We start from the raw sequence: 55754 nt of genomic DNA, 5'->3' as shown, positions 1-55754 counted from the left end.
GGTCGACAGCCGTCCACGGCCGCCGGACTTCACGTTGATCACCGACTGGCCGATCATCGCGCAGCCGGCCATGCCGCCGAAAAAGCCGGTGACGAAGTTGGAGATGCCCTGGCCGACGCATTCGCGGTTCTTCCGGGAGCCGGTGTCGGTGAGATCGTCGACGATCTGTGCGGTCATCAGCGATTCGAGCAGGCCGACAACGGCGATGCCGGCCGAATAGGGAAGGATGATCAGCAGTGTGTCGAGATTGAGCGGCACGTCCGGCAGAAGGAAGAAAGGCAGCGAATCCGGCAGCTCGCCCATGTCGCCGACCGTCCTCAGACCCATGTCGAAGGTCAGCGAGATCGCCGTCAGAACGACGATGGTGACGAGCGGGGAAGGGACGGCCGTCGTGATCTTCGGGAACAGATAGATGATCGCAAGGCCTGCGGCGACCATCACATAGGTCATCGGCGGCACGTCGATCAGCTCGGGCAGCTGCGCCATGAATATGAGGATGGCGAGCGCGTTGACGAAGCCGGTCATCACCGAGCGCGAGACGAACTGCATGGCGTTGCCGAGCTTCAGAACGCCGGCGACCATCTGCAGGATACCGGCAAGTATCGTTGCGGCGAAGAGATATTGCAGGCCGTGATCGCGCACCAGCGTGACCATCAGGACTGCGGTGGCGGCGGTCGCGGCAGAGATCATGCCGGGGCGCCCGCCGGTAAAGGAAATCAGCACGGCGATCGAGAAGGAGGCGTAGAGCCCGACCTTCGGATCGACGCCGGCGATGATCGAAAAGGCGATGGCTTCGGGAATGAGGGCCAGGGCAACGACGAGGCCGGCGAGAACGTCGGCACGCACATTGCCGAACCACTCGCGGCGGAGTGTTTCAATACGAGTCATGGATATCTTCAGCTTGCGCGGAGAAAAACGCCCCGAACCGGGGCAACGCAAATTTTCAAAGGTTGGCCGGGGGATCGGCGCCCGGCATAGCCACCCAATTCAATGGGTCCTTGGTCCGTCTTTTTGACATCTCGCAGATGCGAGATCAAGTCCGGGTGACGCGACAAGCCGCCCCGCAAGTCGGTATACGGGGCTCGACATGGAAACGGGCGAGCCAGAGGCCCGCCCGTTCTCACATGATCGGAAAAAGACGAAAGCTATCGTGCCGGCTTGCGATCATCGATGGGCTGACGCTCGCGAACGCTGCCGGTTTTACGACAAAAAGCGTGCGCCGCACCATCGATGGCCTGTCAGACCATGCCGCAACCGGTCTTTGGCAGTCACCGAACGGGTCACGCTACCGTCAGGCCGCCTCCCGACCGGTGTCCTCCGCATCGACCTCTTCCGCTTCGGCTTCCAGGCTCGCCTCGGCCCGCGGGTCGAGGCTGAAGCTCGCCGGTGTCTGGACGCGGGCGAACGGAATGGTCTGGAAGTCCGCCCTCTCCTCGGCCGGGATCGCGATACGGCGGAAGGTCCGGTAGAAGGCATAGGCAGCATAGATCGCCATCGCCGAACCCATCGCCTGGAAAAGGCCTCCTGGCCCGCCGACGTCCATCAGGAAAGCGGTGTAGATGGGGCCGATCATCGTTCCGATGCCGTAAAGGATGAGAAGGCCACTCGAGACCTTCACGAAGTCGGCGTCGGCGGCATAGTCGTTGGCGTGGGCGACGGCGAGGGAATAGGCCGGATAGATGATCCCGCCGAGGACGAAGGCGATGCAGAACAGCGCAAAGGGCTGCGCGCCCGCGAGGTAGACGCCGGTGATCGCGGCGCCAACGCCGATGATGCCTGCCACAGTCATGACATAGCGACGGTCGGTCTTGTCGGAGATGCGGCCGAGGGGGATCTGGAAGATCGCGCCGCCGAACATCGCCGAGACCGTCAACGTCGCGATGTCCGTGGTGGTCATTCCGGTCTGCTGGCCGAAGACCGGCGCCATGTTGCCCCAGCCCGCCGACAGGATGCCGGCAAGGACGATGCCGACAGCCGCCACCGGCGAATTGCGGAAGAGCATCAGAACGTCGATCTTCACCGTGGCGATCGGTGCCGGTGATTGTGCACGCGACAGCGCGGTCGGGATCACCGCCAGCGCGAAGAAGATGGCGCAAAGCATGAAGGGAACCGGCAGGCCCGGATTTGTCAGCGGCATGGCGTATTGACCGCCCATCATCGCCGCCATGGTGACGATCATGTAGACCGAGAAGATCGTTCCGCGGGTCTCGTTGGTGACCCGCTCGTTCAGCCAGCTCTCGATGACCATGTAGCTGCCGGCCAGGGCGAAACCGGAGAGCGCGCGAAAGACGATCCAGGCCGTCGAATCCACCATCAGGCCGCAGAACAGGATCGAGATCGCCAGAAGCGCCGACAGGCTCGAGAAGGTGCGCACATGGCCGGCGCTCTTGACCATGCGCGGAATGACCACGCAGCCGAAGGTGAAGGCGAGGGCGTAGGACGTGCCGAAGGCGCCGATCTCGTAGCTCGACCAGCCTTCGATCGAGCCGCGCACGGGCAGGAGAATGCCCATCAGGCCGGCTCCCGCCATCATGAAGAAGGTCGAGGTGAGGAGCGCTGCGATCGGCAGGAGATGCATGGGAGGCTCGCGCGGAAGGAGGGGCAAAAGGATCGGTGACGGACAGAATCGATCCGGCGTGCCTTAAGGCGTCGCCGCCGATTTGGCGAGAGGTCCTAAGCGCGCAATGTTACGCTTTTCAGGCAGCCGATTTCGCTGATCGAAAAATGCCGGCTGTTCCCATTTGCATGGTGAAGGCCGTCGGGCCTGCCTGGCTCGCTTCGCTATGCGGGAGGCCCGGCACGCGGCCTTCGCCGCGCCTCGAGCCGACACCTGCCGTGATCGTGAATGACGCTCACCGAAAGCCCTCAGCTCCCGACGGCGCCCAGCTCTTCCAGTTTCGCCTTCAGGGCCAGGAGATCGCGCCAGGCGAGGGCCTTCTGCGCAGGTTGGCGCAGGAGATAGGCCGGATGCAGCATGGCGATGGCCGGGATGGTCGCATCGGGCGACAGGTCGAAGCTGTAGGCCTGCCATTTGCCGCGGATCCTGAGGATGCCCTCATTCGCGCCCAGGATCGCCTTGGCCGCGGGCGAGCCGAGGCACACGATGACCTTCGGCGCGACGAGTTCGATCTGTCGCTGAACGAAGGGCAGGCAGACCAGAGTCTCGGCCGGCGTCGGAGCGCGGTTGCCGGGCGGGCGCCAGGGCACGGTGTTGGTGACGCGAACGTTCTCGCGCTCGATGCCGATCGAAGACAGCATCCTGTTCAACAGCTGGCCGGAGCGGCCGACGAAGGGAACGCCGGCGACGTCCTCGTCACGGCCGGGCGCCTCGCCGATGAGCATCAGATCGGCGGTGTCGGGCCCGTCGCCGAAGACGGTGTGCTTGGCGGTGATCTTCAGATTGCAGCCATCGAAGGATTCCAGAAGCTGATGCAGCTCTTCTAGGGTTGCCGCGCTCGTCGCCCGTTCGCGGGCGTCCGCGACGGCGATGTCGTCGGGGATCGCGACGCGGGTGGAGGGAAAAGCCGAATCGCTGTTGCCATTCCCGTTGCCATTGGCGCTGGCGCCGGGGCGGCTCTCCGCCGGCGCCGGGCGATTGCGTGCCTCCCGCCCCTCTGCCGCGCGGTCGTGAGGCTGCGACGCTCCCGGGCGTGGCTCGGCATCGCGCATCTTCGCCTTGCGCCGCTCGACCTCGGCGGCGGTTTCGGCAAAGCGGTCGCGCGGGGCGTCGAGGAGCAGTGTGTCGATCCCCGCCTCGCGATACCAGGCGAGCATGGCCACGGCGGCGTCTCGGGTCAGGCGGGGCGTGTCTTCGAGCATGGCTGAAGTCCTACCCGATCCAAGCCTTGAATGCAGCCTGTTTCAATGGCCGAGCGTCGAGGAAAACAGGTTGATGACGAGAACGCCGGCAACGATCAGGCCGAGGCCGAGAAATCCCGCGGCGTCGATGTGAACGCGGAACCAGAAGAGATCGATCATCGCCAGCAGCGCGATGCCGCAGCCCGACCAGATCGCATAGACGATGCCGACCGGCATGCTGCGCAGCGGCAGGGACAGGAAGTAGAAGGCGAAGGCATAGAAGACGAGGGTGAGCAGCGATGGCCACAGCCGCGTGAAGCCGTCAGCCGATTTGAGCGCGCTGGTGCCGATGACCTCGCAGACGATGGCAACGCCGAGATAGATCGCATTCATCATCAAACTCCGCCGCGGGTCAGCTACTTCGAGGCCGTCCCCTACCATTCCTGCCCGCGTCGGCGTCAATGGCCCGCCCTTGGCGAAAGGCCTGATCCGAGGAATTCCATCGACCTTTGCGTCCAGGGGACTAGAACTCTTCGAAACGAGGCGGCTAAAACGGCTGGGTGCGTCTTTGCGGGATACGGGATCCGGCCGTTCGAACCGACAAGGCAGGCGGCGGGCCGAGACGGCTGGCGAATTCGAGACTTTGCAAGGGAGACGACATTGAGCGAGGCAGCCGAGACGAACGGACACGAAGTCCCCGAACGGGAATCGATGGAGTTCGATGTCGTCATCGTCGGCGCCGGCCCGGCCGGCCTTGCGGCGGCGATCCGGCTGAAGCAGATCGACCCGGAGATCTCCGTCGTGGTCCTGGAGAAGGGCGCCGAGGTCGGCGCCCACGTCCTGTCCGGCAACGTCCTGGATCCTTCCGCGCTGGATCGGCTGCTGCCGGAATGGCGAAAGGAGGAGACGCCGATCAAGCAGGCCGTCACCGAGGACCGCTTCTATCTCTACAGCGAAGGCGGATCGGCGCGTCTGCCGAACTTCGCGATGCCCAAGCTGATGTCGAACCACGGCAACTTCATCGTCTCTCTCGGCCTCGTCTGCAAATGGATGGCGGAAAAGGCGGAGGCCCTCGGCGTCGAGATCTATCCGGGCTTTGCGGCGTCGGAACTGCTCTTCGACGACGACAACACGGTCATCGGGGTGGCGACGGGCGACATGGGCGTCGGCCGTTCGGGCGAGCCGGGGCCGATGTATCAGCGCGGCATGGCGCTGCTCGGCAAATACGTCTTTCTGGGCGAGGGCGTGCGCGGCTCTCTCGCCAAGCAGGCGATCGCAGCCTACGGCCTAGATCAGGGCCGCGAGCCCGGCAAATTCGGCCTCGGCATCAAGGAGCTGTGGGAGATCGATCCGGAAAAGTCCAAGCCCGGACGGATCGAACACTCCTTCGGCTGGCCGCTCGGCGACAAGACCGGCGGCGGCTCGTTCCTCTACCACCTCGGCGAAAACCAGGTCTATGTCGGCTTCGTCGTCCATCTGAACTACAAGAACCCCTATCTCTCGCCCTTCGAGGAATTCCAGCGCTTCAAGACCCATCCGGACGTCGCCGAGCTCCTGAGGGGCGGCAAGCGCATCGCCTATGGCGCGCGGGCGATCACCGAGGGCGGCTACCAGTCGGTTCCCAAGCTGGTGTTTCCGGGCGGCGCGCTCCTCGGCTGTTCGGCCGGCTTCGTCAACGTGCCGCGCATCAAGGGCGTCCACAATGCCATGACGTCGGGAATGCTGGCGGCCGAAAAGGCGGCGGAGGCACTGAAGGCCGGCCGCTCGCACGACCGGCTCGCGGCCTATGAAGAGGAATGGCGCTCGTCGCCGATCGGAAAGGACCTGAAGCCGGTCCGCAACGTCAAGCCGCTGTGGTCGAAATACGGGACCAGGCTCGGCATCATGCTCGGCGGCCTCGACATGTGGACGAATTCGCTCTTCGGCTTTTCGTTCTTTGGCACTCAAAGCCACGGCAAGCCGGATTACGCCTGTCTCGAGCCGGCCGATCAGCACAAGCCGATCGCCTATCCCAAGCCGGATGGCGAACTCACCTTCGACAAGGTCTCCTCGGTCTATCTGTCCAACACCAATCACGAGGAGGACCAGCCGGTCCATCTCCAGGTGAAGGACCCGGCGCTGCAGAAGTCGTCCGAGCTCGGCGTCTATGCCGGCCCGTCCCAGCGCTACTGCCCGGCCGGCGTCTACGAGTGGGTGAAGGAGGGGGACGAGGACAAGTTCGTGATCAACGCCCAGAACTGCGTCCACTGCAAGACCTGCGACATCAAGGACCCGAACCAGAACATCAACTGGGTGCCGCCGCAGGGCGGCGAGGGGCCGGTCTACGAGGTGATGTGAGGGGTTTTTGCCTCGATCAGCCTTGCCGGCATCCGGCTGCGTGACCATCTGATGGCCCGTGGCAGGCTTTACCCTATGTTCATGATTTTTCGCCTCGCGAGGGGCTTGTGAATCGATAGCAAGGCCGCTAGAAGACACCAACCAATGGAAACGGCGCGTGGGGTGTATTCCACTCTTCACGCGCTTTAGCCGTGAGCAGTCGATGGCCAAGACCAATCCCTTCAAATTTCTGGAGCAGGTTCGTTCCGAGACCTCGAAGGTGACCTGGCCCACCCGGCGCGAGACGATGATCTCGACGGCCATGGTCTTCGTCATGGTCGCTTTCGCGGCGGCATTCTTTTTCATCGCAGATCAGGCGCTCGGCTATGCTGTAGGTCTGATCATGAATGCGGGCGCTTGACGCGAGCCGCAGGAGACATCGAAGCTTTCATGACCGTCCGCTGGTACATCGTCCACGCATACTCGAACTTCGAGAAGAAGGTGGCCGAATCCATCGAGGAGCAGGCCCGTCAGAAGGGGCTCTCCGACAAGTTCGAGAAGATCCTCGTGCCGACCGAGAAGGTTGTCGAGGTGCGTCGCGGCCGCAAGGTCGACGCCGAACGCAAGTTCTTTCCCGGCTATGTCCTCGTCAAGGCCGAGCTGACCGACCAGGTCTTCTCGCTGATCAAGAACACGCCGAAGGTGACGGGCTTTCTGGGGCCGGACAATCGTCCCGTGCCGATCTCCGAGGCCGAGGCGAACCACATCCTGAATCAGGTTCAGGACGGTGTCGAGCGGCCCAAGCCGACGATGTCCTTCGACATCGGCGAGAACGTGCGCGTTTCGGACGGGCCCTTCGCCTCGTTCAACGGCGTCGTTCAGGAAGTCGATCAGGAGCGGGCGCGCCTCAAGGTGGAAGTTTCGATCTTTGGCCGCGCAACGCCGGTCGATCTGGAATTCGGTCAGGTCGAAAAGACCTGATCGAAGGGCGGCGCTCGCTTCTTGCGGGCGCCATTGTCGTGCGGAAGGTGTGTTGGGCTTTTTTGAAGCCGGCCCATCCTTCGCCGTACCGCGCGGACTGCAAGGCGCCGGATGAGCTGATCTCTCCGGCATGACGAAAGAAGGCAGGAAAAATGGCTAAGAAAATCGTGGGCCAGCTGAAGCTGCAGGTCCCGGCCGGTTCGGCGACGCCGTCGCCGCCGATCGGTCCGGCGCTCGGTCAGCGTGGCATCAACATCATGGAATTCTGCAAGTCGTTCAACGCGCAGACCCAGGAGATGGAGAAGGGGCAGCCGATCCCCGTCGTCATCACCTACTATCAGGACAAGTCCTTCAACTTCGCGATGAAGACTCCGCCCGTGAGTTACTTCCTCAAGAAGGCCGTGAACCTGAAGTCGGGTTCCAAGACCCCCGGCAAGGCGTCCGCCGGCACGATCACCCGCGCCCAGCTGCGCGAGATCGCCGAGAAGAAGATGGTCGACCTCAACGCGAACGATCTCGACGCCGCCACGGCGATGATCGAGGGTTCGGCGCGTTCGATGGGTCTCGAGGTTGCGGAGTAAGAACGATGGCGAAAACCGGAAAGCGCATTCGCTCCGCCCGCGAGGGCATCGAGCGCACCAAGCTCTACTCGCTGAATGAAGCGATCGAGATGCTCAAGGGCAAGGCGAGCGTCAAGTTCGACGAGACCATCGAGGTCGCGATGAATCTCGGCGTCGATCCGCGCCACGCCGACCAGATGGTCCGCGGCGTCGTCAATCTGCCGAACGGCACCGGCCGCACCGTGCGCGTCGCCGTCTTCGCGCGTGGCGACAAGGCCGACGAGGCGAAGGCCGCAGGCGCCGATATCGTCGGTGCCGAGGAGCTCGTCGCCGAGGTCCAGGCCGGCAACATCAACTTCGATCGCGCCATCGCGACTCCCGACATGATGGGCCTCGTCGGTCGTCTCGGCAAGATCCTCGGCCCCCGCGGCCTGATGCCGAACCCGCGCGTCGGCACCGTGACGCCGGACGTCACCGGCGCCGTCAAGGCCTCGAAGGGCGGTGCCGTCGAGTTCCGCGTCGAGAAGGCCGGCATCGTTCATGCCGGCGTCGGCAAGCTCTCCTTCGGCGCCGATGCGATCGCCGAGAACGTGCGCGCCTTCGCCGATGCGGTGAACAAGGCGAAGCCGTCCGGCGCCAAGGGCAACTACGTCAAGCGCGTGGCGATGTCCTCGACCATGGGGCCGGGCGTCAAGATCGATCCGTCGTCTCTGGCGGTCGAGGCCTAGGCCCGATCTTACAATCGTGAGGCCGGCTTCCTATATCCGGTGCTTCACGAACGACGAATTCCGGGTCAATCCCGGGAATGGAAGGCCTTCCGGGGCCTTTCAAGCATGCCTGTCCGAGATTGTGGGCGACCGGTGATCTTCTTCAGACGCGGGTCATAATCGTCAGAAAGCCTGCATGAGACGAGCGAAGAACCGTTTTCCCGGCGTCATGCTGGATGCGGGTTCGAACTCTGAATGCCTTGCGCCGCCCGCGGGTTCCATCCGCAGGTCACGGGTAAGGGGACAGGATCTCCGAGCGTCGTCCGGATGATCCGGGCGGCAAAAGGCAACCGGCCGAAAGCCTCCGAAAGGAGACGATCGGCCAACTGGAGAGAGGCAGTGGACAGAGCGGAAAAGCGCGAATTCGTCACGACCCTCAACGAGACCTTCAAGGCCTCGTCGACCGTCGTGGTGGCCCACTATGCCGGACTCACCGTCGCGCAGATGAACGACTATCGTTCCAAGATGCGTGAAGCGGGCGGGTCCGTCAAAGTCGCGAAGAACCGTCTTGCCAAGATCGCTCTTCAAGGCACGGACGCCGAAGGCATCTCGAACCTGTTCGAGGGCCAGACGCTGATCGCTTATTCGAGCGATCCGGTCGCGGCGGCCAAGGTCACCAACGATTTCGCCAAGGCTAACGAGAAGCTCGTGATCCTCGGCGGAGCGATGGGGACCTCAACCCTCGATGCGGACGGTGTGAAGGCTCTCGCCACCATGCCGTCGCTGGACGAACTGCGGGCGAAGCTCGTCGGCATGATTCAGACGCCGGCCACGCGCATCGCCGGGGTGGTCCAGGCGCCTGCGGCACAGCTCGCACGCGTTTTCGGGGCCTATGCCAAGAAGGACGAGGCGGCCTGAGGCTGGTTCCTCGCTGCTCAAACCAAAGTTCGAACCTGAAGGAAATATAACATGGCTGATCTCGCCAAGATCGTTGAAGACCTGTCGAGCCTGACCGTCCTCGAGGCGGCTGAGCTTTCGAAGATGCTCGAAGAGAAGTGGGGCGTTTCCGCCGCTGCTCCCGTCGCCGTCGCTGCTGCCGGCGGTGCTGCGGGCGGTGAGGCCGCTGCTGCGGAAGAGCAGACCGAGTTCAACGTCATCCTCGCTTCTGCCGGCGCGCAGAAGATCAACGTCATCAAGGAAGTCCGCGCGCTCACGGGCCTTGGCCTCAAGGAAGCCAAGGACCTCGTCGACAACGCGCCGAAGCCTGTCAAGGAAGGCGTCGACAAGGCAGAGGCCGACAAGATCAAGGACCAGCTCGAGAAGGCTGGTGCGACGGTCGAAGTCAAGTAATCGCTGCGCTTCGGCGCAACGAACATCCGGTGGGCGGGGCGGTTTTTGCCGTCCCGCCTTCCGTGCCTGCTAGCCGGGGCAAGAAGATCCCGCTGGCCGGTGCCCGCGATTTGACGGGCGATCGTCCGGCTTTCGGGCGATGTCGAGAATGCGAGGGCGTATCTCCAAACGCCGCCGGTGCCGAGGCGGAGTTTGGTGATGCGGGCCGGGTAGCTCGGCAAGGATGTTAGCCCCGCTTCGGCGGGGTAGGGCGAGGTTCCCGCTTTCGGCGGAAACCGGCGTGTTCGCCGGCTCAAGGGCCGGAAACGGGCTTTTCGCCCATCGATCGATTTGCCGCTTTAGCGGCGGCGGCCCTCTCGGCGAGAGGGATAGCAGGGTCAGCCCTTGGGTCAAGGGCGAAGGCGTTACGAGAAGGAGCGACGATGTCCCAGACGACGACATTTTCCGGTCGCAGGCGGGTGCGCAAGGTCTTCGGGCACATTCCCGAAGTGGCACAGATGCCCAATCTCATCGAGGTCCAGAAGGCCTCCTACGATCAGTTTCTGATGGTGGACGAACCGGAGGGCGGCCGCGGCGACGAAGGTCTGCAGGCGGTCTTCAAGTCGGTCTTTCCGATTTCCGATTTTTCCGGCCAGGCGATGCTCGAATTCGTGAAGTACGAGTTCGAGGCGCCGAAGTTCGACGTCGACGAGTGCCGGCAGCGCGATCTCACCTTTGCCGCGCCGCTGAAGGTCACGTTGCGCCTCATCGTGTTCGATATCGACGAGGACACCCAGGCCAAGTCGATCAAGGACATCAAGGAGCAGGACGTCTACATGGGCGACATGCCGCTCATGACGATGAACGGCACCTTCATCGTCAACGGCACCGAGCGCGTCATCGTCTCGCAGATGCACCGTTCGCCCGGCGTCTTCTTCGATCACGACAAGGGCAAGTCGCACTCTTCCGGCAAGCTGCTCTTCGCCGCCCGCGTCATCCCCTATCGCGGCTCCTGGCTCGACATCGAGTTCGATGCCAAGGACGTCGTTCATGCGCGCATCGACCGCCGCCGCAAGATCCCGGTGACGTCGCTCCTGATGGCGCTCGGGATGGATGGCGAGGAAATTCTCTCGACCTTCTACAACGTGCTCGAGTTCAAGAAGGACAAGGCCGGCTGGCGCGTCCCGTTCTCGGTCGAGCGCGTGCGTGGCCAGAATGCGACCGTCGACCTCGTCGACGCCGACAGCGGTGAGGTGCTGGTCGAGGCCGGCAAGAAGGTCACCGCCCGCCAGGCCCGGCAGATGATGGAAAAGGGCGTCAAGGCCCTGCGCGCCACCGAAGAAGATCTCTACGGTTATTATCTGGCCGAAGACATCGTGAACTTCGCCACGGGCGAGGTGTATCTCGAGGCCGGTGACGAGCTCGACGAGAAGACCCTCAAGGTCCTCGACGATGCGGGTTATGAAGAGATCTCGGTCCTCGACATCGACCATGTCAATGTCGGCGCCTACATCCGCAATACGCTCGCCGTCGACAAGAACGAGGGCCGTCAGGACGCGCTGTTCGACATCTACCGCGTGATGCGCCCGGGCGAGCCGCCGACGATGGAAACCGCCGAGGCGATGTTCCACTCGCTGTTCTTCGATTCGGAGCGCTACGATCTTTCCGCGGTCGGCCGCGTCAAGATGAACATGCGTCTCGACGTCGACGCCGAGGATACCGTGCGCGTCCTGCGCAAGGAGGACATCCTCGCCGTCGTCAAGACGCTGGTGAACCTGCGCGATGGTCGCGGCGAGATCGACGACATCGACAATCTCGGCAACCGCCGCGTCCGCTCGGTCGGCGAGCTGATGGAGAACCAGTACCGCGTCGGCCTCCTGCGCATGGAGCGCGCGATCAAGGAGCGCATGTCCTCGGTCGAGGTCGACACGGTCATGCCGCAGGATCTGATCAACGCCAAGCCGGCGGCTGCCGCCGTGCGCGAGTTCTTCGGCTCCTCGCAGCTGTCGCAGTTCATGGATCAGACCAACCCCTTGTCCGAGATCACCCACAAGCGTCGTCTTTCGGCGCTTGGACCGGGCGGTCTGACCCGCGAGCGGGCCGGCTTTGAAGTCCGCGACGTGCATCCGACCCATTACGGCCGGATCTGCCCGATCGAGACGCCGGAAGGCCCGAATATCGGCCTGATCAACTCGCTGGCGACGTTTGCGCGCGTCAACAAGTACGGCTTCATCGAGAGCCCGTACCGCAAGGTCGTCGACGGCAAGGTGACCAGCGAGGTCGTCTATCTGTCGGCCATGGAAGAGTCCAAGCACCACGTCGCCCAGGCGAACGCGGTCCTCAACGACGACATGACCTTCCAGAACGAGTTCGTCGTCTGCCGTCATTCGGGCGACGTCTTCATGACGCCGCGCGACAACGTCGATCTGATGGACGTTTCGCCCAAGCAGCTCGTCTCCGTCGCCGCGGCGCTCATTCCGTTCCTCGAGAACGATGACGCCAACCGCGCGCTGATGGGCTCGAACATGCAGCGTCAGGCCGTGCCGCTGGTGCGGGCCGAGGCGCCGTTCGTCGGCACCGGCATGGAGCCGGTCGTCGCAAGGGACTCCGGCGCCGCGATCGGCGCCCGGCGGACCGGTATCGTCGATCAGGTCGATGCGACGCGTATCGTCATCCGTGCGACGGAAGATCTCGAGGCCGGCAGGTCCGGCGTCGACATCTACCGGCTGATGAAGTTCCAGCGCTCCAACCAGAACACCTGCATCAACCAGCGTCCGCTGGTCGCGGTGGGTGACCGGGTGAACAAGGGCGACATCATCGCCGACGGCCCGTCGACCGACCTCGGCGATCTGGCGCTCGGCCGCAACGTGCTCGTCGCCTTCATGCCGTGGAACGGCTACAACTACGAGGATTCGATCCTCCTGTCGGAGCGCATCGTCGCCGACGACGTCTTCACCTCGATCCATATCGAGGAGTTCGAGGTCATGGCGCGCGACACCAAGCTTGGACCGGAAGAGATCACGCGCGACATTCCGAACGTGTCGGAAGAGGCGTTGAAGAACCTCGACGAGGCCGGCATCGTTTATATCGGTGCCGAGGTCCAGCCGGGCGACATCCTGGTCGGCAAGATCACGCCGAAGGGCGAAAGCCCGATGACGCCGGAGGAAAAGCTCCTGCGCGCCATCTTCGGCGAGAAGGCGTCCGACGTCCGCGATACGTCGAGCCGGATGCCTCCGGGAGCCTACGGCACGGTCGTCGAGGTGCGCGTGTTCAATCGGCACGGCGTCGAGAAGGACGAGCGCGCCATGGCGATCGAGCGCGAGGAGATCGAGCGTCTCGCCAAGGATCGCGACGACGAGCAGGCGATCCTCGACCGCAACGTCTATGGGCGTCTCGTCGAGATGCTCGACGGCAAGGCCGCGATCGCGGGTCCGAAGAACTTCCGCAAGGGCTCGGTCCTTTCGCCCGATGCCATGGCCGAGTTCTCGCGCTCGCAGTGGTGGATGTTCGCCGTCGAGGACGAGAAGCTCCAGGCCGAACTCGAGGATCTGCGCAACGTCTATGACGAGGCGAAGAAGACGCTCGAGCAGCGCTTCATGGACAAGGTCGAGAAGGTCCAGCGCGGTGACGAGCTGCCGCCCGGCGTCATGAAGCAGGTCAAGGTCTTCGTCGCGGTCAAGCGCAAGATCCAGCCCGGCGACAAGATGGCCGGCCGTCACGGCAACAAGGGCGTCGTCTCGCGGATCGTGCCGGTTGAGGACATGCCATTCACCGAGGACGGCACCCATGTCGACATCGTGCTCAACCCTCTCGGCGTGCCGAGCCGGATGAATGTCGGGCAGATCCTCGAGACGCATCTCGGCTGGGCCTGCTCCGGCATGGGCAAGAAGATCGGCGAGATGATCGAGGTCTACAAGCAGAACCACGATGTCGCCCCGATCCGGGACGAGATCGCCGGCCTGCTCGGCGACAACGACCGCAACGAGCCGGTGAAGTCCTATGACGACGACAGCGTCCTGACGCTCGCCAAGCAGATGACCAAGGGCGTGTCCATCGCGACCCCGGTCTTTGACGGGGCGAACGAGAAGGATATCGTCGAGTGGCTCGAAAAGGCCGGGCTGAACGGCTCTGGCCAGGTGACACTCTATGACGGGCGTACCGGCGAATCGTTCGACCGCCAGGTGACAGTCGGCTATATCTACATGCTGAAGCTGCACCACCTGGTGGACGACAAGATCCATGCCCGTTCGATCGGCCCGTACTCGCTGGTCACCCAGCAGCCGCTCGGTGGCAAGGCGCAGTTCGGCGGACAGCGCTTCGGCGAGATGGAGGTCTGGGCCCTGGAGGCATATGGCGCCGCCTACACCCTGCAGGAGATGCTCACGGTGAAGTCGGACGACGTCGCCGGCAGAACCAAGGTGTACGAGTCGATCGTGCGCGGAGACGATGCCTTCGAATCGGGCATTCCGGAGAGCTTCAACGTTCTCGTCAAGGAAATGCGCTCGCTTGGCCTCGACGTCGACCTGCAGAACACCACGGCCGAACTGCCGGCGCCGTCCGGCGGCGCGGAACTGCCGGACGCGGCGGAGTAAGCGCGAAAGCAAAGTTCGGAGGGCGTCATGGCATTGATCATGGGATCATTGTACGACGCCCTCCGCTCGGCAAATGTCGATGACGAGAGGGCTCGAAAGGCCGCGGAAGAAGTCGCGGATTTTCACAAACAGATCGCCGATGTCCGGACGGATCTCGGCATCATGAAGTGGATGCTCGGATTTCTGCTTGCCGCAAATGTCGGCATCATTCTGTTGCTGGTTCGTCTGGTCAGTTGAATTCTTGCCCGGATCGCGGGCGATCCGATCGGCAAATATGAAGCGCTCGCAGGCGCTTCACCAAAACGTTCTTCATGCATCGCTCAGCGATGCCTCAGGGGCCCGAGGCCTCAAAAGGAGAAAGCCATGAACCAAGAGGTCATGAACATCTTCAACCCGCAGGCAGCGGCGCAGACGTTCGACTCGATCCGGATCTCGCTGGCGAGCCCGGAAAAGATCCTCTCCTGGTCCTTCGGCGAGATCAAGAAGCCGGAAACCATCAACTACCGCACCTTCAAGCCGGAGCGCGACGGCCTGTTCTGCGCCCGCATCTTCGGCCCGATCAAGGACTACGAGTGCTTGTGCGGCAAGTACAAGCGGATGAAGTACAAGGGCATCATCTGCGAGAAGTGCGGCGTCGAGGTCACCCTCTCGCGCGTCCGGCGCGAGCGCATGGGCCATATCGAGCTCGCCGCGCCCGTCGCCCACATCTGGTTCCTGAAGTCGCTGCCGAGCCGCATCGGCACGCTGCTCGACATGACCCTGAAGGACATCGAGCGGGTTCTGTACTTCGAGAACTACATCGTCACCGAGCCGGGTCTCACCTCGCTGAAGGAGCATCAGCTCCTGTCCGAGGAAGAGTACATGATCGCCATCGACGAGTTCGGCGAGGATTCGTTCACGGCGCTGATCGGCGCCGAGGCGATCCAGGAACTGCTCGGCTCGATGGATCTGGAAAAGATCGCCGGCGATCTTCGTGAGGAGCTGGCGGCGACGACGTCGGAGCTCAAGACGAAGAAGCTGATGAAGCGGCTGAAGATCGTCGAGAACTTCCTGGAATCGGGCAATCGCCCGGAATGGATGATCATGACGGTCGTTCCGGTGATCCCGCCGGACCTGCGCCCGCTCGTCCCGCTGGACGGCGGCCGCTTCGCGACGTCCGACCTCAACGACCTCTACCGCCGCGTCATCAACCGCAACAACCGTCTGAAGCGGCTGATCGAGCTGCGTGCGCCGGGCATCATCATCCGCAACGAGAAGCGGATGCTGCAGGAGGCCGTCGACGCGCTGTTCGACAACGGTCGTCGTGGCCGCGTCATCACCGGCGCCAACAAGCGCCCGCTGAAGTCGCTGTCGGACATGCTGAAGGGCAAGCAGGGCCGCTTCCGCCAGAACCTCCTCGGCAAGCGCGTCGATTATTCCGGCCGTTCGGTCATCGTGACGGGTCCGGAACTGAAGCTGCATCAGTGCGGCCTGCCGAAGAAGATGGCGCTGGAGCTGTTCAAGCCGTTCATCTATGCGCGGCTCGACGCCAAGGGCTATTCGTCCACCGTCAAGCAGGCCAAGAAGCTGGTCGAAAAGGAGCGTCCGGAAGTCTGGGACATCCTCGACGAGGTGATCCGCGAGCATCCGGTGCTGCTCAACCGCGCGCCGACGCTGCACCGTCTCGGCATCCAGGCCTTCGAGCCGGTGCTGATCGAGGGCAAGGCGATCCAGCTGCATCCGCTGGTCTGCACGGCCTTCAACGCCGACTTCGACGGTGACCAGATGGCGGTGCACGTGCCGCTGTCCATCGAGGCGCAGCTCGAAGCCCGCGTCCTGATGATGTCCACCAACAACATCCTGCATCCCGCCAACGGTCAGCCTATCATCGTGCCGTCGCAGGATATGGTGCTCGGCCTCTACTACCTGTCGATCATGAACGAGAACGAGCCGGGCGAGGGCATGGCCTTCTCCGACATGGGCGAGCTCGACCATGCGCTGGTGTCGAAGTCGGTCACGCTGCATTCGAAGGTTCGCGGCCGCTTCAAGACCGTCGACGCCGAGGGCAACCCGGTCTCGGCGATCCACGAGACGACGCCGGGCCGGATGATGATCGGCGAGCTTCTGCCGAAGAACCACATGATCCCCTTCGACATCTGCAACCAGCTGATGACGAAAAAGAACATCTCCAAGATGATCGACACGGTGTATCGCCACTGCGGTCAGAAGGAGACGGTCATCTTCTGCGACCGGATCATGCAGCTCGGCTTCCGCAATGCCTGCACCGCCGGCATTTCCTTCGGCAAGGACGACATGGTCATTCCGGAGTCCAAGGCCAAGCTGATCGGCGAGACCCAGGCGCTCGCGAAGGAATACGAGCAGCAGTACAATGACGGCCTGATCACCCAGGGCGAGAAGTACAACAAGGTGGTCGATGCCTGGGCCAAGTGCACGGACAAGATCGCCGAGCACATGATGGAGCGCATCAAGGCGGTCGAGTTCGACGAGAACAAGCGGCAGAAGCCGATGAACTCGATCTACATGATGTCCCACTCCGGTGCCCGTGGCTCGCCCACCCAGATGCGCCAGCTCGCGGCGATGCGCGGCCTGATGACCAAGCCTTCGGGCGAGATCATCGAGACGCCGATCATCTCCAACTTCAAGGAAGGCCTGACCGTGCTCGAGTACTTCAACTCGACCCACGGCGCCCGCAAGGGTCTGGCAGACACCGCCTTGAAGACCGCGAACTCGGGCTACCTGACCCGCCGCCTCGTCGACGTCGCGCAGGACTGCATCATCACGCAGACCGATTGTGGCACCGAAAAGGGCCTGACGATGCAGCCGATCGTCGACGCCGGACAGGTCGTCGCCTCGATCGGTCAGCGCATCCTCGGACGCACGGCTCTGGACGACATCGTCCATCCGCTCACCGGTGAGGTCATCGTCAAGGGTGGCGTCACCATCGAGGAGCCCGATGTCGAGATCATCGAGAAGGCAGGCGTCCAGTCGGTGAAGATCCGCTCGGCGCTGACCTGCGAGATCCGAACCGGCATCTGCGCCACCTGCTACGGGCGCGATCTCGCCCGCGGCACGCCCGTCAACATGGGCGAGGCCGTCGGTGTCATCGCGGCGCAGTCGATCGGCGAGCCGGGCACCCAGCTCACCATGCGCACCTTCCACATGGGCGGCACGGCGCAGGTCGTCGATAGCTCGTTCCTCGAGGCCTCCTACGAGGGCACGGTGAAGATCCGCAACCGCAACGTCGTCCGGGATTCGGACGGCAAGCTGGTGGCGATGGGCCGCAACATGGCGATCCTGATCATGGATCAAAGTGGCAAGGAGCGCGCGTCGCACCGCGTCACCTACGGTTCGCGCGTCTATGTCGACGATGGCGACGCCGTGCGGCGCGGCCAGCGTATCGCCGAGTGGGATCCCTACACCCGTCCGGTGCTGACCGAGCTCGAGGGCACGGTCGACTACGAGGACATGGTCGACGGTATCTCCGTCTCGGAGCAGGCCGACGAGGCGACCGGCATCACCAAGCGTGCGGTCATCGACTGGCGGGCGAGCCCGCGTGGCACGGATCTGAAGCCAGCCATCGTCATCAAGGGCGACAATGGCGAGATCCTCAAGCTCGCCCGTGGCTCGGACGCCCGCTACTTCCAGTCGGTCGACGCGATCCTGTCGGTCGAGCCGGGCCAGCGGGTGCAGGCCGGCGACGTCCTTTCGCGTATTCCGATGGAAAGCGCGAAGACCAAGGACATCACCGGCGGTCTGCCGCGGGTTGCCGAACTGTTCGAGGCGAGAAAGCCGAAGGACAACGCCGTCATCGCCGAGATCGACGGTACGGTGAAGTTCGGACGCGACTACAAGAACAAGCGCCGCATCGTCATCGAGCCGCATGAGGATGGCGTCGAGCCGGTCGAATACCTGATCCCGAAGGGCAAGCCCTTCCACCTTCAGGAAGGCGACGTGATCGAGAAGGGCGACTACATCCTCGACGGCAATCCGGCGCCGCACGACATTCTGGCCATTCGCGGCGTGGAGGCTCTGGCGAGCTACCTCGTCAACGAGATCCAGGAGGTCTACCGGTTGCAGGGCGTTCTGATCAACGACAAGCACATCGAGGTCATCGTCCGGCAGATGCTGCAGAAGGTCGAGATCGTCGAATCCGGCGACTCGGGTTATATCCCGGGCGACCATGTCGACCGGATCGAGCTTGCGGAGATCAACGAGCGTCTCGAGGACGACGGCAAGAAGCCGGCTTCCGGCAATCCGGTTCTGCTCGGCATCACCAAGGCCTCGCTGCAGACGCCGTCCTTCATCTCGGCGGCATCCTTCCAGGAGACCACCCGCGTCCTCACCGAGGCGGCGGTCGCCGGCAAGATGGATACGCTGCAGGGCCTGAAGGAGAACGTCATCGTCGGTCGCCTCATCCCGGCCGGTACCGGCGGCATGATGACCCAGATGCGCCGCATCGCCGGGTCGCGCGACGACCTCATCCTGGAGGATCGCCGCAAGGCCTCGAATGTCGCGGAGACGGATCGCATGCTGACGGCGGTGGACGACGCTGCCGAGTAGTCCGCGGACGTTTCTGCTCTGAATTAGACAAGGGGCCGCTTCCGAAAGGGGGCGGCCCTTTGCTATGGGCGGCTAGTCTTCCGGAGGCTGGAGCTGTGCGCGCAATGGCTCGGCAGGCCCGCATGGTGAAAAGGGATGAGGGATGCCGGTGACGACGACACCTGAGACGGGGCCGAGTGGGATTGTCATGATCCACGGCCCGGACAAAGCCACGCTGCTCGCCCTCAACAACCTGCACGCCGCCGAGTTGTCACTCCTCGACGCGCCAGGCTTCGAGCGGCTTGTCGAGAGCGCGTTCCTGGCGCTTCAAACGGCCGACGCCACGGCCTTCCTCCTCGCCTTCGACGAGACCGCCGACTACGACAGCCCGAACTTCCTCTGGTTCAAGACACGCTACGCGCGTTTCGTCTATGTCGATCGGATCGTCGTGGCGGCGCGAGCCCGGGGGAGGGGACATGCACGCGCTCTTTACGATTCGGTCTTTGCGGCCGCCGAGTCGGCCGATGCCGGTCGAGTCGTCTGCGAAATCAACCTCGACCCTCCCAATCCGCAGTCGATCCGCTTCCACGAGGCGCTCGGTTTTACCCGAACCGGCAGCGCCGTCCTGCCAGGGGGCGCCAAGACGGTCGGATACTACGAGCGACCATGCTGATGCATGGCAGATAAGGCGTTTTCGGCCGTTTTCGGGCCGTAAAACGGGACTCCAGCGCTTGACGGGCCCAACCCGAACGTTTAGGTACGCCTCAACAAAGCCGATGTGAGACCGAATCTTCCTGTCGACGCCAAGTCCGGGAAACAGTCGCCTCAAACAAGGCTGCGTTCAACGAGACGTCATTCTCTGGTGCACGACCGTTCGCGGTCCTCTGCTTCTATCCGGGCCCTCCGCCAAGAAAGGCAGAGCGTTGCCCGGTTTCGCGCATGGCGAGGTCAGCCTCACTTTGCGTGGTGGCGTCGCGTTATGAACCTGGGACTGGAAGACTGTAGAGGAAGGTTGAATGCCGACCATCAACCAATTGATCCGGAAGCCACGGGTGCGCCCCACGGAGCGCAACACGGTCCCGGCACTTGAAGCGAACCCGCAGAAGCGCGGCGTTTGCACGCGTGTCTACACGACCACGCCGAAGAAGCCGAACTCGGCGCTTCGTAAGGTCGCCAAGGTGCGTCTCGTCAATGGCTACGAAGTCATCGGCTATATTCCGGGCGAGGGCCACAACCTTCAGGAGCACTCCGTGGTGATGATCCGCGGCGGTCGCGTGAAGGATCTTCCCGGTGTTCGCTATCACATCATCCGCGGCGTGCTCGATACGCAGGGCGTGAAGAACCGCAAGCAGCGGCGCTCGAAATACGGCGCCAAGCGTCCGAAGTAATCGACCCGCGATCAGTTGAAGAGACGATAGAATGTCCCGCCGCCACAGAGCCGAAAAGCGTGAGATCAACCCGGACCCGAAGTTCGGTGATCTCGTCGTGTCGAAGTTCATGAACGCCGTGATGTATGACGGCAAGAAGTCGATCGCCGAGCGCATTGTCTACGGCGCGTTCGACTCCGTGCATGAGAAGACCCGCCAGGATTCGGTGGCCGTCTTCCATCAGGCGCTCGAGAATATCGCGCCCCATGTGGAAGTCCGCTCCCGCCGTGTTGGTGGTGCGACCTATCAGGTCCCGGTCGATGTACGCCCCGAGCGCCGTCAGGCGCTGGCGATCCGTTGGCTGATCACGGCTGCTCGCAGCCGTAACGAAACGACGATGGTCGATCGCCTCTCCGGCGAGCTGATGGATGCTGCGAACAATCGCGGCTCGGCCGTCAAGAAGCGGGAAGACACGCACCGGATGGCGGAAGCCAACCGCGCCTTCTCGCACTACCGTTGGTAATTCTGGCTTCCATCTGAAAGGCGACGCCCGATGGCACGCGAATACAAGATCGAAGACTACCGCAATTTCGGCATCATGGCCCACATCGATGCGGGCAAGACGACGACGACCGAGCGGATTCTCTTCTATACCGGCAAGTCCCACAAGATCGGCGAAGTCCATGACGGCGCCGCGACGATGGACTGGATGGAGCAGGAGCAGGAGCGCGGAATCACGATCACGTCCGCTGCCACGACGACGTTCTGGCAGGGCCGTGACGGCAAGAAGCGCCGCTTCAACATCATCGACACGCCGGGCCACGTCGATTTCACCATCGAGGTCGAGCGCTCGCTTCGCGTCCTCGACGGCGCGATCGCTCTTCTCGACGCCAATGCCGGCGTCGAGCCGCAGACCGAGACTGTCTGGCGTCAGGCCGACAAGTACCAGGTCCCGCGGATGATCTTCGTCAACAAGATGGACAAGATCGGCGCCGACTTCTTTCGCTGCGTTGAGATGATCAAGTCGCGCCTCGGTGCCCGTCCGGTCGTGATCCAGCTGCCGATCGGCGCGGAGAGCGAGCTCAAGGGCGTCATCGACCTGATCGAGATGAAGGCGCTCGTCTGGCGCGACGAGAGCCTCGGCGCCCAGTGGGACATCCTCGAGATCCCCGAGGACATGAAGGCCCAGGCCGAAGAATATCGCGAGATGATGATCGAGGCAGCCGTCGAGGTCGACGAGCCGGCGATGGAGCGGTATCTCGAAGGCCAGATGCCGGACAATGACGAGATCCGCAAGCTGATCCGCAAGGGCACCTGCGACGTCTGGTTCACGCCGGTCCTGTGCGGTTCGGCCTTCAAGAACAAGGGCGTTCAGCCGCTGCTCGACGCCGTCGTCGACTTCCTGCCGTCGCCGGTCGAGGTCAAGCCGATCAAGGGTATCGATCCGAAGACCGAAGGCGAGATGGTTCGCAAGTCCTCGGACGACGAGCCGCTGTCGATGCTGGCCTTCAAGATCATGAACGATCCGTTCGTCGGCTCGCTCACCTTCGCTCGCATCTACTCCGGCGTTCTGACCAAGGGCTCCTCGCTCCAGAACACCGTCAAGGAGAAGAAAGAGCGCATCGGCCGCATGTTGCAGATGCACTCGAACTCCCGCGAAGACATCGAAGAGGCCTATGCCGGCGACATCGTCGCTCTGGCCGGCCTCAAGGACACGACCACGGGCGACACGCTGTGTGATCCGCTGAAGCCGGTCATTCTGGAGCGCATGGAATTCCCCGATCCGGTCATCGAGATCGCGATCGAGCCGAAGACCAAGGCCGACCAGGAAAAGATGGGTCTGGCCCTCAACCGTCTCGCCGCTGAGGATCCGTCCTTCCGCGTCAAGACCGACGAGGAAAGCGGTCAGACGATCATCGCCGGCATGGGCGAGCTTCACCTCGACATTCTCGTCGATCGCATGAAGCGCGAGTTCAAGGTCGAGGCGAATATCGGTGCACCGCAGGTCGCCTATCGCGAGACGATCACCCGCAAGGCCGACATCGACTATACGCACAAGAAGCAGACCGGTGGCACGGGCCAGTTCGCCCGGGTCAAGATGACCTTCGAGCCGGCCGAGATCGGCGCGGGCTTCTCCTTCGAGTCGAAGATCGTCGGCGGCGCGGTGCCGAAGGAATACATCCCGGGCGTCGAAAAGGGCGTCAAGTCGGTGATGGGTTCCGGTCCGCTCGCGGGCTTCCCGATGGTCGACATCAAGGCCGAGCTCACCGATGGCGCCTTCCACGACGTCGACTCCTCGGTTCTCGCCTTCGAGATCGCGGCACGAGCCGGTTTCCGCGAAGCCATCCAGAAGGCTGGTCCGCGGTTGCTCGAGCCGGTCATGAAGGTCGAGGTCATCACGCCCGAAGATTACGTCGGTGACGTGATCGGCGACCTGAACTCCCGCCGCGGTCAGATCCAGGGGACCGAACCCCGCGGTATCGCCCAGGCCGTCAATGCGATGGTGCCGCTGGCCAACATGTTTGGCTATGTGAACACCCTGCGCTCGATGTCTCAGGGCCGGGCGCAGTACACGATGATCTTCGATCACTACGAGCCGGTTCCGAACCAGGTCGCCGAAGAGATCCAGAAGAAATACGCATAAAGACCTTCGCGGTCGGACAAGTTCGGCTCCTTCGAGCCAAGACGAAATAGATGGAGTGGCACTATGGCCAAGAGCAAATTCGAGCGGAACAAGCCGCATGTGAACATCGGCACGATCGGACACGTCGATCACGGCAAGACGTCTTTGACGGCTGCGATCACGAAGTTCTTCGGCGAGTTCCGGGCCTATGACCAGATCGACGCGGCGCCCGAGGAGAAGGCGCGCGGCATCACGATCTCGACGGCGCACGTGGAATACGAGACGGAAGCCCGTCACTACGCCCATGTCGACTGCCCGGGCCATGCCGACTACGTGAAGAACATGATCACCGGCGCGGCCCAGATGGACGGCGCGATCCTGGTCTGCTCGGCCGCCGACGGCCCGATGCCGCAGACCCGCGAGCACATCCTGCTCGCCCGTCAGGTCGGCGTTCCGGCGATCGTCGTCTTCCTCAACAAGGTCGACCAGGTCGACGACGAGGAGCTTCTCGAGCTGGTCGAGCTCGAGGTTCGCGAGCTTCTGTCGTCCTACGAGTTCCCGGGCGACGACATTCCGATCATCAAGGGCTCGGCTCTCGCGGCCCTCGAAGACAGCAACAAGACCATCGGCGAGGATGCCGTCCGCGCGCTGATGAAGGAAGTCGACGCCTATATCCCGACGCCCGAGCGTCCGGTCGACCAGCCCTTCCTGATGCCGATCGAGGACGTGTTCTCGATCTCGGGCCGCGGCACGGTCGTCACCGGCCGCGTCGAGCGCGGCATCGTCAAGGTCGGCGAGGAAGTTGAGATCGTCGGCATCCGCGACACCCGCAAGACCACGGTCACGGGCGTCGAGATGTTCCGCAAGCTGCTCGACCAGGGCCAGGCCGGCGACAATATCGGCGCGCTGATCCGCGGCGTCGACCGCGAGGGCGTGGAGCGTGGCCAGGTGCTGTGCAAGCCGGGTTCGGTGAAGCCGCACACCAAGTTCAAGGCCGAGGCCTACATCCTGACCAAGGAAGAGGGCGGTCGCCACACCCCGTTCTTCACCAACTACCGCCCGCAGTTCTACTTCCGCACGACGGACGTGACCGGCGTTTGCACGCTGCCCGAGGGCACCGAGATGGTGATGCCGGGCGACAACGTGACCATGGACGTCACGCTGATCGTGCCGATCGCGATGGAAGAGCGCCTGCGCTTCGCCATCCGTGAAGGCGGCCGCACCGTCGGCGCCGGCATCGTCGCGGCGATCGTCGAGTAGTCGAGACCGCTTTGGCCGGCGCGGGTATCCCTCTGGATTGCCACGCGCCGGCCGGTTCGGCCCCTGCGACTGGGCCGGGCGGGAATGTCTCCCGCACTCGAATTGGCTGATGTGAAGAAAGACAAGCGCTCGGAAAAGGGCTGGCTTGCCGGTCGCTTCCGACAGAGGACAATAGAATATGAACGGCCAGAATATCCGCATCCGTCTGAAGGCGTTCGACCATCGGGTCCTCGACGCTTCGACGCGCGAGATCGTGTCGACGGCCAAGCGCACGGGCGCGAATGTGCGCGGACCGATTCCGCTGCCGACGCGCATCGAAAAGTTCACGGTCAACCGCTCGCCGCACATCGACAAGAAGTCGCGCGAGCAGTTCGAAATGCGTACCCATAAGCGGCTTCTCGACATCGTCGATCCGACGCCGCAGACGGTCGATGCGCTGATGAAGCTCGACCTCGCCGCCGGCGTTGATGTCGAGATCAAGCTCTGATTCGAGCACGGGAAGGATAGCGCCCCATGCGTTCAGGTGTGATTGCACAGAAGGTCGGCATGACCCGCGTCTACAACGACGCCGGCGAGCATGTTCCGGTCACCGTCCTGAAGGTCGAGAACCTGCAGGTCGTCGCCCAGCGGACCCGCGAGAAGAACGGTTACACCGCCGTTCAGCTCGGCGTCGGTCTCGCCAAGGTGAAGAATACGTCGAAGGCCATGCGCGGCGTTTTCGCCCAGGCCTCCGTCGAGCCGAAGCGCAAGCTCGTCGAGTTCCGCGTCACGGAAGACAATCTGATCGATATCGGTGCGGAAATCACCGCTGATCATTTCGTCCCGGGCCAGATCGTCGACGTGACGGGCACTTCGATCGGTAAGGGTTTTGCCGGTGCGATGAAGCGCCACAACTTCGGTGGTCTTCGCGCAACCCACGGCGTCTCCGTCTCGCACCGTTCGCACGGTTCGACCGGTCAGCGCCAGGATCCCGGCAAGGTCTTCAAGAACAAGAAGATGGCCGGTCACATGGGCCAGGTTCGGGTGACCACCCAGAACCTCCAGATCGTCCGTACCGATCCCGAAAAGGGTCTCATCCTCGTTCGCGGCGCCGTGCCGGGTTCGAAGGGTGGATGGATCGAGGTCCGCGACGCCGTGAAGGCTTCGCTGCCGGACAACGCGCCGAAGCCGGCCGCGCTCCGCCAGGCGGCGAACGATGCGGCTCCGGCCGAAGCGACCGCAGCCGAGGGGGCTGAGTAATGGATATCACGATCAAGAGCCTCGACGGGTCCGACGCCGGCAAGGTGACGCTGGCTGACGAGATCTTCGGCCTCGAGCCGCGCGAGGACATCCTGCAGCGCATGGTTCGCTGGCAGCTGGCCAAGCGCCAGCAGGGCACGCACGAGACCCTCGGCCGCGCCGAGATCGCGCGCACCGGTGCCAAGCTCTACCGCCAGAAGGGCACGGGCCGTGCCCGTCACGGTTCGGCGAGAGCCCCGCAGTTCCGCGGCGGCGGCAAGGCCCATGGGCCGACGACCCGCAGCCACGCCCACGATCTTCCCAAGAAGTTCCGGGCTCTGGCTCTGCGTCACGCCCTGTCGGCCAAGGCGAAGTCCGGCGGTCTGATCATCGTCGACGAGCTCAAGGCCGAAGAGGCCAAGACCAAGACGGCGGTCAAGCGTTTTGCCGATCTGGGTCTTGCCAATGCGCTGATCATCGACGGTGCCGAACTCGACGAGAACTTCTCGCGATCGGCCCGCAACATTCCGCACATCGACGTCCTGCCGGTTCAGGGCATCAATGTTTACGACATTCTGCGCCGGCAGACGCTGGTTCTGTCCAAGGCCGCAGTCGAGGCTCTCGAGGAGCGGTTCAAATGACGGATCTGCGCCATTACGACGTCATCACCTCGCCGGTGATCACCGAGAAGTCGACGTTCCTGTCGGAATCGAACCAGGTGGTGTTCAACGTTCCGGGCACCGCGACCAAGCCGCAGATCAAGGCGGCCGTCGAGGCTCTGTTCAGTGTCAAGGTCACCGCTGTGAACACCCTCGTCCGCAAGGGCAAGGTCAAGCGCTTCAAGGGCCGTATCGGCCGTCAGAGCGACCAGAAGAAAGCCGTCGTGACGTTGGCCGAAGGTCAGTCGATCGACGTCTCGACCGGACTCTGAGCGGGACCGGAGGAATAGGCACATGGCACTCAAGAATTTCAAGCCGAACACGCCGAGCCAGCGCCAGCTGGTCATCGTCGACCGTTCGGGCCTCTACAAGGGCAAGCCGGTCAAGCATCTGACCGAGGGCCTCACCCAGAAGGGTGGGCGCAACAACACCGGCCGCGTCACCGCCCGCTACCAGGGCGGTGGACACAAGCGCACCTATCGCGTTATCGACTTCAAGCGTCGCAAGCTGGATGTCGCCGCGACCGTGGAGCGGATCGAATATGATCCGAACCGCACGGCCTTCATCGCGTTGATCCGCTATGAGGACGGCGAGGTCGCCTACATCCTGGCGCCGCAGCGTCTGGCCGTGGGCGACCAGGTCATCGCCGGCAAGTCCGGCGTTGACGTCAAGCCGGGCAATGCGATGCCGCTGTCGGCTCTTCCCGTCGGCACCATCATCCACAATGTGGAGATGAAGCCGGAGAAGGGCGGCCAGATCGCACGTTCGGCCGGGTCTTATGCCCAGCTGGTCGGTCGCGATCAGGGCATGGCGATCCTGCGCCTGAACTCGGGCGAGCAGCGCCTCGTGTCGTCGTCGTGCTTCGCCACCGTTGGCGCCGTGTCGAACCCCGATCACGGCAACATCAATCTCGGCAAGGCGGGCCGCAATCGCTGGCTCGGCAAGCGGCCGCATGTTCGCGGCGTTGCGATGAACCCGGTCGATCACCCGCATGGCGGCGGTGAAGGCCGCACGTCCGGCGGTCGTCATCCGGTCACCCCGTGGGGCAAGCCGACCAAGGGCAAGCGCACGCGCCAGAACAAGGCGACCGACAAGTTCATCATGCGCTCGCGCCATCAGCGCAAGAAGTAAGGGAAACTTTCAATGGCACGTTCTGTCTGGAAGGGCCCGTTCGTCGATGGCTTTCTTCTCAAGAAGGCCGACAAGGCCCGTTCGAGCGGTCGTAACGACGTCATCAAGATCTGGACCCGGCGGTCGACCATTCTGCCGCAGTTCGTTGGTCTGACCTTCGGCGTCTACAACGGCTCCAAACACATTCCGGTCTCGGTGAACGAGGACATGGTCGGACACAAGTTCGGCGAGTTCGCTCCGACCCGTACCTATTACGGCCACGGCGCCGACAAGAAGGCGAAGAGGAAGTAACATGGGCAAGGCGAAGGCCGAGCGTCGGCTGGCGGATAACGAGGCGAGGGCAGTGGCCCGCTCGATCCGCGTCAGCCCGCAGAAACTGAATCTCGTGGCTCAGCTGATCCGCGGCAAGAAGGTCGACCGGGCACTCGCCGAGCTCACCTTCTCTCGCAAGCGGATTGCCGAGACGGTCAAGAAGACGCTGGAAAGCGCCATCGCGAACGCCGAGAACAATCACGATCTCGACGTCGACGCGCTCGTTGTCGCCGAGGCCTATGTCGGCAAGTCGATCACGATGAAGCGCTTCCATGCCCGTGGGCGTGGTCGTGCGAGCCGGGTCGAGAAGCCTTTCGCGCATCTGACGATCGTCGTGCGCGAGGCCGAGGAAATCGAGGAGGCCGCATAAGATGGGTCAGAAAATCAATCCGACCGGCTTTCGGCTCGGCATCAACCGCACCTGGGACTCGCGCTGGTTCGCGAACAAGGGTGAGTATGGCCAGCTCCTCCACGAGGATCTGGAGATCCGCCGGTTCCTGATGAACGAGCTGAAGCAGGCGGCGGTCTCCAAGATCGTCATCGAGCGTCCGCACAAGAAGTGCCGCATCACGATCCACTCGGCTCGCCCGGGCATCGTCATTGGCAAGAAGGGCGCCGACATCGAGAAGCTTCGCAAGAAGCTGTCCTCGATGACCAAGGCCGAGACGCACATCAACATCGTCGAGGTGCGCAAGCCTGAGATCGACGCGACGCTGGTCGCCCAGTCGATCGCCCAGCAGCTAGAGCGCCGCGTTGCGTTCCGCCGGGCGATGAAGCGGGCCGTCCAGTCGGCGATGCGCCTCGGCGCCGAAGGCATCCGCATCAATTGCGGCGGCCGTCTCGGCGGCGCGGAGATCGCCCGGACCGAATGGTACCGCGAAGGCCGGGTGCCGCTGCACACGCTGCGCGCCGACATCGACTACGGAACCGCCGAGGCGAAGACCGCCTATGGTATCTGCGGCGTCAAGGTCTGGATCTTCAAGGGCGAGATTCTCGAGCACGATCCGATGGCCGCCGAGCGCCGTCAGATCGAGGGCGATGCCCAGGGCGGCGGCGGGCGTCGTCGCGAGCACGCCTGAGCGCCAGATTTCGGAGTATAGAAGATGCTGCAACCAAAGCGTACGAAGTACCGGAAGGCGTTCAAGGGGCGCATTCACGGCACCGCCAAGGGTGGAACGGCGCTCAATTTCGGCGCCTTCGGCCTGAAGGCGCTGGAGCCCGACCGGGTCACGGCCCGTCAGATCGAGGCGGCCCGCCGCGCGATCACCCGTCAGATGAAGCGTCAGGGCCGGGTCTGGATCCGGATCTTCCCGGATCTCCCGGTGACGTCGAAGCCGACGGAAGTTCGCATGGGTAAGGGCAAGGGCTCGGTCGATTACTGGGCGGCCCGGGTTCATCCCGGCCGTGTGATGTTCGAGATCGACGGCGTGCCCGAGGATATCGCTCGCGAAGCGCTGCGCCTCGGCGCTGCCAAGCTGTCGGTGCGCACGCGCTTCATCCAGCGCATTGCGGAATAAGGAGAGTTTGACGTGAAAGCTTCCGACGTCAGGACGATGACCCAGGACGAACTCACCGACGAGCTCGCCAAGCTGAAGAAAGAGCAGTTCAACCTGCGTTTCCAGCGGGCCACGGGTCAACTCGAGAACACCGCGCGCGTGCGCCAGGTCCGTCGCGACATCGCACGGATCAAGACGATCGCGCGCGCCAAGGCGGAAACCGCCAAGGCCTAAAGGACCATAAAATGCCGAAACGCATCCTGCAGGGGACGGTGGTCTCCGACAAGAACGACAAGACGGTTGTGGTGCTGGTGGAGCGTCGCTTCGCCCATCCGCTTCTGAAGAAGACCGTGCGCCGCTCGAAGAAGTACAAGGCGCATGACGAGGCGAACGCTTACAAGGTCGGAGACATCGTCTCGATCGAGGAATCGCGTCCGATCTCGAAGGACAAGAGCTGGATCGTCGTTTCCAGCGCGTCTACGACGCAAGCAGCAAGTTGAACGAATTCGTCGGTTCGCCGCCCGTTGCGGCGCATCCGACGGCAAGCTTTTGAAGGCGGCCTGACATGATTCAGATGCAAACAAACCTCGACGTGGCGGATAATTCCGGTGCCCGTCGTGTCATGTGCATCAAGGTTCTGGGCGGCTCGAAGCGGAAGTACGCCTCGGTCGGCGACGTTATCGTCGTGTCCGTGAAGGAGGCGATCCCGCGCGGCCGCGTCAAGAAGGGCGATGTGATGAAGGCCGTGGTGGTTCGTACCGCCAAGGACATCCGTCGCGCAGACGGTTCGGTGATCCGGTTCGATTCGAACGCCGCCGTCCTGATCGACAACAAGAAAGAGCCGATCGGCACCCGTATCTTCGGACCGGTTCCCCGCGAGCTTCGCGGCAAGAACCACATGAAGATCGTGTCGCTCGCCCCTGAAGTTCTTTAAGAGGAGAGCGGACGATGCAGAAGATCCGCAAAGGCGACACGGTCGTCGTGCTCGCCGGCAAGGACAAGGGCCGGTCGGGTGAAGTCATCAAGATGATGCCGAAGGACGATCGCGCCCTGGTGCGTGGCGTCAACATGGTCAAGCGCCACCAGCGCCAGACCGCCTCGGCCGAGGCCGGCATCATTTCCAAGGAAGCACCGATTCACCTTTCCAACCTGGCGGTCGCAGACCCGAAGGACGGCAAGGCCACCCGGATCGGCTTCAAAACTCTCGAGGACGGCACCAAGGTGCGCGTCGCCAAGCGTTCGGGGGAAGAGATCAATGGCTGAAGCCGCCACCTACGAGCCGCGCCTGAAGCGCGTCTATCGCGAGGACGTCGTTCCGGCTTTGCAGGAAGAGTTCTCCTACGCGAACACCATGCAGATGCCGCGCCTCGAGAAGGTCGTCATCAACATGGGTGTCGGCGAGGCCACCGGCGATTCCAAGAAGCCGAGCGTTGCCGCCGAGGACCTTGCCAGGATCGCCGGCCAGAAGGCCGTGATCACCAAGGCCAGCAAGTCGATCGCGGGCTTCAAGGTCCGCGAGGGCATGCCGATCGGCTGCAAGGTCACGCTGCGTCGCGAGCGCATGTACGAATTCGTGGATCGTCTGATCCAGATCGCACTGCCCCGGGTTCGCGACTTCCGCGGCCTGAACCCAAAGAGCTTTGATGGCAATGGCAACTTCGCCATGGGCATCAAGGAGCACATCGTGTTCCCCGAGATCAACTACGACAAGGTCGATCAGATGTGGGGCATGGACATCATCGTTTGTACGACGGCCTCGACGGACGAGGAAGCGCGCGCCCTTCTCAAGGCGCTCAACTTCCCCTTCCGCACGAACTGACGCTTGTAACGGCAGACGAGTAAAGGACGATACAATGGCCAAGAAGGGCATGATCGAACAGAACAAGCACCGTCAGAAACTGGTGGCGAAATACGCCGCCAAGCGGGCTGCTCTGAAAGCGATCACCAAAAACGCCGACGCTCCGATGGAAGAGCGTTTCAAGGCGCAGCTGCAGCTCGCAGAGCTGCCGCGCAACGGTTCGAAGGTCCGCATCCGCAATCGCTGCGAAGTGACCGGTCGGCCGCGCGCCTACTATCGCAAGCTCAAGATGAGCCGCATCGCGCTCCGGGAACTTGGCAACAACGGCCAGATCCCCGGTATCGTCAAGTCGAGCTGGTAAGGAGGGTTCGTCATGTCTTTGTCTGATCCGCTCGGCGACATGCTGACACGCATCCGCAACGCCGTCATGCGCAACAAGTCGTCGGTCTCGACCCCGGCTTCGAAGCTGCGTGGCCGCGTGCTCGACGTCCTCAAGGACGAGGGCTACATCCGCGGCTACACCCAGACCGAATTCGAAAACGGCAAGTCCGAATTCGAGATCGAGTTGAAGTACTACGAGGGCGCAGCGGTGATCCGCGAGATCGCCCGGGTTTCCAAACCCGGCCGTCGCGTCTATGTCTCGGCCAAGACGATCCCGCAGATCGCCAATGGTCTCGGCATCTCGGTTCTGTCGACGCCCAAGGGCGTGATGGCGGACCACAGTGCCCGTGAACAGAATGTCGGCGGCGAGATTCTCTGCCGGGTCTTCTGACGCGTCAAAATTTGTGCCATAGGACGGGCGCTCGCGCGGCTTGATGCTTCGCCTGCCGCCCGTCAGCATTTGAAAACGCACGGTATGTCGCCTGTAAAAGGGCAGATGGCATCCGCGCACGAAACGGACAGGGTTTCGAAATGTCCCGTATTGGTAAGAAGCCGGTTTCAGTCCCCGATGGCGTCACCGCCTCGGTGGACGGTCAGACCGTCAAGGCCAAGGGCCCGAAGGGCGAGCTCGCCTTCGTCGTCAACGACGAGGTCCTGGTCAAGATGGAAGACGGCGCGGTCAAGGTCGATCCGCGCGACCAGTCGAAGGTGGCACGCTCCAAATGGGGCATGTCGCGCACGATGATCGAGAACATCTTCGCCGGCGTGAAGACCGGCTTCGAGAAGAAGCTCGAGATCAACGGCGTCGGTTATCGTGCGGCCATGCAGGGCAAGAACCTGCAGCTGTCGCTCGGTTTCTCCCACGAGGTCGTCTACCAGACGCCCGAGGGAATTTCGATCGCCGTGCCGAAGCCGACCGAGATCGTCGTCACTGGCATCGACAAGCAGCGCGTCGGCCAGGTCGCCGCGGAAATCCGCGAGTATCGCGGTCCCGAGCCTTACAAGGGCAAGGGCGTGAAGTACGCGGGCGAGAAGATCGTCCGCAAGGAAGGCAAGAAGAAGTAAGGTCCGGTCATGGCTACTCCTAAGGAATCGCTGCGGCGCCGTGCTTCGCGTATCCGCCGCTCACTCAAGAAGGTCGCGAACGGCCGCCCGCGTCTGTCGGTGCACCGTTCGTCGAAGAACATCTACGCTCAGATCATCGACGACGAGGCGGGCCGCACGCTGGCTTCCGCATCGACGCTCGAAGCCGCCCTGCGCGGTGATCTGAAGACCGGCGCCGACGTCGCCGCGGCAACTGCCGTCGGCAAGCTCGTCGCCGAGCGTGCGAAGGAAGCCGGTGTCACCGACGTCGTCTTCGATCGCGGCGCCTTCATCTATCACGGCCGGGTCAAGGCTTTGGCCGATTCGGCTCGCGAGGCTGGCCTGAACTTCTGATCGGGCCATGATCGCTCGCGGCGGCGCAAAGGTGCCGCCGTTTCGCCCGGCCGCCAATGGGTGGCCGATCTCTTGGACGCCTCCGGAAAAGAACAAGGACTAGGATATGGCGCCTCGTAACGACCGCAATGATCGCCGGGACGATCACGACGATGGTTTCGTCGACAAGCTCGTCCACATCAACCGTGTCGCCAAAGTCGTGAAGGGTGGTCGCCGTTTCGGCTTCGCCGCTCTCGTCGTCGTCGGTGATCTCAAGGGCCGCGTCGGCTTCGGCCACGGCAAGGCTCGCGAAGTGCCCGAAGCGATCCGCAAGGCGACGGAAGCCGCCAAGCGCGATCTGATCTTCGTGCCGCTGCGCGACGGCCGGACGCTGCATCACGACGTCAACGGCCGCCACGGCGCCGGCAAGGTCGTCCTGCGCGCCGCCGAGGCCGGTACCGGCATCATCGCCGGTGGTCCGATGCGCGCCGTCTTCGAAGCGGTCGGCATGCACGACGTCGTCGCAAAGTCGCTCGGCTCGTCGAACCCGTACAACATGGTTCGCGCCACCTTCGACGGTCTGAAGAACGCGACCCATCCGAAGGATGTCGCGGCTCGTCGTGGCATCAAGTATTCGACGCTGCAGGCACGCCGCCAGACCCATCATGGCGCAGCTCCCGCTGCCGCCGAAGACGAAGCCGCTGCCGCGGAATAACCTGGCCGGCCATCGTGCCATCGTTTGAAGGAGCCTGAGCATGGCCAAGAACAGCACTGCCGGCAAGACGGTGACCGTCGAGCAGTACGGCAGCCCGATCCGCCGCCCGAAGGACCAGCGCCAGACGCTGGTCGGCCTCGGTCTCGGCAAGATGAACCGTCGCCGCACCCTTGAGGATACGCCCGCCGTTCGCGGGATGATCGCCAAGGTCGCGCATATGGTGCGGATCGTCGACGAGGCCTGAGCGCACCGTCAGGACCGGCCCGCATATTCATGCGGGCCTTCGACCCGTTTTGACCAGGCGGCCCGTCTGAGCGCGATTGCGGCTCGATCGGCGGCCAAGGAGAAAAGACATGAAACTCAACGAGCTTTCCGATATCGACGGCGCCACCCACTCCAAGAAGCGGGTCGGGCGGGGCATCGGTTCGGGCAAGGGCAAGACCGGCGGACGCGGCGTCAAGGGCCAGAAGTCCCGTTCGGGCGTTGCCATCAATGCCTTCGAGGGCGGTCAGATGCCGCTCTATCGGCGTCTGCCGAAGCGTGGCTTCGTCAACATCTTCGCCAAGAAATACAATGTCGTTTCGGTCGGCCGCCTGCAGCAGGCGGTTGACGCCAAGCGGCTAGACGCGTCCGCTCCGATCGACGTTGCGGCCCTCGTTGCCGCCGGCGTGATTCGTCGCGCAAAGGACGGCGTCCGCCTTCTCGGCGACGGCGAGCTGAGCGCGAAGCTGAACCTCACCGTTGCCGGCGCGTCGAAATCGGCCGTCGAGAAGGTCGAGAAGGCCGGTGGGTCTGTCACCGTCACGGCAGTCCGCAAGTCCGCGGAAACGGCTGAAGCCTGATCGTTTCGTAGCATTGTGGGGAAGAGGCCTCGATCGGCCTCTTTCTCGCTTGTTTGAGACAGCGTGGCCTGATGCCGGCGTTTCCGGCTTTGGTCGTCGTTGCGATCCAACGTGGTCGTCGGCCGGGTTCGGCCGCCGGCATCGAAGGGCAGGGCCCCCGCTGATCCGCCAATTCCCGAACTGGGAGAATTGGGCGCTTGCGTGGCAGAGCTCTCCCGCTTATCTGACGGGTCTCGGGAAAGGGTCCGTCTTAAGCCCGAGTCCGGTCGGGCGCCTGATGCGCTGCTCGGCCGTTTGCGGGATAACCCGGGGAGCTCCTCGTCATGGCATCGGCAGCGGAACAACTTGCCGCCAATCTGAACTTTTCGGCTTTCAGCAAAGCCGAAGACCTGAAAAAGCGCATCTGGTTTACCCTCGGCGCACTTCTGGTCTATCGCCTCGGAACCTACATTCCGATGCCCGGCATCGATCCCGACGCACTCGCGCGGGCTTTTCAGCAGCAGTCGACCGGCATTCTCGGCCTTTTCAACATGTTTTCCGGCGGCGCCGTCGGCCGCATGGCGATCTTCGCCCTCGGAATCATGCCGTACATCTCGGCCTCGATCATCATCCAGCTGATGACATCGGTCGTTCCCTCGCTCGAGAACCTCAAGAAAGAGGGCGAGCAGGGGCGCAAGGTGATCAACCAGTATACCCGCTACGGCACGGTGCTGCTCGCGACGTTCCAGGCTTACGGCATCGCCGCGGGTCTCGAGACGCAGGCCGGTCTCGTGGTCGATCCGGGCTGGTTCTTCCGGATTTCGGCCGTGATCACCCTCGTCGGTGGCACGATGTTCCTGATGTGGCTGGGCGAGCAGATCACCTCGCGCGGTATCGGTAACGGTATCTCGCTGATCATCTTCGCCGGTATCGTCGCGCATCTGCCGGCGGCGATCGCGAACCTCCTGGAGCTTGGACGAACGGGCGCCCTGTCGACGACGATCATCCTTCTCGTCATCGTCGTGGCGATCGCCTGCATCGCCTTCATCGTCTTCGTCGAGCGAGCCCAGCGCAGGCTTTTGATCCAGTATCCCAAGCGCCAGGTCGGCAATCGCATGTTCCAGGGCGATACCTCGCATCTGCCGCTGAAGCTCAACACTGCCGGCGTCATTCCGCCGATCTTCGCGTCGTCGCTCCTGCTTCTGCCGGTGACGGTGGCGAACTTCACCGACACCTCGCAGCTGCCGGACTGGGCGACCGCGATCGTCGCCTCGCTCGGCCACGGCCAGCCGCTCTACATGCTGTTTTATGCCGGCCTGATCGCGTTCTTCGCCTTCTTCTACACGGCGGTCGTCTTCAATCCGAAGGACACGGCCGACAATCTGAAGAAGCATGGCGGCTTCATTCCGGGCATTCGTCCGGGCGAGCGGACGGCGGAATATATCGACTATGTTCTGACCCGCATCACCGTCGTCGGCGCGATCTATCTCGTGTTGATCTGTCTTTTGCCCGAATTTCTGATTTCGGCTGCTGGCGTTCCTTTCTATCTCGGTGGAACATCGCTACTTATCGTCGTCTCCGTGACGATGGACACCGTTGCGCAGATACAGGGTCATCTTTTGGCCCATCAATATGAGGGGCTCGTCAAGAAGGCGAAGCTCAGAGGGGGGAGACGCGGAGCACGATGAAGCTGATTTTGCTGGGGCCGCCGGGAGCGGGAAAGGGAACTCAGGCACAGCGTCTGGTCAATGGGCATAACGTTCCGCAGCTGTCGACGGGAGACATGCTGCGGGCTGCCGTCGCGGCCGAGACCGAGGTCGGGTTGAAGGCCAAGGCCATCATGGACGCGGGCAACCTCGTCCCTGATGAGGTGGTCAACGCCATCGTCGCCGATAGGATCGCCGAGGACGACTGCAGCGAGGGCTTCATCCTCGACGGCTATCCTCGCACCCTCAAACAGGCCGACGCGTTGGAGGAGTTGCTCGAACAGCGCGGTCAGCATCTCGACCACGTCATCGAGCTGCGGGTGGACGACGACGTTCTCGTGACGCGGGTGTCGGGCCGGTTTTCCTGCGCAAGCTGCGGCACCGTCTATCACGACGAGGATCGTCAGCCGAAGGTCGAGGGCGTTTGCGACAATTGCGGATCGACCGAGTTCAAGCGGCGACCCGACGACAACGCCGAGACGATGCGCTCGCGGCTTCGCAACTACTACAAGGAAACGTCGCCGCTCGTTGGCTATTACTATTGCAAACGCACGCTGCGCTCCATCGACGGCATGGCGCCGATCGATGACGTGACCAAGAGCATCGAGACCATTCTCAAGGGTTGATTCGATCTCGCCCTTGGGCCGGTGAAGGCTTGTCTCGCCGGCCGAGCCGACCAGGGCAGCTTCTGCCCTGGTTCGAAAGCAGGTCGTCCCGCCGAACGAGGACGGATCAACGAGAGCGTTTTTGGCGAACACGAGTTCACCGGAAACCCTCATCGCTTTGTCGAGCCGCATTGTCCGCACGTGAAGGCCGAACCGGCTTTCATCGGACATGCTCCAGAAGGGCGGAGCCCAGACCGTGACGCCGTCGACCACAGCCGAACCCACCAGTCCCACCGCAACGAGTGCGGCGGGAAACCGCGAGGCGCTCGAGCCCTCGAGCCCCGTTGCGTTTTTCGGCGAGGACGAGCCGCTTCATCTCGATGCCGGCATCGACCTGTCGCCGGTCCAGATCGCCTACAACACCTATGGCGAACTGAACGCCGACAAGTCGAACGCCATCCTCATCTGCCACGCTTTGACGATGGATCACTATCCGGCCAGCCGGTCGCCGGTGACCGGCAAGCCCGGCTGGTGGTCGCCGATCGTCGGCCCCGGCAAACCCATCGACACCGACAAGTTCTTCGTCATCTGTTCGAATGTCATTGGCGGCTGCATGGGCTCGACGGGGCCGGCCTCGATCAACCCGGCGACCGGCGAGCCCTATGGCCTGAGCCTGCCGGTGATCACCATTCGCGACATGGTGCGGGCGCAGCGGATGCTGGTGGAGCGCCTCGGTATCGACAGGCTGTTCGCGGTCATCGGCGGCTCGATGGGTGGCATGCAGGTCCTGCAGTGGACGGTGAGCTATCCCGACAAGGTGTTCGCCGCCCTGCCGATCGCCACGGGTGCGCGGCATTCGGCCCAGAACATCGCCTTTCACGAGATCGGACGCCAGGCCGTGATCGCCGACCCCGATTGGGAGGGCGGTCGCTACTTCGCCCATGACAAGCGGCCCGTGAAAGGTCTCGCGGTCGCCCGCATGACGGCCCATGTCACCTATCTCTCGGAAATGGCGCTTCACCGCAAATTCGGTCGCAATCTCCAGGACCGGGACGTTCTCGGCTTCGGCTTCGATGCCGATTTCCAGATCGAGAGCTATCTCAGACATCAGGGCATGACCTTCGTCGATCGGTTCGACGCTAATTCCTATCTCTATCTGACCCGGGCGATGGACTATTTCGACATCGCGGCGGATTTCGACGGCTCGCTCGCGAAAGCCTTCCGGGGGTCCGAGACGCGCTTTTGCCTCGTCTCCTTCTCGTCCGACTGGCTGTTTCCGACCGACGAGAACCGCGCGGTCGTCCATGCGCTGAATGCCGCCGCTGCCTCCGTCTCTTTCGTCGAGATCGAGACCGATCGCGGTCACGACGCCTTTCTTCTGGACGAGCCGGAGTTCTTCGCCGCGATCGACGGCTTCGTCTCCTCGGCCGCTCGGGCAAGGGGGCTCATCGCGTGACGCTTTCGACCGACACACAAACGAGCGGGCCAGTGGCGACGAGCGAGAGCGTCGCGTCGTCGCCGGCGGGCATCCGCGTCGACCTCGAGGTGATCGCCGATCTCGTCGAACCTCGCTCGCGGGTGCTCGACGTCGGCTGCGGCGACGGTGCGCTTCTTGCCCTGCTCGAGCAGCGCGGTCGGGTTGACGGGCGCGGTATCGAGCTCAGCCAGGCCGGCGTCAACGAATGCGTCGCGCGCGGCCTGTCGGTCATTCAGGGCGATGCTGACCGCGACCTCGTGCATTATCCCGACGATGCGTTCGATTACGTGATCCTGTCGCAGACGATCCAGGCGACGCGCAATCCGAAGGTCGTTCTGTCCGAACTCCTGAGGATCGGCCGCCGGGCCGTGATCTCATTCCCGAATTTCGGCCACTGGACGATCCGCTACGCCCTCGGCCTGCGTGGCCGGATGCCGGTGACCGCCAATCTTTCCCATACGTGGTACGAGACGCCGAACATCCATTTCTGCACGATCCGCGATTTCGTCGCACTGGCCGAGGAACTGGGGGCGAGCGTCGAGACGGCATTTGCCATCAACGCGACGGGTCAGAAGATGGGCATGAAGATGCCCTGGTGGTTCTGGAACCTGTTCGGCCAGCAGGCGGTTTTCGTCCTCAAGCGCTAAAGCGCTGTGCGTCCGAATGGACGACAGGGTGCACGACAGTCTCGTTGAACGGCGCATATCGAGGGCCTGACACTCCGAGATCAGGCGTCCGCTTTTATCGCGCTCGTCATGCTCGGGCCCCGTCCCGAGCATCCAGTGGGCCGTTTAAGCTTCTGTTGTGTCGAACGTTTCTGGATTCCCGGGACGGGGCCCGAGAATGACGAAGCGTCGAATGCTGCGCCTTATCGATCAAGTCGTGGCGGGCGTTCGAGGATCGTGTCGTGGACACTGGAACTTTACTCACCCTCCCGCTCGATCCTCTTGTCGGTGAATGATCTATTCCGAAAACCGGTTTCCACTTCTTGGGATCATGCTCTCGCGGCTCCTTCGCCTGCGCTACGGCAGAAAAGCGAAGGCATGGCGCGTGCCGGTCTCGCCGCTTTCGGTCTCGACGGTGCCGCTCGCCTGCGCCGTCAGCCCGCGAATGAGCCGCATGCCGAGCGAGCCGGGCCGGGCTTCGCCGTTGATGCCGGTCCCGTCGTCGCTGACGAGAAGGCGGTAGCCGCCGTCCTCGTCCTGCCAGAACCGGACGCGGACCTCTCCGCCTCCTTCTTTGAACGCATGCTTGACGCTGTTATTGACGACCTCGTTGACGAGGAGGCCGATCAGGATCGCCCGGTCGCGCGGCATGTCGACGTGTCTTGCGTCGCAATGGACCGCGATCCCGCGCGCCGAGCCGAGGGATTGGTCCAGGGCGTGGCAGAGGCCTTCGAGGTAGAACTTCATCTCGACCGCGCCGGAATAGTCGGCGTCGTGGTAGAGAAACTCGTAGGCGTGGGTGAAGCTCTCGACCCGGCCGAGCGCCGCCGTGAGCTCCTGCTTTGCATCTTCGCCGGGCGCGCTGGAAATCTGCAGGCGCAGGACCGAGGCGATCGAGGCGAAGTTGTTCTTCACCCGGTGCTGAAGCTCGAGGAGAAGGGCGTCGCGATCTGCAAGAGCGTTGCGCACCGCGCGGCGGAAGAGCTCGGCAAGGGCGACGACGAAGTAGCCCGAGAGCATGTTGACGACGACGCGCGGGCCATCGGACGGTGCGACGAACTGGAAGCTCCCCGCGATCGGCAGGACGAAGTACCAGGCGTAAAGTGACGAGATGGTGGCTGTGAGAGCACCGCAAAGCCAGCGACCGAAGAGCGTTGCGACGAGAACCGCGGGGATGGTCAGCGCGAAGGGACCGGCGCCCGGCATGAACAGGTCGGCGAAAAAGCGCAGCCCGATCGAAACCGTGCTGCAGACCACGGCGAACAGGATCTGAGTGGCGACGACCGGCAGAAACCCCTCGGCTTTCTGCGGCAGGTCGATATGCGTCAATCGCCGGAACGCCAGTCGCAAGCTGTCATCCTCTCCACTTATCCGGTGTCGAGGAATAGGCAGAATCGCTGCGAATTACCAATGTTTTGGTCGATCAGGGGGTTTTCTTGAATTGATCCGCGGAATTGCCGGCAGCATCACCATCCTGGGATTTCCCGACCAGGTTCTCGAGGCTGACACCCCACATCTCGGAGACGAGGTTGCGGCATGCTTTCGCCAAGCGAAGTGAGCGTTGTCGGGGCGCAATGTCACCACAATCTGTTTGCGCGGACTGGTTCAGCCAGTGACCGAAACAGACCATCTCTGTTTCGACCGCCGCGTTTTCGACAATCGCCAGCTGGCCCCAGTAAAGTTCCCAGAAACGACCCTCCGCCTTTGTGCGCGTGTCGCTTCCGTTCGGATTCGTTGCGACGGTCGCAACGACGTCGCTTGCCTCGAAGCAATACTCCATCTGCTTTTCCAGAAAGGGTTGCTTGGCGTTCATCTCAAACTCCTGGAAGAATTTGATGCCGCCAAAGATGAGCGTTGCAAGGCTCACGCAAAAGCCGCCAATCGTCAGCCAAGATGCGATTCCAAGTGTGGCGGGCGGCCTGGTTTCATCTGCCATAGCTCGACTCGTCGCTTGCGAAAATGAGAACGCCGTCGAAATAAAGCAGACTTTCACACGCGATTGCAACTCCAGATGGTGAGGCGTTGCAGCTGTCGAACGCGTGGACCCGAGACCCTACGGACGAGCACTGTTGGCTATGAGCGCCGGCATCGTGCCCTTGCCCCCGCTCCGGCCCCCGCCGGGACCAGAACGGGTTTTGCCACGCGGCGCTCTTTGGCCGCCGAGGCGACGGGGATGCCGCGATAGAGCTGCTTCACGGCCTCGATGACCACGACGCCGGAAAACAGCGGCCAGCACTGACGGCCGATCCGCTCCATCGCCGGCGCGAAGCCGACCAGCGAGCGGCGCTCGAAGGGTGGAAAATAAAGCGCCTCGCTCCAGGCATGCGGCGTGAAGGTGACCGATCGCAACAGCCGGGTGAGCTGCCCCCGCGACCAGGGCCGTCCGGAGCCGAAGGGCGTATGCTCGAACCGCGCCCAGACGCCGCGGCGATGCGGCACGACCACGACGAGGCTGCCGCCTGGCGCCAGCACCCGCCACGCCTCGGCGAGGAGCGCCTCCGGGCTTTCGGCAAATTCCAGGGCATGGACCATGAGGATCCGGTCGATCGACGCGTCGCCGAGCGGCAGCTCCTCGATGCCGACGAGGGCGGTGCGCAACGCGGCGCCAGCGGGCCAGCGCTCGGCGCCCTGGCCCGCTGGCATGAAGGCGAGGGCCCGCTCGCAATCCGTGCCGAAGCGCGAGAGGTAGGGCGTTGCATAGCCGAGCCCGAGGAGCCGCTCCTCCGAGATCGGTCGCCAGATCGGTGTGAGCGCCAGTGAAATCGAACGCGCGGCCGCGAGCCCGAGCGGGGAGGCGTAAAAATTGCATAGGTCGATAATGTCGGCATTGGTCGACAGAGCGAAGACTCCCGAGGTTTCAGCATCAGGCTTTCACCCCATATAAGACCATGGCCGGCTGGCTCGAAACCGTCCTGTCCGGCTTTGGCGTCGCTTTCGTCGCCGGCCTGCCGGATTTCGAGTGCATAGGACGTGACAAGATCAGATCGCCGGCCCGACGCTGCCCATCTCTCGAGGCAGTCCAATTTCCACCGCCTGACTGGAGGGCATGATGGCATCCTTCGACATTCGTCAGTTCACCTGCCGCAGCGATAATTTCGGCGTTCTCGTCCACGAGGCGGAAAGCGGCACGACGATTGCGATCGACGCTCCTGAGGAGGAGCCGATCCTTGCCGAGCTGGAAAAGACCGGCTGGACGCTGACCCATATCCTCACCACCCATCACCACGGTGACCATGTCGAGGCGAACAGCACCCTGAAGGCGCGCTATCAGGTCGAGATCATCGGTCCCGAGAAGGAGCGGATGAAGATCCCCGGGCTCGATCGTGCGGTGTCCGGCGGCGATACGCTCGATGTCGGCGGGGTCAAGGTGGAGGTCATCGACACGCCCGGGCACACGCTGGGCGAGGTTTCCTATTTCCTGCCACAGGCCCGCGCCGTCTTTGCCGGCGACGCGTTGTTCTCGCTCGGCTGCGGGCGGCTGTTCGAGGGCGATCCGGCGATGATGTGGGGCTCGATGCAGGCGTTGCGTGCGCTGCCGGGCGGGACCATGCTTTATTGCGGCCACGAATACACCGCGACCAATGCCAAATGTGCGCTGTCGGTCGATCCGGGCAATGTGACGCTGCAGGAGCGTGCCCGCGAGGTGGACGAGCTGCGCCGCGGCGGTCGATCGACCTTGCCCGTTCTCCTGGAACGGGAGAAGAAGACCAATCCGTTCCTGAGGGCCGACGATCCGGACCTTCAGGCAGCCATGGACATGGCCGGCGCCGATCCGGTCGACGTTTTCGCAGCGATCAGAAAGAAGAGGGATCAATACTGATGAGTTCAGCCGCACTCAGGATCGTCCGCAATCTCGACTTGAGGCCCCATCCGGAGGGTGGCTGGTATCGGGAAAACTTCCGCGACGAGGCGGCGGATTCCAGCGGACGCGCCCGCTCTACGGCGATCTACTATCTGCTCGAAGCGGGGGAGACCTCCGAGTGGCACAGGGTCAAGGATGCGGCCGAGGCCTGGCACTGGTATGCCGGCGCGCCGCTGGTGATCACCATCTCCGAAAACGGCCACGATGCGTCCGCCCACAGGCTCGGGCCGAATATCGAGGCGGGAGAAAAGCCACAATTCGTGGTCCCGGCCGGTTGCTGGCAGACGGCGACGTCGCTCGGTGAGTACACCCTCGTCGGCTGCACCGTGGCGCCCGGGTTCGATTTCGAAAACTTCGAGATGGCACCGAAGAACTGGCGCCCGACACCGCGCAAGAGCTCGGCGGGCTAGGACGTCGTGCGTGCGAATGGACGCCAGTTTGCACGACAGTCTCGTTGAACGGCGCATATCGAGGGCCTGACATCCGAGATCAGGCGTCCGCTTTTATCGCGTTCGTCATGCTCGGGCCCCGTCCCGAGCATCCAGTGCGCCGTTTAAGCTTCTGTTGTGTCAAACGTTTCTGGATTCTCGGGACGGGGCCCGAGAATGACGAAGCGTCGAATGCTGCGCCTTATCGATCAAGTCGTGGCCGGCCTTCGAGGATCGTGTCGTGCACACTGAACGGACGCACGAAGGGCGCTCTAACCCTTTCAATTTACGCATCGACGAGACGGATCGTGACGCTTCGGCTGTTTCTTACGTCGCCCGCCGCAACAGGCGGCGGAAGAGGGGGAGGGCGGCAAGGCCCGCGCCGAGCGTGATCAAAAGCGCGGCCGCCCAGATTTCGAAGCGCATTTCGGCCTTGCCCGCCGCCACCAGCACCAGCGTCGACAGGAGCGGCGCGGCATAACTCGCCGCGCCGATCACCTGAATGTCGCCGTGCTTGACGCCGTAGTCCCAGAGATAGAAGGCACCGCCGACCGGCAGGAGGCCGAGCAGGATTATCGCGCCCCACTGTCCTGCCGAGACGGGCCAGACCGTGGTCTCGAAGGCGAGGTGGCACAGCAGCGACAGGACCGCGGTGGCGATGCAAAAGCCCGTGACGACATCGCTCGGCACCTCGCCGAAGCGGCGCGACAGGAGCGAATAGCTCGACCAGGTCAGGGCGCAGAGGAGGGCGAGGCCATATCCCGCCGCATAGCGCGGATCGAGCGAGACGCCGCCCGAGCGCGTGACGATCAGCGCCGCACCGCAAAGGCCGGTCAGCGCTCCCAGGATGTGAAACCAGCGCAGCCTTTCGCCCGGCAGCGAAGCCGAGCCGAGCACGATCAGAAGCGGCCAGAGATAGGCGATCAGGCTCGCCTCGGCCGCCGGCGCGTTCTTCAGCGCGGCGAAGTACAAGGCGTGATAGCCGAACAGCCCGACGACGCCGACCAGCCAGACCGCCGGCCTCTGGCGAAACACGCCGATTCCCACTCCGCGTGCCTTCAGCATGACCAGACCGATGATGCTGGCGATCGCAAAGCTCATCGCCGTGAGCTGAAACGGCGGCGTGTCGCCGCTCAGTGCGGTGAAGAGCGCCAGAAGCGCCCACATCAGGACGGCGGCAAAGCCGAGAAGAGTGCCCATGTCAGCTCTTGGGTGGAGATTTTGTCTTTCGGCCGGCATTGGCGGCCAGCTTGCCCGCTCTGCCCTGCCGGGCATCTCCCCACAAGGGGTGAGAGCGATCCAAAGTGATATTCGCGCCTTGCCGGTGGTGGCTCACTTTGCGCAAGCGACCTTGATCACGCGGCGAGCGATCGGTTGCCTGATCGCGCCCTCGTGGTGGGGATGGGCGGCAGACCGGAAGCGGACCTGGCGCCTGCCGTCTCCCGGCCTCACGAGCCGGCGCCGCGCGTCTCGCGTTTTTCGTAGATCGACTTTGCCAGCTCGCCGAGCGAGCCGAGAAACATGCCAAGCGAGCCGACAAGAAACAGCCAGACGCCGAGGGTGTAATAGGCGTCGAACATCTTGAAAAACATCACCGAGCCGACGACGAAGCAGAAATTGCCGAAAAGGCCGATGGCGAGGTGAATCCACGCATAGTCGCGAACGAGGGCCTGGATCAATGGAGGCTCCGTTAATTCTTTCCTGGGGATCAGTCGAGGGTTTCTTCCGGGACTGCAGCCGGCCTGCCCTCGTCGTCGATCGCCACCATGACGAAGGTGCCCTCCGTCACCTTGCCCTCGACGCGGGAGGTGCGCCGCTGGGTCCAGGCCTCGATGGCAAGCGTGATCGACGAGCGGCCGACCTTTTCGATCGAGGTATAGACACAGAGCGTGTCGCCGATCTTCACCGGTTTCTTGAAAACCAACGCGTTGATGGCGACCGTCGCGACGCGGCCGCGCGCCCGCTCCGCGGCCCTGATGCCGGCCGCAAGATCCATCTGCGAAACAACCCAGCCGCCGAAGATGTCCCCATTGGCATTGGCGTCCGCCGGCATCGCCGGAATGCGAACAGTGAGTTCGCCTTTCGGGAGTTCGTCGCTTTCGTCCATCGCAAGGCCCTTGTCGTCGTCTCGGCAGAATCGGGCCGTCTTTGCCGGCCATCGCGGCCCAATAGGAGGGCGTCGGATCGGCAAAGGCAAGTCGGCAGACGCCACGGTCGTGACGGACAGTCATGCGGGTCGATCAGACTTCTGCAGCGATCGCCCTCGTGCAATCTGCGTTTTGCGGGCTTATATCCGGGCGATACCAACCAGACTCCGACCGCAACGAGGAGACACCGATGTCCGAGACAGCCAGCGCTGCCAACCCGATTCCCGTCACGGTTCTCACCGGTTATCTCGGCTCCGGCAAGACGACGCTGCTGAACCGCATCCTGTCCGAGGACCACGGCAGGAAATACGCCGTCATCGTCAACGAGTTCGGCGAGATCGGCATCGACAACGACCTCATCGTCGAATCGGACGAGGAGATCTACGAGATGAACAATGGCTGCGTGTGCTGCACGGTGCGCGGCGATCTCGTGCGCGTCGTCGAGGGCCTGACCCGGCGCAAGGGCCGCTTCGACGCGATTCTCGTCGAGACGACGGGCCTTGCCGATCCGGTGCCCGTCGCCCAGACCTTCTTCATGGACGAGGACGTGCGCGCCAAGACCCAGCTCGACGCCGTCGTCGCGCTGGTAGACGCCAAGCATCTGCCGCTGCGCCTGAAGGACTCCAGGGAAGCCGAGGACCAGATCGCCTTTGCCGACGTCGTCCTTCTCAACAAGACCGACCTCGTCACGGCGGAAGAGCTGGCGAAGGTCGAGGCGACGGTGCGGGCGATCAACCCCCATGCCGTGATCCATCGCACCGAGCGCGCCAGTATCGACCTTGCCAAGGTGCTGGGCCAGGGGGCCTTCGACCTCAATCGCGTGCTCGACGACGATCCGGCGTTTCTGGAGGAGGCCGCCCACGCCCATGACGACCACGTCTGCGGGCCGGACTGCGATCACGATCACCACCATCATGACCACGCTCATCATGGTCACGATCATTCCCACCACGGTCACGACCACGCCCATGGCGACGCGGTATCGCCGATCCACGACGTGACCGTGACCTCGATCTCGCTGCGCGGCGGGCCGCTCGATCCGAAGAAGTTCTTCCCCTGGATCCAGGCGCTGACCCAGGAGCAGGGGCCGAACATCCTGCGCCTCAAGGGCATCATCGCCTTTGACGACGATCCCGACCGCTATGTCGTGCAGGGCGTTCACATGATCATCGAGGGCGACCACCAGCGGCCGTGGCGTGACGACGAGGCCAAGCTCAGCCGTCTCGTCTTCATCGGCCGCCAGCTCGATGCCGAAGAGCTGGAAGCCGGCTTTGCCGCCTGTGCGGCGAAGGTGAAGGCCCCCGCCTGATGCCGTCGATTGCAGCCTATGAATTCGCCGATTTCGTCGAGACCGCCTGTTTTCTGAAGGACCGCCCGGCCTTTGCGCTGGCCGACGGCACGCTGCGGCTGCCGGCCGGCGGCGAAAAGGCCCTGACACTGCATGAGGGCGGGCTGCTTGCCGCCGTCTATGACGGTTTCGGCCGCCGGCTCCTGTCCGGCGGCGAGGACGGCCGGGTCGTCTCCACGAGCGACGGCGAAAGCGCCGAAGAGCTGGCGAGCATCGGCCGCAAATGGATCGGCGCCGTCGCCGGAGGCCCGAACGGCGCCGTCGGCTTCGCGTCGGGCCGGAGCGCCTATGTGCTGGCGGCGAAGTCGCCGCTGAAGGAGTTGGCGCATCCGCGCACTGTCGAGGGCCTCGCCTTTTCGCCGAAGGGCCTTCGCGTCGCCACGGCGCATTACGACGGCGCCTCGCTGTTCTTCCCGGCGACCGACGCCGTACCGACGATGCTCGGCTGGAAGGGCGCCCATCTCGACGCCAGCTTCTCGCCCGACGGCCGTTTCCTCGTCACCATCATGCAGGAAAACGCCCTGCACGGCTGGCGCGTCGACGACGGCAAGCACATGCGCATGACCGGCTATCCGGCCAAGGTGAAGGACTGGAGTTGGTCGGCCAAGGGCAAGTTCCTCGCCACCTCCGGCGCGCCCGCGGCGATCCTCTGGCCGTTTTCCGGCAAGGACGGCCCGATGGGCAAGGCGCCGCTCGAACTCGGTACGCGCGGCGATTCCATGGTCACCGCCGTCGCCTGCCACCCGGCGGAAGACATGCTCGCCATCGGCTACCAGGACGGCATGATCCTCGCGGTGCGCTTCGCCGACTCGAAGGAAGCGCTGCTGAGAAGGGGCGGGGCCTCCCCCGTTCGCACGATGGCGTGGCACGGGGCGGGTGGTCTCTTAGCCTTTGGAGCCGAGAACGGCGAAGCCGGGGTCGTCGACATCGCCGGCTGACTGCGCTCATCCCTTATGACAGCGACGAGCAAGATGCAGCGGTCCTGCTGGCTTGAATCAAAGTCAGGCGCGCTTAGCTCTCGGCCGAACTCTGGATCAAACTGAGGGTGTCGGCCTTGTTCGGTCATCTGCGTTTCTTACTGCCCTACATGATGGGACTGTCGATCCATATCGTTTTGGCAGCACCGACGCATGCAGCTGAAGACGGGAATCGACTGACCGCGTTTTTCGCCGGCCAAGGCTGCGCCATAGGTCCATCGACGCGCCAGGCAGCCATGGCGGCCGGGTTCGATGGGGCCGCGATCGACGAACTCGCGCAGATGGCGCGCGCAGATCATGGCGCGGTCGAAACCGGCTCCTGGCTCGTTCTCGCGCCTTCCCGCTGCACGATCGAAGTCCCGCAGATTACGAGTGAGGTCAAACCATCCGACCCGGAGGTGACGGATTCGCTTTTCGCCGACGATGAAGCGGGAAAGGGAATGCCCTGCTTCGTCAACGGCGACCGACTTTACGAAAACCTTCAGCGAACACGCCTGTGGGATCCGGAGAGGGCATTTCACGCGTATGTCGATTTCATCGCCGCTGGGCTGCGCGCCGGCGAAATCGCCTTTTACTCGGACGATCCCTTGCGGACTCCCATGGGTTTTCAGCTGACGACCGGGGAGTGTGCCTTGCGCCCCGAAATCGAGGACATTCGGCGCGACCACGATTTTTTCATGACGCATTTCGACGAGCTCATCCGCACAGACGCATTGACGGCCGAATGTGAAGCTGACGGAAGCCCTAGCTGGAAGTTAATGAGGCAAATCGAGCCGACCGACGAAGCCCAAACGAAAAATCAGTGGACCTTCATGGAAATAAAGCTGATCACAATGGCAGCGGGCTGGATGGAGGGGATGAGCGCAAGATTCCGCGGAGTGCCTCGCCCACCTCTCTGCCACTATTCGTCAAAGCGAGGATAATCGAAATTTGCGCCCGAGCCTCGTCTATGCCAAGGCGCGCGGCGCGGCGGATCACTCCAGCAATGTCTGCATCTGTTCGAGCGCCGTGTCCGGCCTCGTCTCGATGGCGATCGCAATGGTCTTGAGCTTCACATTGATCTGCAAGCGCGGCGGGAGTTCGTCCGAGGCGACATAGGCCATGGACCACGCCGGGAAGAGGCGATGGTTGGCCGTCGTCATGTCGACGAGGACGAGGCCGGAATGCCGCTCGTCGCAGCAGATCCGTTCGAACGCGGCCTCGGTCGGGCCCTGTTCCCCCTCGATGACCTGGATGAAGGTGTCTTCCACCTTGAGAAGCACACCCGTCACCCGGTCTGCCAGATTGCGGCGACGCGAGGCGGCGACGATTTCCTCGATCGCCCGATGAGAGAGCGCCGTGTTCCGGATCGGGTGCGCTTTGCTCCTGTAGAGGATTCGAAGGACCGGCGTGGCCTGATTGCCGCTCATGCAGCCCCCGCCCGAAGCGTTGTTTCCAGGACGGACATCAGCTGCGCGCTCGTGACGGGACGGCTGAAGAAATAGCCTTGCAGGGTGTCGCAACCCGCGTTGCTGGCAAAGCGCTGCTGCACCTCCGTCTCGATACCCTCCGCGGTGACCTTCATACCGAGATTGGCACCGAGCCGGGTGATCGCCTGGACGATCGTGGCGCTGTCGCTGTCCTCGGGGATGCTCTGCAGGAACGACCGGTCGATCTTGATGCGGTCGATCGGGAAGCGGTGGAGATAGCTGAGCGACGAATATCCCGTGCCGAAATCGTCCAGCGCGATCGCGACGCCGAAGTCACTGATCGCCGACAAGGTGGCCAGGGCCTGTTCATCGTTGCCGAGCAGCGCGGTTTCGGTGATCTCCAGTTCGAGACGTTTGGGATCGAGGCCGGTTTCGGACAGGATCGTCTTGATCGAACGCAGAAGGCGCCTGTCCATGATCTGCACGGGAGAGAGGTTGACGGCAACGCCCATGTGTCGCGGCCAGTTCGTCGCCTCCAGGCAAGCCTGCCGCAGAACCCAGGTTCCGATCGCGTTGATGAGGCCGATTTCCTCCGCCAGCGGTATGAAGTCGGTCGGCGGGATCAAGCCTTTTTCGGGATGGTACCAGCGCAACAGGGCTTCTGCGCCCGTATAGGCGCCGGTCTTCGCATCGACCTGCGGCTGGTACTGGACGGCGAGTTCACCGCGGCCGAGGGCGCGCCTCAGATCGGTTTCCAGGGTCCGGCGCAGCTGGACGTTCTGCGACATTTCGCTCACGTAGAACCGAAAGCAGCACCGGCCCTCCGCCTTTGCTGCATAAAGGGCGATATCGGCGTTCTGGACGAGTTCATCGCGCGAGGCTCCGTCGCGAAAGGCTTGGGCCGCGCCGATGCTCGTCCCCATTTCGATGACGTGGCCATCGACGACGACTGCCCGCGACATCACTTCGACGAGGCAACGGCAGAGATCGGCGACGTCCTCTTCCGTTGCGTCCGTCACCAGAATGGCGAATTCGTCGCCGCCGATCCGTGCTATCCGGCGTTCCCTGCCGACAATCTTGCGGAGCCTGTTTGCCACCATCTCGAGAACACGGTCGCCAAAGCCATGACCGAGGGTGTCGTTGACCGACTTGAACCGGTCGAGGTCGATCATGACGAGAAAGAGCGGATCGATGCCCGCCTCGCGGGTTTCAAACGCCTCGGCCAATCCGGCCGAGAAGCGGCGACGATTCCACAGGCCGGTGAGTTCGTCGTGATTGGCGATGTGTTCCAGCTCCCTCTGCTGTGCCGCGCGGGTGTCGTTGTCGATCAGGTGGCTGGAGAGCCCGGTGAAGACGATGATCAATGCCGCAGTCGCAATGGCCAAGGCCATCGCTCCGAAGGCCTCGCTGTCGGCGCCTGCGGAGAAACCGGCGATCGGCGAGACATGGAAGGCGGTCATTCCGGTGAAATGCAGCGTCACGATCGCAGCAATGAGAAAGCCGATGGACAAAAGACGCGTGGCGCGCCGATCACGCCCTTCGTCAAGCGATGCGAGGACGAATTTCGTTGCAACGAGGGACAGGCCGATCGAACCGGCGAGGGAGAGGGCGATATAGCCGTCGTTCCAGGTGACGATGCCATCGACCCGGTAAGCGAACATGCCGACATAATGCATTGCGGCGATGGACAGGCCGATTGTCGATCCACCGAGTAGCCACGCCATCCCTTTTCGTCGCATCGCGGATAGATAAAATCCGATGCCGGTGCCCAGGATGGCGATCAGGATGGAGATGATCGTCAGCTGCGGATCGAAGGTGGCTGCAGCCGGGGGGTCGTAGCCAAGCATCGCTATGAAATGGGTGGCCCAGATCGCTGCGCCGGCTGTGACACTCGTCAGAAAGGCCCAGTCGATTCGCATCCGCCCGGTCGCCTGAAGGGTTCGGGTCCATAGCCTCACGGTGATGGCGGAACCGATGGCGCACATCACCGCCGCGAGCGCCGTCATCCATGGGTCGTATTCTGTGAAGATGCAGCTGATTATCGGCAAGCCATTGAGCCTTGAGTATTCGCAGGATCGGCAGATCAGCTGACAGTATCGAGGACAAGCGTTTAAGACATGATACGAGAATCGTTCAATTGGACTTGAATTTGATGCGACTTCGCGCAGCTTCGTCCGGTGTACCGGCGGGTGCCGTTCTTCTATTCTTGGAGGTGTTCGATCAGGCTGGTATTCGGCGATGCTCGTCGATGCAACGTCGTTTCGAGCATCGACGGCGCAGACATGCGTGTCGATGAGTCCGGCGCGGATTTGAACCGTGGGCCGCGCTGTGCCATAGGAGCGGCACGGCGGCGAACTATCCCGCCTCTGGCGCGGGGCGCCCCCCTCAAGGAAATTTCATGCCGTTTCGTACCACCATCACCCCGCTTGTCCGGGCGCTTTCCGAGCGCGGCTACGAGGAGCCGACGCCCGTCCAGGACGCGGTGCTGGAGGACGGGACGGCGGGCCGCGATCTCCTCGTTTCCGCCCAGACCGGTTCGGGCAAGACCATCGCCTATGGCCTTGCGATCGCGGGTGATCTGATCGGTCATGACGAGCGTTTTCTTCCCGCTGGTGCTCCCATGGCCCTCATCGTCGCGCCGACGCGCGAGCTGGCGATCCAGGTCACGACGGAACTCACATGGCTTTACGCCCATACGGGGGCCGAGATCGTCACCTGCGTCGGTGGCATGGATCCGCGCGCCGAGCGGCGTAAGCTCGATCGCGGCGCCGACATCGTCGTCGGCACGCCCGGGCGGCTGCGCGATCACCTGGAGCGCGGCGCGCTCAAGATCGGTGCGTTGAAGGCGCTGGTGCTCGATGAGGCCGACGAGATGCTCAATCTCGGCTTTCGCGAGGATCTGGAATTTTTGCTCGAGGCAACGCCCGCCGAGCGCCGCACGCTGCTCTTTTCGGCTACGCTGCCGAAGACCATCATGGCGATGGCCAAGCGCTATCAGCGGTCCGCCCAGCGCATCGAGGTTGCGAAGGGCGCATCCGGGCACGTCGACATCGAATACCGGGCGATCCGTATCGCGCCCAACGAGGTCGAGCACGCCATCGTCAACGTCCTGCGCGAGGCCGAATCGCCCAGCGCGATCGTCTTCTGCAACACGCGCGAATCCGTGCGCCATCTGTCGTCGGGCCTTCTGGAGCGGGGCTTTTCCGTCGTGACGCTTTCGGGCGAGCTCGGCCAGGCCGAGCGGAACCAGGCGATGCAGGCGATGCGCGACGGCCGGGCGCGCGTGTGCGTGGCGACCGACGTTGCCGCGCGCGGCCTCGACCTGCCGAGCCTCAATCTCGTCATCCATGCCGAACTGCCGAGCGACGCCGAAACGCTTCAGCATCGAAGCGGCCGCACCGGCCGGGCGGGCCGCAAGGGCGTCTCGGCGCTACTGGTGCCGATCTCGCGCCGCCGCAAGGCCGAGCGGCTGATGGCCGAGGCGACTATCCGGGCCGTCTGGTCCGGTGCGCCCTCGGCCGAAACCATCCGCCGCCTCGACGAGGAGCGGCTTCTGTCCGATCCGCTTCTGACGGAACCTGCGAGCGAAGAAGACCTCGCGGCGGCCAAGCGTCTGCTCGAAACCCGCAGCCCGGAAGATCTCGCATCGGCGCTGGCGCGGCTTTATCGCGCCCGGCTGCCTTCGTCCGAGGATGTCTTCGATCCGGGCTTCGGGCCGGATATGAAGGTCGCCAGGGAGCGCGAATTCGCCGGCAAGGGCCGCAAGGGCGATGGCGAACGCGGCGAAAGGACTAGCGGCAAGGACCACGTGCGAGGCGGGCCGGTCGTCTGGTTCCACATGGATGTCGGCCGGCGCAACAACGCCGACCCCAAATGGATCCTGCCGCTCCTGTGCCGGCGCGGCAAGATCACCCGCCAGGAGATCGGCGCGATCAAGATCTTCGATCGCGAGACCAAGTTTGAGATCGCCGAGAGCGTCGCGAAGAAGTTCGCGAGCGCCGCCGAGGTCAGCGACGGCGACGACATCACCATCACTCTGGCCGATGGTCCGGCCGGCGAGGCGCCGCCGCGCGGCAAGTTCGGCAAGGGCAAGCCGGGTGGCAAGGGCGGCAAGCCGTTTGCGGGCGGAGGTAAGCCAGGTGGCTTCGACCAGCCGCGGGGCAAGAAGCCGTTCCATCGCAAGGGTGGCAAGCCCGACGGCGCCCCGGCGGCGGCAGCCGCACCCGGCGGCGGACCGCAGGGCAAACCGCGCAAGGATCGCCGTCCAAAGGGCTGAGGCTCAGGCCATCAGTGCCAGGAGAGCCAGGGCCAGTGCCGGCAGGGTCACGACGATGCCGACCTTGAGAAAGGCCAGTGCGCCGTAATCGATGCCTTCCCGGCGAAGCGCCATGAGCCAGAGGATCGTTGCCAGCGAGCCGGTGACCGAGATGTTCGGGCCGAGATCGACGCCGACGAGGATCGCGCTGGCGATCTCTGCCGGCACGTGCGCCGCTTCGACCACGCCGCCGGCGACGAGGCCGAGAGGCAGGTTGTTGGTCAGATTGGTCGCAACGGCGACGGCGGCGCCGACGATCGGCCCGGCAAGGCTGCTTGCATCCTGGACGATCTGTCGGAGCGCCGCGACGAGAGCCGTTTCGAGACCGATGCCGTCGAGCGCCCTGACGATGACGAAGAGCCCGGCGACGAGGATGAGCGTCGTCCAGGAGACGCCTCGAAGCGCCGGAAGCGGGCTGCGCTTTTCGCCGATCGCGACGAGGACGAGGGTCGCAAGGCCCGCGAGGGCGGTCGGCAGGCCGAGTTCGGCCCCGAGGGCGGAGGCGGTCAGAAGTGCGATGATCGCCAGTACGAGGCCAAAGGCGGCGATCTTGCCGCCGCGTGAAAGCTCCGGGGTCTCGGCGCTGGAATCGATCGCGCTTCCAAGCCTCTGCTTCGTCACGAAGAGCAGCATCAGATAGGTCGCGATGATTGCCGCCGCCGAGGGCAGGGCGAAGCGGCCGAGCCATTCCGTCAGCGGCGGCATCTGCGATCCGAAGACGACGATATTGGCGGGATTGGAGATCGGCAGCATGAAGGAGGCGGCGTTGGCGACGAAGGCGCAGATGAGGAGATAGGGGAGCGGGTCTTCCGCCTTCGCCGCGCGGGTGACGGCGATCACCGCCGGCGTCAGCACCACGGCCGTCGCGTCGTTGGAGAGAAACACCGTGACGAGCGTCCCGACGCCGTAGACCAGCGTGAAGAGCCCGAGCGGCGAACCGCCGGCGGCGCGGGCGGCCCGGGCGGCGAGATAGTCGAACAGGCCTTCGCGCCGGGGGATCTCGGCGAGCAGCATCATTCCGGTGAGGAAGAAATAGACGTCGGTGCCCGAGGCGACGCCGGCAAGCCCCTGCGAAAGGGGCAGCAGCTGCGCGGTGACGAGGAGCGCTGCGCCGGCCGTGGCGAAGATCCACTCAGGCCAGCCGAACGGACGGACGATGACGCCGCCGATCGCCAGCGCCGAGATGACGGCGGTCGCGGCGGTCTGGAGCTCCGGCGACGAAAAGCCCGTCATGCGGTTTCGGCCGCCTCGCGGGTCGCATGTCCCTTGTTTCCCTGCGCTGCGAGCGCCGGACGCATCAAGGCGCCGAAGGCGAGCCACAGGAGAACGGCGGGCACGGCGATCGCGCCCAGCGACAGGAACGCCACGGGAAAGCCGTAGGCCGTCGCGATCCAGCCGCCGAGCGCCGGGCTCAGCGACGCGCCGACGCCCTGCAGCGTCGTCACCGCGCCAAGGCCGACATTGACGCGGCCGGTGCCGCGCATGATCAGCGCCACCATGCCGGGGACGGCGACGCCGAGGAGGCCGGCGCCGACGCCGTCGAGCATCTGCACCGGCAGGACGGCATAGAGCGAATGCCATGTCCCGGCTATCAGCCCGCGGATCGGCAGGGCGATCAGGGCGGCGAGGAAGAGCCAGTAATAGCCGCGCGATTCGGCGATCTTCGAGGCGACGAGGGCAAGCGGGATCATCGTCAGCTGCGCGATGACGATGGTCGCGGCAGTGTAGGCGGCCGGATCGACGGAGCCCTTGGCGGCAACGTTCTGCCCGAGCAGCGGCAGCAGCGCCGCATTGCCGAGATGAAACATCATCAGCGTTCCGGCGAGCACCAGAAGCCTTGGGTTCTTGAGGAGCGTGCGAAACCCTTCCGGCGCGCCCGGCTCGCCGCCGGCATTGCGAGGCTCGAGGCCGCGGGCGGTGTCATGGTCGACGTCCTTCGGCGAAATGCGGGCCAGCGCGATCAGCGAGAAGACGGCAAGGACGGTCATCAGGACGAAGACGGCTGGAAGCCCGTAGAAATAACCGAAGACGCCGGCGAGCACCGCCGCGATGCCGTTGCCGGCGTGGTTCCAGGCCTCGTTGCGGCCGAGCTGGTGGGCAAGGCCGCTCTGGCCGACGATGCCGAGGGTGAGGGCGGCGATCGCCGGGGCGATGGCCGCGCCGGCGACGCCCGTCGCGATCTGCGAGGCCGCCACAACAGGGACGGTCGGGAAGATCAGGATCGCCAGCGAGGCGATGATCGTCAGGATGGCGCAGACCGCGACGATGGCGCGCTTTGCCTTCGTCGCGTCGGCGAGCGCGCCGAGCGGCGTCGTCGCCAGCATGCCGGCGATGCCGCCGATGGTGGTGACGTAGCCGATGGTCGCCGCGTCCCAGCCCTTGCCGATCAGGAAGACGCCGAGAAAGGGGCCGAGACCGTCGCGGACGTCGGCGAGCAAGAAATTCAGCGCCGAAAGCGCCTTCACCGAGGTCGAACGGGTGGATGTGTCGGCTGCGCCGAGGTCATTCTGGTCGGAGCGATGGGGCATCGAAGGCGACACGATAGACTTTCTCTGCCGCGCCGGGGCGCGCGGTCGGAGCGCGGGAAGCGAGACGACGGGAGCCGAACCGGGCAGATGGCGCGGCAGCGAGGGACAGAAGCGGCGGTCGTTGCCGTCGTGGCTAACAAACACGGGCCGGTCGCCTCGGTTCCGGGCTGCGTCGCAGTTTCAGCCTGGCGCTGTGCCGGGGCGAAGATTCGCCCCCTGGCTTCAGTGGACGCCCGGGATGAGCCGCGCGGTGCGGGCGCGATAGTCG

General features: G+C 63.8%; 61 protein-coding genes and 1 other annotated feature (2 of these 62 running past the window's edge). Of the genes, 46 read left to right on the top strand and 15 right to left on the bottom strand.

Annotated elements, in window-relative coordinates; all coding sequences use genetic code 11:
* From J6595_RS04015 to J6595_RS04000, 4 genes are all read right to left on the bottom strand, one after another.
* Window positions 1–888, bottom strand: the 5' portion of a protein-coding gene (locus J6595_RS04015) for a SulP family inorganic anion transporter (RefSeq protein ID WP_209593161.1). Its footprint begins 597 nt before the window's first position; 888 of the gene's 1485 nt are visible here — the first part of the coding sequence; its start codon is at window positions 886–888; its stop codon lies beyond the left edge, outside the window.
* 60 nt (window positions 889–948) lie between these two features.
* Window positions 949–1001, bottom strand: a sequence feature (sul1 is cis-regulatory element that is thought to sense ions involved in sulfur or methionine metabolism; They are found in Alphaproteobacteria).
* 290 nt (window positions 1002–1291) lie between these two features.
* Entirely contained in the window at window positions 1292–2578 is a 1287-nt protein-coding gene (locus tag J6595_RS04010) for an MFS transporter (protein WP_209593160.1), read from the bottom strand.
* 287 nt (window positions 2579–2865) lie between these two features.
* The gene (locus J6595_RS04005; RefSeq protein WP_209593159.1) at window positions 2866–3819 is read right to left on the bottom strand and encodes a uracil-DNA glycosylase; all 954 of its coding nucleotides are present in this window, start codon (window positions 3817–3819) and stop codon (window positions 2866–2868) included.
* Window positions 3820–3861: 42 nt separating this feature from the next.
* Window positions 3862–4194 (bottom strand): DMT family transporter, encoded by a 333-nt coding sequence (locus J6595_RS04000; RefSeq protein ID WP_209593158.1) that lies wholly within the window; start codon window positions 4192–4194, stop codon window positions 3862–3864.
* A 315-nt stretch (window positions 4195–4509) separates the two neighbouring features.
* Here J6595_RS04000 and J6595_RS03995 point away from each other — a divergent pair, with 315 nt between their 5' ends.
* The 40 genes from J6595_RS03995 (at window position 4510) to metW (ending at window position 38454) form a co-directional block, all read left to right on the top strand.
* Window positions 4510–6135 carry an electron transfer flavoprotein-ubiquinone oxidoreductase gene (locus J6595_RS03995; protein WP_209593379.1) on the top strand — a complete coding sequence of 542 codons (1626 nt, stop codon included), beginning with the start codon at window positions 4510–4512 and terminating at the stop codon, window positions 6133–6135.
* A 202-nt stretch (window positions 6136–6337) separates the two neighbouring features.
* Window positions 6338–6535 (top strand): preprotein translocase subunit SecE, encoded by a 198-nt coding sequence (secE, locus tag J6595_RS03990; RefSeq protein ID WP_209593157.1) that lies wholly within the window; start codon window positions 6338–6340, stop codon window positions 6533–6535.
* A 29-nt stretch (window positions 6536–6564) separates the two neighbouring features.
* Window positions 6565–7095, top strand: coding sequence for a transcription termination/antitermination protein NusG (gene nusG, locus J6595_RS03985; protein ID WP_209593156.1), 531 nt, complete (start codon window positions 6565–6567; stop codon window positions 7093–7095).
* 152 nt (window positions 7096–7247) lie between these two features.
* A complete protein-coding gene (rplK, locus tag J6595_RS03980; protein WP_209593155.1) occupies window positions 7248–7676 on the top strand; it encodes a 50S ribosomal protein L11 in 429 nt (142 codons plus the stop codon).
* Between the two features lie 5 nt (window positions 7677–7681).
* The gene (gene rplA / locus J6595_RS03975; protein WP_209593154.1) at window positions 7682–8383 is read left to right on the top strand and encodes a 50S ribosomal protein L1; all 702 of its coding nucleotides are present in this window, start codon (window positions 7682–7684) and stop codon (window positions 8381–8383) included.
* 378 nt (window positions 8384–8761) lie between these two features.
* A complete protein-coding gene (gene rplJ, locus J6595_RS03970) occupies window positions 8762–9280 on the top strand; it encodes a 50S ribosomal protein L10 (RefSeq protein ID WP_209593153.1) in 519 nt (172 codons plus the stop codon).
* A 51-nt stretch (window positions 9281–9331) separates the two neighbouring features.
* On the top strand, window positions 9332–9712 hold the full coding sequence (gene rplL / locus J6595_RS03965) for a 50S ribosomal protein L7/L12 (RefSeq protein WP_209593152.1): 381 nt from the start codon (window positions 9332–9334) through the stop codon (window positions 9710–9712).
* A gap of 422 nt (window positions 9713–10134) precedes the next feature.
* Entirely contained in the window at window positions 10135–14283 is a 4149-nt protein-coding gene (gene rpoB / locus J6595_RS03960) for a DNA-directed RNA polymerase subunit beta (RefSeq protein WP_209593151.1), read from the top strand.
* Between the two features lie 27 nt (window positions 14284–14310).
* Window positions 14311–14520 (top strand): hypothetical protein, encoded by a 210-nt coding sequence (locus tag J6595_RS03955; RefSeq protein ID WP_209593150.1) that lies wholly within the window; start codon window positions 14311–14313, stop codon window positions 14518–14520.
* Window positions 14521–14646: 126 nt separating this feature from the next.
* Window positions 14647–18843 (top strand): DNA-directed RNA polymerase subunit beta', encoded by a 4197-nt coding sequence (gene rpoC / locus J6595_RS03950; protein ID WP_209593149.1) that lies wholly within the window; start codon window positions 14647–14649, stop codon window positions 18841–18843.
* Window positions 18844–18985: 142 nt separating this feature from the next.
* Entirely contained in the window at window positions 18986–19495 is a 510-nt protein-coding gene (locus J6595_RS03945; RefSeq protein WP_425342118.1) for a GNAT family N-acetyltransferase, read from the top strand.
* Between the two features lie 343 nt (window positions 19496–19838).
* Window positions 19839–20210: a 30S ribosomal protein S12 gene (rpsL, locus tag J6595_RS03940; RefSeq protein ID WP_084409349.1), complete on the top strand. Its 372-nt coding sequence runs from the start codon at window positions 19839–19841 to the stop codon at window positions 20208–20210.
* 31 nt (window positions 20211–20241) lie between these two features.
* A complete protein-coding gene (rpsG, locus tag J6595_RS03935) occupies window positions 20242–20712 on the top strand; it encodes a 30S ribosomal protein S7 (RefSeq protein ID WP_209593148.1) in 471 nt (156 codons plus the stop codon).
* A 30-nt stretch (window positions 20713–20742) separates the two neighbouring features.
* On the top strand, window positions 20743–22833 hold the full coding sequence (fusA, locus tag J6595_RS03930; RefSeq protein ID WP_209593147.1) for an elongation factor G: 2091 nt from the start codon (window positions 20743–20745) through the stop codon (window positions 22831–22833).
* 63 nt (window positions 22834–22896) lie between these two features.
* Entirely contained in the window at window positions 22897–24072 is a 1176-nt protein-coding gene (gene tuf / locus J6595_RS03925) for an elongation factor Tu (protein ID WP_209593146.1), read from the top strand.
* A 178-nt stretch (window positions 24073–24250) separates the two neighbouring features.
* Window positions 24251–24559: a 30S ribosomal protein S10 gene (gene rpsJ / locus J6595_RS03920; protein ID WP_007066362.1), complete on the top strand. Its 309-nt coding sequence runs from the start codon at window positions 24251–24253 to the stop codon at window positions 24557–24559.
* A gap of 26 nt (window positions 24560–24585) precedes the next feature.
* A complete protein-coding gene (gene rplC / locus J6595_RS03915) occupies window positions 24586–25311 on the top strand; it encodes a 50S ribosomal protein L3 (protein ID WP_209593145.1) in 726 nt (241 codons plus the stop codon).
* Window positions 25311–25931, top strand: coding sequence for a 50S ribosomal protein L4 (gene rplD, locus J6595_RS03910; protein ID WP_209593144.1), 621 nt, complete (start codon window positions 25311–25313; stop codon window positions 25929–25931). Before rplC ends, rplD begins: the two co-directional genes overlap by 1 nt.
* Entirely contained in the window at window positions 25928–26221 is a 294-nt protein-coding gene (locus J6595_RS03905) for a 50S ribosomal protein L23 (RefSeq protein WP_209593143.1), read from the top strand. Before rplD ends, J6595_RS03905 begins: the two co-directional genes overlap by 4 nt.
* A gap of 22 nt (window positions 26222–26243) precedes the next feature.
* Window positions 26244–27080 (top strand): 50S ribosomal protein L2, encoded by an 837-nt coding sequence (gene rplB / locus J6595_RS03900; RefSeq protein ID WP_209593142.1) that lies wholly within the window; start codon window positions 26244–26246, stop codon window positions 27078–27080.
* Between the two features lie 12 nt (window positions 27081–27092).
* On the top strand, window positions 27093–27371 hold the full coding sequence (gene rpsS, locus J6595_RS03895; RefSeq protein WP_207352005.1) for a 30S ribosomal protein S19: 279 nt from the start codon (window positions 27093–27095) through the stop codon (window positions 27369–27371).
* 1 nt (window position 27372) lies between these two features.
* The gene (gene rplV, locus J6595_RS03890; RefSeq protein WP_209593141.1) at window positions 27373–27762 is read left to right on the top strand and encodes a 50S ribosomal protein L22; all 390 of its coding nucleotides are present in this window, start codon (window positions 27373–27375) and stop codon (window positions 27760–27762) included.
* Window position 27763: 1 nt separating this feature from the next.
* On the top strand, window positions 27764–28471 hold the full coding sequence (gene rpsC, locus J6595_RS03885) for a 30S ribosomal protein S3 (RefSeq protein WP_209593140.1): 708 nt from the start codon (window positions 27764–27766) through the stop codon (window positions 28469–28471).
* A gap of 24 nt (window positions 28472–28495) precedes the next feature.
* Window positions 28496–28909 (top strand): 50S ribosomal protein L16, encoded by a 414-nt coding sequence (gene rplP, locus J6595_RS03880; protein ID WP_209593139.1) that lies wholly within the window; start codon window positions 28496–28498, stop codon window positions 28907–28909.
* Window positions 28910–28921: 12 nt separating this feature from the next.
* Window positions 28922–29122 carry a 50S ribosomal protein L29 gene (gene rpmC, locus J6595_RS03875; protein WP_209593138.1) on the top strand — a complete coding sequence of 67 codons (201 nt, stop codon included), beginning with the start codon at window positions 28922–28924 and terminating at the stop codon, window positions 29120–29122.
* An 11-nt stretch (window positions 29123–29133) separates the two neighbouring features.
* Window positions 29134–29388, top strand: a complete 255-nt coding sequence (gene rpsQ, locus J6595_RS03870) for a 30S ribosomal protein S17 (RefSeq protein WP_209593137.1) — start codon at window positions 29134–29136, stop codon at window positions 29386–29388.
* Between the two features lie 65 nt (window positions 29389–29453).
* Entirely contained in the window at window positions 29454–29822 is a 369-nt protein-coding gene (rplN, locus tag J6595_RS03865) for a 50S ribosomal protein L14 (RefSeq protein WP_083594041.1), read from the top strand.
* 14 nt (window positions 29823–29836) lie between these two features.
* Window positions 29837–30151: a 50S ribosomal protein L24 gene (rplX, locus tag J6595_RS03860; protein ID WP_209593136.1), complete on the top strand. Its 315-nt coding sequence runs from the start codon at window positions 29837–29839 to the stop codon at window positions 30149–30151.
* The gene (gene rplE, locus J6595_RS03855) at window positions 30144–30707 is read left to right on the top strand and encodes a 50S ribosomal protein L5 (RefSeq protein WP_209593135.1); all 564 of its coding nucleotides are present in this window, start codon (window positions 30144–30146) and stop codon (window positions 30705–30707) included. Before rplX ends, rplE begins: the two co-directional genes overlap by 8 nt.
* 34 nt (window positions 30708–30741) lie before the next feature.
* Window positions 30742–31047 carry a 30S ribosomal protein S14 gene (rpsN, locus tag J6595_RS03850; protein WP_209593134.1) on the top strand — a complete coding sequence of 102 codons (306 nt, stop codon included), beginning with the start codon at window positions 30742–30744 and terminating at the stop codon, window positions 31045–31047.
* Between the two features lie 12 nt (window positions 31048–31059).
* Window positions 31060–31458 (top strand): 30S ribosomal protein S8, encoded by a 399-nt coding sequence (rpsH, locus tag J6595_RS03845; RefSeq protein ID WP_209593133.1) that lies wholly within the window; start codon window positions 31060–31062, stop codon window positions 31456–31458.
* Window positions 31459–31598: 140 nt separating this feature from the next.
* Complete coding sequence (gene rplF / locus J6595_RS03840) at window positions 31599–32132, top strand: 50S ribosomal protein L6 (RefSeq protein ID WP_209593132.1); 534 nt, start codon at window positions 31599–31601, stop codon at window positions 32130–32132.
* Between the two features lie 9 nt (window positions 32133–32141).
* Window positions 32142–32504: a 50S ribosomal protein L18 gene (gene rplR / locus J6595_RS03835; protein ID WP_209593131.1), complete on the top strand. Its 363-nt coding sequence runs from the start codon at window positions 32142–32144 to the stop codon at window positions 32502–32504.
* Between the two features lie 106 nt (window positions 32505–32610).
* A complete protein-coding gene (gene rpsE / locus J6595_RS03830; protein WP_209593130.1) occupies window positions 32611–33198 on the top strand; it encodes a 30S ribosomal protein S5 in 588 nt (195 codons plus the stop codon).
* A 40-nt stretch (window positions 33199–33238) separates the two neighbouring features.
* The gene (rpmD, locus tag J6595_RS03825; protein WP_209593129.1) at window positions 33239–33442 is read left to right on the top strand and encodes a 50S ribosomal protein L30; all 204 of its coding nucleotides are present in this window, start codon (window positions 33239–33241) and stop codon (window positions 33440–33442) included.
* A 109-nt stretch (window positions 33443–33551) separates the two neighbouring features.
* Window positions 33552–34040 (top strand): 50S ribosomal protein L15, encoded by a 489-nt coding sequence (rplO, locus tag J6595_RS03820; RefSeq protein ID WP_209593128.1) that lies wholly within the window; start codon window positions 33552–33554, stop codon window positions 34038–34040.
* Between the two features lie 323 nt (window positions 34041–34363).
* Window positions 34364–35707 (top strand): preprotein translocase subunit SecY, encoded by a 1344-nt coding sequence (secY, locus tag J6595_RS03815; protein WP_209593127.1) that lies wholly within the window; start codon window positions 34364–34366, stop codon window positions 35705–35707.
* On the top strand, window positions 35704–36351 hold the full coding sequence (locus J6595_RS03810; protein ID WP_209593126.1) for an adenylate kinase: 648 nt from the start codon (window positions 35704–35706) through the stop codon (window positions 36349–36351). The genes secY and J6595_RS03810 overlap by 4 nt, the downstream gene beginning before the upstream one ends.
* 208 nt (window positions 36352–36559) lie before the next feature.
* A complete protein-coding gene (metX, locus tag J6595_RS03805; protein ID WP_209593125.1) occupies window positions 36560–37786 on the top strand; it encodes a homoserine O-acetyltransferase MetX in 1227 nt (408 codons plus the stop codon).
* A 32-nt stretch (window positions 37787–37818) separates the two neighbouring features.
* The gene (gene metW, locus J6595_RS03800) at window positions 37819–38454 is read left to right on the top strand and encodes a methionine biosynthesis protein MetW (protein WP_209593124.1); all 636 of its coding nucleotides are present in this window, start codon (window positions 37819–37821) and stop codon (window positions 38452–38454) included.
* A gap of 375 nt (window positions 38455–38829) precedes the next feature.
* Here the strand turns inward: metW and J6595_RS03795 are convergent, their stop codons facing one another.
* From J6595_RS03795 to J6595_RS03785, 3 genes are all read right to left on the bottom strand, one after another.
* Window positions 38830–39822, bottom strand: a complete 993-nt coding sequence (locus tag J6595_RS03795) for a sensor histidine kinase (RefSeq protein ID WP_209593123.1) — start codon at window positions 39820–39822, stop codon at window positions 38830–38832.
* 73 nt (window positions 39823–39895) lie between these two features.
* Window positions 39896–40408 (bottom strand): hypothetical protein, encoded by a 513-nt coding sequence (locus J6595_RS03790; protein WP_209593122.1) that lies wholly within the window; start codon window positions 40406–40408, stop codon window positions 39896–39898.
* 137 nt (window positions 40409–40545) lie between these two features.
* Window positions 40546–41310, bottom strand: coding sequence for a class I SAM-dependent methyltransferase (locus J6595_RS03785; RefSeq protein WP_209593377.1), 765 nt, complete (start codon window positions 41308–41310; stop codon window positions 40546–40548).
* Between the two features lie 211 nt (window positions 41311–41521).
* Here J6595_RS03785 and gloB point away from each other — a divergent pair, with 211 nt between their 5' ends.
* Together gloB and J6595_RS03775 are read left to right on the top strand one after the other, a co-directional pair.
* On the top strand, window positions 41522–42292 hold the full coding sequence (gloB, locus tag J6595_RS03780) for a hydroxyacylglutathione hydrolase (protein ID WP_209593121.1): 771 nt from the start codon (window positions 41522–41524) through the stop codon (window positions 42290–42292).
* Window positions 42292–42744 carry a cupin domain-containing protein gene (locus tag J6595_RS03775; RefSeq protein WP_209593120.1) on the top strand — a complete coding sequence of 151 codons (453 nt, stop codon included), beginning with the start codon at window positions 42292–42294 and terminating at the stop codon, window positions 42742–42744. Before gloB ends, J6595_RS03775 begins: the two co-directional genes overlap by 1 nt.
* Before the next feature lie 345 nt (window positions 42745–43089).
* On the opposite strand, the gene yddG is transcribed toward J6595_RS03775, so the two are convergent.
* From yddG to J6595_RS03760, 3 genes are all read right to left on the bottom strand, one after another.
* A complete protein-coding gene (yddG, locus tag J6595_RS03770; RefSeq protein WP_209593119.1) occupies window positions 43090–43962 on the bottom strand; it encodes an aromatic amino acid exporter YddG in 873 nt (290 codons plus the stop codon).
* Window positions 43963–44210: 248 nt separating this feature from the next.
* Window positions 44211–44441, bottom strand: coding sequence for a YrhK family protein (locus tag J6595_RS03765; protein ID WP_209593118.1), 231 nt, complete (start codon window positions 44439–44441; stop codon window positions 44211–44213).
* A 29-nt stretch (window positions 44442–44470) separates the two neighbouring features.
* Entirely contained in the window at window positions 44471–44869 is a 399-nt protein-coding gene (locus tag J6595_RS03760; protein ID WP_209593117.1) for an acyl-CoA thioesterase, read from the bottom strand.
* Window positions 44870–45099: 230 nt separating this feature from the next.
* Here J6595_RS03760 and J6595_RS03755 point away from each other — a divergent pair, with 230 nt between their 5' ends.
* The 3 genes from J6595_RS03755 to J6595_RS03745 all read left to right on the top strand — a co-directional run bounded on the left by J6595_RS03755 (window position 45100) and on the right by J6595_RS03745 (window position 48157).
* Complete coding sequence (locus tag J6595_RS03755) at window positions 45100–46218, top strand: CobW family GTP-binding protein (RefSeq protein ID WP_209593116.1); 1119 nt, start codon at window positions 45100–45102, stop codon at window positions 46216–46218.
* Entirely contained in the window at window positions 46218–47195 is a 978-nt protein-coding gene (locus J6595_RS03750) for a WD40 repeat domain-containing protein (RefSeq protein ID WP_209593115.1), read from the top strand. Before J6595_RS03755 ends, J6595_RS03750 begins: the two co-directional genes overlap by 1 nt.
* A gap of 116 nt (window positions 47196–47311) precedes the next feature.
* The gene (locus J6595_RS03745; RefSeq protein ID WP_209593114.1) at window positions 47312–48157 is read left to right on the top strand and encodes a hypothetical protein; all 846 of its coding nucleotides are present in this window, start codon (window positions 47312–47314) and stop codon (window positions 48155–48157) included.
* 51 nt (window positions 48158–48208) lie between these two features.
* Here the strand turns inward: J6595_RS03745 and J6595_RS03740 are convergent, their stop codons facing one another.
* Together J6595_RS03740 and J6595_RS03735 are read right to left on the bottom strand one after the other, a co-directional pair.
* On the bottom strand, window positions 48209–48643 hold the full coding sequence (locus J6595_RS03740; RefSeq protein WP_209593113.1) for a BLUF domain-containing protein: 435 nt from the start codon (window positions 48641–48643) through the stop codon (window positions 48209–48211).
* A complete protein-coding gene (locus tag J6595_RS03735; protein WP_209593112.1) occupies window positions 48640–50649 on the bottom strand; it encodes a putative bifunctional diguanylate cyclase/phosphodiesterase in 2010 nt (669 codons plus the stop codon). The genes J6595_RS03740 and J6595_RS03735 overlap by 4 nt, the downstream gene beginning before the upstream one ends.
* A gap of 392 nt (window positions 50650–51041) precedes the next feature.
* Between J6595_RS03735 and J6595_RS03730 the strand changes: the two genes are divergently transcribed.
* Window positions 51042–52919: a DEAD/DEAH box helicase gene (locus J6595_RS03730; RefSeq protein ID WP_209593111.1), complete on the top strand. Its 1878-nt coding sequence runs from the start codon at window positions 51042–51044 to the stop codon at window positions 52917–52919.
* 3 nt (window positions 52920–52922) lie between these two features.
* Here the strand turns inward: J6595_RS03730 and J6595_RS03725 are convergent, their stop codons facing one another.
* The 3 genes from J6595_RS03725 to J6595_RS03715 form a co-directional block, all read right to left on the bottom strand.
* Window positions 52923–54191, bottom strand: coding sequence for an arsenic transporter (locus tag J6595_RS03725; RefSeq protein ID WP_209593110.1), 1269 nt, complete (start codon window positions 54189–54191; stop codon window positions 52923–52925).
* Window positions 54188–55498 carry an MFS transporter gene (locus J6595_RS03720; protein ID WP_342453079.1) on the bottom strand — a complete coding sequence of 437 codons (1311 nt, stop codon included), beginning with the start codon at window positions 55496–55498 and terminating at the stop codon, window positions 54188–54190. The genes J6595_RS03725 and J6595_RS03720 overlap by 4 nt, the downstream gene beginning before the upstream one ends.
* 210 nt (window positions 55499–55708) lie before the next feature.
* Window positions 55709–55754 carry the final stretch of a protein-S-isoprenylcysteine O-methyltransferase gene (locus J6595_RS03715; RefSeq protein WP_209593109.1) on the bottom strand. 542 nt of this gene lie beyond the right edge of the window, so the window shows 46 of its 588 coding nt (coding positions 543–588); the start codon falls outside the window, past its right edge — the gene reads right to left on this strand; the stop codon is at window positions 55709–55711.

This window comes from Jiella mangrovi (assembly GCF_017815135.1).
GTDB classification, from domain to species: domain Bacteria; phylum Pseudomonadota; class Alphaproteobacteria; order Rhizobiales; family Rhizobiaceae; genus Jiella; species Jiella mangrovi.
This window is presented reverse-complemented; position numbering and strand designations above follow the sequence as displayed.

Bases quoted from the DNA above. Each gene is read 5' to 3' on its own strand.
- J6595_RS03730 (WP_209593111.1), top strand. From the start codon at position 51,042: ATGCCGTTTCGTACCACCATCACCCCGCTTGTCCGGGCGCTTTCCGAG.
- secY (WP_209593127.1), top strand. From the start codon at position 34,364: ATGGCATCGGCAGCGGAACAACTTGCCGCCAATCTGAACTTTTCGGCT.
- rpsC (WP_209593140.1), top strand. From the start codon at position 27,764: ATGGGTCAGAAAATCAATCCGACCGGCTTTCGGCTCGGCATCAACCGC.
- rplC (WP_209593145.1), top strand. From the start codon at position 24,586: ATGCGTTCAGGTGTGATTGCACAGAAGGTCGGCATGACCCGCGTCTAC.
- rpsE (WP_209593130.1), top strand. From the start codon at position 32,611: ATGGCGCCTCGTAACGACCGCAATGATCGCCGGGACGATCACGACGAT.
- rplX (WP_209593136.1), top strand. From the start codon at position 29,837: ATGCAGAAGATCCGCAAAGGCGACACGGTCGTCGTGCTCGCCGGCAAG.
- rpsS (WP_207352005.1), top strand. From the start codon at position 27,093: ATGGCACGTTCTGTCTGGAAGGGCCCGTTCGTCGATGGCTTTCTTCTC.
- gloB (WP_209593121.1), top strand. From the start codon at position 41,522: ATGGCATCCTTCGACATTCGTCAGTTCACCTGCCGCAGCGATAATTTC.
- rpsH (WP_209593133.1), top strand. From the start codon at position 31,060: ATGTCTTTGTCTGATCCGCTCGGCGACATGCTGACACGCATCCGCAAC.
- J6595_RS03750 (WP_209593115.1), top strand. From the start codon at position 46,218: ATGCCGTCGATTGCAGCCTATGAATTCGCCGATTTCGTCGAGACCGCC.
- rpoC (WP_209593149.1), top strand. From the start codon at position 14,647: ATGAACCAAGAGGTCATGAACATCTTCAACCCGCAGGCAGCGGCGCAG.
- rplP (WP_209593139.1), top strand. From the start codon at position 28,496: ATGCTGCAACCAAAGCGTACGAAGTACCGGAAGGCGTTCAAGGGGCGC.
- rpoB (WP_209593151.1), top strand. From the start codon at position 10,135: ATGTCCCAGACGACGACATTTTCCGGTCGCAGGCGGGTGCGCAAGGTC.
- J6595_RS03735 (WP_209593112.1), bottom strand. From the start codon at position 50,649: ATGACGGCGCTCGCGGCGGTGATGTGCGCCATCGGTTCCGCCATCACC.
- rplR (WP_209593131.1), top strand. From the start codon at position 32,142: ATGGCTACTCCTAAGGAATCGCTGCGGCGCCGTGCTTCGCGTATCCGC.
- rplN (WP_083594041.1), top strand. From the start codon at position 29,454: ATGATTCAGATGCAAACAAACCTCGACGTGGCGGATAATTCCGGTGCC.
- tuf (WP_209593146.1), top strand. From the start codon at position 22,897: ATGGCCAAGAGCAAATTCGAGCGGAACAAGCCGCATGTGAACATCGGC.
- J6595_RS04000 (WP_209593158.1), bottom strand. From the start codon at position 4,194: ATGATGAATGCGATCTATCTCGGCGTTGCCATCGTCTGCGAGGTCATC.
- rplD (WP_209593144.1), top strand. From the start codon at position 25,311: ATGGATATCACGATCAAGAGCCTCGACGGGTCCGACGCCGGCAAGGTG.
- rplK (WP_209593155.1), top strand. From the start codon at position 7,248: ATGGCTAAGAAAATCGTGGGCCAGCTGAAGCTGCAGGTCCCGGCCGGT.
- rplF (WP_209593132.1), top strand. From the start codon at position 31,599: ATGTCCCGTATTGGTAAGAAGCCGGTTTCAGTCCCCGATGGCGTCACC.
- rplO (WP_209593128.1), top strand. From the start codon at position 33,552: ATGAAACTCAACGAGCTTTCCGATATCGACGGCGCCACCCACTCCAAG.
- J6595_RS03775 (WP_209593120.1), top strand. From the start codon at position 42,292: ATGAGTTCAGCCGCACTCAGGATCGTCCGCAATCTCGACTTGAGGCCC.
- rpsN (WP_209593134.1), top strand. From the start codon at position 30,742: ATGGCCAAGAAGGGCATGATCGAACAGAACAAGCACCGTCAGAAACTG.
- J6595_RS03995 (WP_209593379.1), top strand. From the start codon at position 4,510: ATGGAGTTCGATGTCGTCATCGTCGGCGCCGGCCCGGCCGGCCTTGCG.
- rplE (WP_209593135.1), top strand. From the start codon at position 30,144: ATGGCTGAAGCCGCCACCTACGAGCCGCGCCTGAAGCGCGTCTATCGC.
- J6595_RS03760 (WP_209593117.1), bottom strand. From the start codon at position 44,869: ATGGACGAAAGCGACGAACTCCCGAAAGGCGAACTCACTGTTCGCATT.
- nusG (WP_209593156.1), top strand. From the start codon at position 6,565: ATGACCGTCCGCTGGTACATCGTCCACGCATACTCGAACTTCGAGAAG.
- rpmD (WP_209593129.1), top strand. From the start codon at position 33,239: ATGGCCAAGAACAGCACTGCCGGCAAGACGGTGACCGTCGAGCAGTAC.
- rplB (WP_209593142.1), top strand. From the start codon at position 26,244: ATGGCACTCAAGAATTTCAAGCCGAACACGCCGAGCCAGCGCCAGCTG.
- J6595_RS04010 (WP_209593160.1), bottom strand. From the start codon at position 2,578: ATGCATCTCCTGCCGATCGCAGCGCTCCTCACCTCGACCTTCTTCATG.
- rpsJ (WP_007066362.1), top strand. From the start codon at position 24,251: ATGAACGGCCAGAATATCCGCATCCGTCTGAAGGCGTTCGACCATCGG.
- fusA (WP_209593147.1), top strand. From the start codon at position 20,743: ATGGCACGCGAATACAAGATCGAAGACTACCGCAATTTCGGCATCATG.
- rpsQ (WP_209593137.1), top strand. From the start codon at position 29,134: ATGCCGAAACGCATCCTGCAGGGGACGGTGGTCTCCGACAAGAACGAC.
- J6595_RS03725 (WP_209593110.1), bottom strand. From the start codon at position 54,191: ATGACGGGCTTTTCGTCGCCGGAGCTCCAGACCGCCGCGACCGCCGTC.
- J6595_RS03740 (WP_209593113.1), bottom strand. From the start codon at position 48,643: ATGAGCGGCAATCAGGCCACGCCGGTCCTTCGAATCCTCTACAGGAGC.
- J6595_RS03905 (WP_209593143.1), top strand. From the start codon at position 25,928: ATGACGGATCTGCGCCATTACGACGTCATCACCTCGCCGGTGATCACC.
- J6595_RS03945 (WP_425342118.1), top strand. From the start codon at position 18,986: ATGCCGGTGACGACGACACCTGAGACGGGGCCGAGTGGGATTGTCATG.
- metX (WP_209593125.1), top strand. From the start codon at position 36,560: ATGCTCCAGAAGGGCGGAGCCCAGACCGTGACGCCGTCGACCACAGCC.
- rpsL (WP_084409349.1), top strand. From the start codon at position 19,839: ATGCCGACCATCAACCAATTGATCCGGAAGCCACGGGTGCGCCCCACG.
- rpsG (WP_209593148.1), top strand. From the start codon at position 20,242: ATGTCCCGCCGCCACAGAGCCGAAAAGCGTGAGATCAACCCGGACCCG.
- J6595_RS04005 (WP_209593159.1), bottom strand. From the start codon at position 3,819: ATGCTCGAAGACACGCCCCGCCTGACCCGAGACGCCGCCGTGGCCATG.
- secE (WP_209593157.1), top strand. From the start codon at position 6,338: ATGGCCAAGACCAATCCCTTCAAATTTCTGGAGCAGGTTCGTTCCGAG.
- rplA (WP_209593154.1), top strand. From the start codon at position 7,682: ATGGCGAAAACCGGAAAGCGCATTCGCTCCGCCCGCGAGGGCATCGAG.
- J6595_RS03810 (WP_209593126.1), top strand. From the start codon at position 35,704: ATGAAGCTGATTTTGCTGGGGCCGCCGGGAGCGGGAAAGGGAACTCAG.
- yddG (WP_209593119.1), bottom strand. From the start codon at position 43,962: ATGGGCACTCTTCTCGGCTTTGCCGCCGTCCTGATGTGGGCGCTTCTG.
- J6595_RS03955 (WP_209593150.1), top strand. From the start codon at position 14,311: ATGGCATTGATCATGGGATCATTGTACGACGCCCTCCGCTCGGCAAAT.
- rplV (WP_209593141.1), top strand. From the start codon at position 27,373: ATGGGCAAGGCGAAGGCCGAGCGTCGGCTGGCGGATAACGAGGCGAGG.
- J6595_RS03790 (WP_209593122.1), bottom strand. From the start codon at position 40,408: ATGGCAGATGAAACCAGGCCGCCCGCCACACTTGGAATCGCATCTTGG.
- rplL (WP_209593152.1), top strand. From the start codon at position 9,332: ATGGCTGATCTCGCCAAGATCGTTGAAGACCTGTCGAGCCTGACCGTC.
- J6595_RS03755 (WP_209593116.1), top strand. From the start codon at position 45,100: ATGTCCGAGACAGCCAGCGCTGCCAACCCGATTCCCGTCACGGTTCTC.